The organism is Gemmatimonas sp. (assembly GCF_044344655.1).
In the GTDB taxonomy this organism is placed as follows: Bacteria; Gemmatimonadota; Gemmatimonadetes; order Gemmatimonadales; family Gemmatimonadaceae; genus Gemmatimonas.
This window is the reverse complement of record NZ_JBIJCN010000012.1, coordinates 1-57,671: the sequence shown is the minus strand read 5'-3', so window position 1 is coordinate 57,671 and position 57,671 is coordinate 1. Positions and strand designations below refer to the sequence as shown.

Sequence of the window (57,671 nt, the reverse complement as noted above, 5' to 3'; positions counted from 1 at the left end):
CCTGCTCGAGGAGCGCGGCTAGGGAGGGGCCATAGTCGGCCGCTGCGCGGGCAAACTGCCGGCGAACGTTGCCAGCCCAGCGTGCCTCGGCGTGATCTTGACGAAACTTCGCGAGGCGGGTGAGTTCGTCGGGCGTCGCGCGCTGCATGGCAACGCGAAGGGTCCGCGAGACTGTTGCATCACCGAACGGTACTCCGATTGAGCCGACTGCCTTCGGGCAGTAGACGGGGAAGCACTCCACGTTGAAGGTGTCGTCCGCTTGCTTAGCGGTACGTGGAATTCCACCACCACGGCGCACACCGTCATTGAAGATGGCGGTGAAAGTGTTGAAATGTTCACGCGGTAGGGTGTCAGCTTCATCGAGAATGAGTGTCGGGGCGTCCTTCGCGATCACGCGAAACAGCGGCGAAAGGGAAGGGCTCACCACGGACCATGCGCGCGCACTGAGCAGGTGAACAAGCTCGAGCACCCGCGTCTTTCCGCTTTCTCGTGTCGGGCTCATGACATGCAGTATGCCGAAATAGCTGACGTGCTCTAAGAAGTGTGTGAGCCCGCACCATAGCACTACCGCAGTGTCGGCGTGCGGGGGTAGAATCGCATGGCGCTGCAGGTGCGCGCGGGCCACCTCTAGCACCTCGGCTAGCACTACCTGGTCAGTGGATGGCTCGGTCGGGACAATCAAGACGGTATGCGCGCTCGCCTCAGGTTCGGCGGCTCGTTGCGGCGGGGCAACACCAGCAAAGTCCAGCAGGGCCGCGCCCACCTCGGCCCGGAGTTCTTCGGGGGCATTGTCGGCGAAGGCGGCACGTTGCTTCGGGTTAAGCAGATCGAAGCGGTCAGCGTGCGTGATTACGTCGTCCACGGATAGCGTGACGGCCGGGCGCTTCTCCCCACGGTCCCATCGAATGCCGACCGCGGTGCGGTCATCCGTAAGCACACGCCGCTGCGGTGATCGCTTGAGACGCGCGCGATACTCCTGTTCGAGGCGCGTGGGATCAAGCGACATGTCTGCCCCCATGTATGGCCGCGTTTCGTACGAGGCGGGAAAGCGCGGTAGCGGGCAGTGGTTCGTGATTGCATGCGTTCCACACGGCGAGTGCTATAAGGGCATCGGCCGTGCTGCCGCCGCAATCGTGGAGCACGAAGGCGGCAAGCGTGAAGGCGGTATGGTTTCGGCCTTCACCGTCAGCGAGGGGGCGTAGTTTCGCGAGGTATCCCGCGACACGGCGGGTCAGGTCGCCGGTCGGTGTGGTGGCCGCTCGAGACGAAGTTGTCGGGTCAGGGCGTTGGCGAGGCGTACGGAGTGCCTTGAGAATTGCCTCGGGGAGTACGGCCCGGCTGAGATCGGCTGGCGAGCAGCCGGAAACCCAAGCGTAGCAGCGGCCATCGCCGAGGATGGACGGGGGAGCCACTACATAGCCACCGCTCCCGCGGGTGTCGAGCTCGGGTCCGAGCTTACGTGCCGTATTGCCAAGTGGTACGCCGTCGTCAGGCGCAGTGAAGTAGAAGTGGCGACCACCCTTCGGCGTGATCGCCGTCCACGTCGGCGGTAGCGGTCCGAAGCGCGCGAGCGCGGTATTGCCGGTGGGGCCGTCCACGTCCACCACTAACAGCCGGAGTGGGCCACCGGCCGAGATACCGATGTTGGCCGAGGGCATGGCCGCCGCCCACGCGAGCACGTGCGCGCGTTGGCTCGAGGCGTCCTTCACGCCGTGTGGCGTCGCCGGTACTTTCGTACCGGGGCGAATCGGGAGAATGGCGAGGCTGTGCGTGGTCGTGAGTTCGAGTGCGTGCGTCCACACTTCGCGCGGCGTATGTTTCAGTGACATATGAGCGTCGGTGGCGAGGCGTCCGGTGCTGGCCGGGCGCCTCGCGTCGTTGTGGGCGGTGGTCAGGCGACGCGCGCGGCGGCCGGGCGGTGCGCTTCGAGCCATGCCACAAGGTCGGCCTCGGCGTACATGAAGCGCGGCCCGAGCTGGAAGCACTTCGGGCCAGTGCCGCTCGAGCGCCAGCGCCACATGGTCGATCGCGAAATGCCAAAGCGGCGGCGCACTTCCTTTTCCGGGATGAGTTGGGGCGCGGCGGTCGGTGTTGTGTCGTGCATGTAAGTCCCTCGGGGTTGTTGGGGGGAGACCGAACGCCCACAGTTTGCTACACCCTGCACCTTGCAGCATACCGAAGCATCGACGAATATTCGTCATATGTCGACGAAAAAACGTCCATCCAAAAAAGCACCAGCCCGGACACCCGAGGGTCGAGCGTGCGACCGGTTCAACGATCTTTACCAGTGGTGGCGCAAGGCCGAGCAGCGTGAGGGCCGGAGTGCATCCCTCACCGGGTTTGCCCATGAGCTCGGGTACGATTCCCACAGCGCGGTGGGCGATATGCTGAACGGCCGCCGGGCATTGTCAGCCGATGTTTTACGGGCCGCGCGCGCGAAGTGGGCCATCAATCCCGATTGGTTACTCGGCTACGATGGGCCGAGATACTCCTTCAACGTGCTCACCGAAGGCACGCTTGAGGAAATGCTTGGGGCGCGTGTGCTGGCCCACGTCGCGGCGCGTATCGAGGCCGAACCGATCGAGGGCCGCGGGATCGCATCAACGCGTTCGCCGCTTGAGCTGGCCGAAGGCGCGGGCGTGCGGTTGGTTGCCCTTGTCGTCGACGCTGCCGAGGAGGCTTTACGGGCGAGCTATCCGTTCGCGGTGGCGGCGTCCCTCGAAGAGCGGGCGGTTGCGGATGCGGTCGCGCGCGTAGCGACAGACTCGAGCGAGGCCAACATATACGCGGCGAGCATACAAGCGGCAGTGGGTCAGGCCTTGAAGGAAGCGCGGAGGCTGGCGTTGCAGGGCGTACCGCTTGCTGCATCGCCGCCGGTCCGTATCGCGGCGACGCCCTAACGATGCGGCGCAACACCGCAGCAGATGGGTGTTAATTCGCGACCCTTGTGAGTGCTGTCAATACCGGGGCAAAGGCTGGCAGCCACAAAGGCACACAACGACCGAGCATGGTTCGCGGATTAAGCATCCTGCAGGCTATTTGATGACTGTAATTGTGCGGGTGATCGTTCTCGTGTTCGCCGTAACTCTTCGGATTGTCATAACAGAATCGATCAAATGGTCGCGAAGCCGATTCGTTTCAATGGCTGGCACGCCTAGCTTGATTGAGGTGCTGACACCTAGCGCAGTCCAAATCTTGGCGGGTGGCGCCAGTGACTCAGAATGGAGCCACTCGCCGTCACCGATGGTGATCGTGTTCTTTTCGCTCGCATCTACTGTAAAACTTGTTGGGCTTCGTCCAACAGCCGCGCCATTTAGCGTGATTGTCTCGCCGAATCGGTCCGTCTTAACTTGGAGGACTCGACATGAATTACTCCTTGACTTATTGCAGAGCCTTCTGTGTTCAGTCGCCTGGAGGAGAGCCGAAGAAAATGCGGATTCCGTCTGATTCTCATCTGGCTTAAGAAGATAGGTCTCTTGTGCAGAGATTGCGGCATCTATCAGATGAAGTCGCTGAGGCTTGTTGAGGCTATCGATAGTAATTCTGTTGGATGACGCCCACGATTTCCAAACCGCGAAAAACTGATTTTTTCTTCTAGAATACATCGAAAAAAGGGGGCGCAAATCGTCCTGAATTCGCACCTGGTTTGCATCAGGATTCGTTTCGAAGATGTCTTCAGCGATCTTCAACGCTGCCCCCTCAGCCTCCTTGAAGGCAGCCCCACGGAGCCCTATGGAGTCGGCAAATGAGAGAATGACTTCCGTTACTTTAGGCGAGAACAGCCGCAGTGCAGCATCTCTTCGGCGCGCAGCCGCTTCATCTGCTAGGCGTTCACGACGACTTGACGCGTCAAGTAGAACTTGCTGTTGGGAATTGAGGATCTCTTGCCTCGCTTCATGCCGACGGCGGGCTAACTCTTCACCACTCGGGAAAATCGCGTCGATCAACGAGTCCCACGGATTCGCCGTTCTCGGCCGAGATCGAGTTTCAGTCTCGCACCGAACTTGACCTAGAATGGTTTCCTTGCAGACGGTTGAGCTAGTGGTCGATTGGGCGCTTAGCTCCCGGCTTAAGACAAGGAGAGCGCAACTGGCGTAAGCGAAAAAAAGTGAGGATCGCGGACGAAGCACCACTTGAGTCTCCGTGGTCCAATTAGGAAGTGGATCGTGTACGGCGGTAACGCAAACATCATGAGGTCAAGATGAAGCTGTATCTACGACCCGCCCATTCTACCAGTACTAAGGAAGATTGTTTAAGTCAACACCTGAACTTGCCCCGCTTCGGTGGAGCCTCCATTTCTGTGAGAGAGGACGAGTCCCCGATGCCCCGTCGTCCCGCTGCTTACCCGCCGGCGTATCGCGAGCAGATCATCGCTATGGCCCGTGCCGGTCGTACGCCGAAAGAGTTAGCCAAAAAGTTTGAGCCATCGGAGCAGACGATCCGCAATTGGATCTTCCACGCCGAGGCGGATCGCGGGGAGCGCCCGGACGCGCTGACCTCCGACGAGCGGGAAGAAGTGCGTCGACTCCGTCGCGAGAATCGGCAGTTGAAAGTGGAGTGCGACACCTTGGGAAAAGCCGCGGCCGGGTTCGCACGGGAGTCGGGGATGATCCCGCCCGAGTCTTCCGCCTCGTGAGCACGAGTCAGGCCATGGCGCTCGTCGCGTCTGTGCGTCGCGTCGTTGGTATCTCCGCGAGTGGGTACTAGGCATTGCGACAGCGCGGCGCCTTCGGCGCGAGCACAGCGCGATGCGACGCTGACGGCGGCCATTCGTGCTGCATAGGTGTGCTTAGGCGGTTCGTTTGGGCGCCGCGCTTCCCGGAGGACATGCGGGAGGCCAGCCATCGCTTGGGGCAGAAGTGCGCAGCGCGCCTAATGTCCTTCGAGAGCACTCAGGGCGTCTCAAAGCGTCGTTCACCATCGCGCCCGCGCCGCAATACTCCCAAGGCCCCACCGGCGTCCGACCGCGTCAAACGGTCGTTTGCGGCTACAGCACCGAATTCGCTCTGGGTGGCCGACATCACGCACATCCCTTTGATGGCGGGGGCTCACTATCTATCGGTCATCATCGACGTGTTCAGCCGGCGCATTGTTGGCTGGTTCATGCGCGATTCGCAGTAGGCCGGCCTGATACTTGATGCGTCGGCCATTGCCGCGACGCAACGTCGGGGCACTAAAGTCATCCACTTCTTGGATCAAGGGGAGTGACATTGCGTGTATGCGTTCGGGTAGCGGTGCAAGCTCCTCGGCTTGCGGGCCTCGTTGGGCTCGCATGGCGATGCCTCCGAAAACGTGATGGAGGAGAGCTTCTTTGCAATGCTCGAAGTGGAGTGCCTCGCCAAGAAACGCTTCCCGAAGCCCTCCGACGCTCGGCTCAAGATCATCCACCATGTTGAACGCCGACAAATATCCGCATCTTCGTCACGCTGCTCAGGGGCAGCTCTTCCCGCTCGCCTTTGAGCAGTCCCATCCCGTACAATTCATCGTCCCTTGAAAGCCCAAATCCACCGGCTTTACGGTTCCGGGTGAAGCTCACATTTGTATTCGAGCCCTGACCGGCAGATGCGAGATCGGGCCATACCTCGAACGGCAGAGGCTCTTGGCGGCCGCCTAAACCCGGCAGAGGTTCCTTAGTCTCGGTGTTTGTCTCGGCTATGCTCGAGCCGATCGCGATCGAGCGCGTAGGAGGGGTACTACTAGCGTTTCGGGCGTATTGAGTGAGCTCGCGGCGCCGCGTGTGAGGGCGACAGCAATGTCCATGGCCGCGCGGTCGATTGCGTCGTGTCGCGCATCGTGGTGCAAGTGGGCATAGCGTTCAGTGGTGCTCACCTGCCGATGGCCAAGAAGGGCCGCTATCACGGGTAGGCTCGCGCCGTTCGAGGCGAGCGCCGCACCGACCGAATGTCGCAGGTCGTGCGGCATGACGCGTCTTGTTTTGTCTGGATCATCAAGGCCGGCCGCATGGCGTACAGCGTCCCAAAGACGCACGGGCTTTCCCATTGGCCTTCCGACGGCGGTGGGCGAGGGGAAGCACCACGGCGAGTCGACCACGCGCGGCAGAGCGGTCAGTAGTTCGATGGCCGGAGCGGAAAGCGGGCGATCGGTTGCACCAGTCTTCGTCGTCGCGTGGTGCGCTACACGCCGCTTCAGGTCAACGTTGTCCCACTGCAACGTGACAACCTCGCTGAGTCGCCAGCCGGTTAGCAGCATGAGCCGCAGCGCTGCCACGGCGTAGTGGTCGGACGGCCGCGGTGCGGGCGGGGCCGCTTTCCGAGTGTAGGGACCACGGGTGGGCTGTGTGCCATGCTTCGCCCTGCGGGCGGCAGGCGTGCTGCTGCCCTTCCTCTTCATGGCCGGTGACGGCGGAAGTCCCTCGCGTTCGGCACGGGCGAGCGCTGCGCCGAGGTGTGTGAGCTCGTCGCTGCTCAGAAAACGGCGGCGCTTTGTCTCGGGATACTTTTCGATACCGTAGACGGGTGAGGATCGCGGTGGCCGGTGGCCTTCGCGTTCACACCAAGCGCAGAATACTCCAAGCGCGGCGAGGGCGCGGTTGGCAGCAATCGGCGTCTTGCGCATGGCCTCGTGCAGCGCGGCTACATCGCGGCGCTCGAGATTAGCCACTTGGCACGCGCCGAGCCGTGGCACGATGTGGCGTTCCATGGCGGTAACGTAGTTGCCGTGCGTGCTGGTCGAGCGCTTCGCTTTGACGGTCTCGAGCCATCGGGGCGCGAGTTCGACCAAGGTGGGGCGTTGGCGGTCGGCCTCGAGGGCCGCGCGAGCGCGCGTCGTCCGCAGTGCCACTTCGGCCCGCTCCGCCTGGCGAAGCGCTGCCGGATCATGGCCCGCAGCAATGTCGGCGAGGTGGGCGGTGGCGAGATCGCGGGCCTTAGCGAGGGTGAGGTCGGGATAGGGGCCAAGATGCAGCAGCTTCGGGGAACCACTTCGGCCTTCACCGCGGACCCGATACCGCAGCCACCACGACCGGCTACCGCTCGCCGTCACGCGCAGTACGAGACCGCGCACCTTGCCGTCTGGGGTGTACGTGCGGCCGGTCGCTGGGGCGCGCGTGGCCCGTACCGCCGTATCTGTCAGAGGCTTTGGTGAAGGCATCGGGCGAGCTCAGGGCAGGGCGCGGGCGTGCCGGACTCTACACAGGTACTACACCGGTACTACACCGCTGCGTGATTGTGGTGGACACGCTTTGCGACAACGTGCCACATGATAGCACTGTATAGTATTGTATTTCAAGCATTTAGAGAAAAATCCGCGAAGCGTAAAGCGGCCGAATGAAACACGAAGATAGTAATTGTGGTACGACTCATAATCGTGAGGTCGGGAGTTCGAGTCTCCCCCCAGCTACTACATCAGTGGCAATAGAAAACGCCGCCTGCTCATCGCGAGTAGGCGGCGTTTTCTGTTCCTGCGTGTGCGGCGGAGACGCGGTTACTTCACCACCCATTCGGCGCTGAGGTGCACCGTGCCCCACATAACGGTGAATGCGCCCTTCTGGGCGCCCGGCGTCGTGCTTGGTACCAGCGTGATCGACAGGCTTTCCACCGATTGCGTCAGCGTGCTGGCCGTGAGCGGGATGCGCGCGAAGTCCTTGGCTTTGTCGTAGCGGCTCACGGCCACATCCGCGGCGCCGGTCGTTTCCTGCTGCAGGATCAGCGTCCAGCCGCTCGGCTCCGGTAGTACCTGCGCCACGTAGCGGCCGGCTGGTACGTCGCGGCCGCCGATCGTGAGCGCCGCGTCCGTGGTGAACAGCGTGGCCGCATTGGCGCCGAGGCGCCACACCTGGCCCATCGGAACGAGGCTGTCGGTGAGCACCTTGCGGCCGCGCAGATGCGGCTGGCCGTAGTTCACGCGAATGATTGCCGGCTTGCCGGCCGCGCGCTGCGCCGCGGTGTCGGTCAGCGTGAGCGAGACTTCGGTGATGGCCCGCGTGCTGGGTGCGGCGCGGCGTGCACCGGCTTGGGCGGAGAGCGCGGTGGCAGACACCAACAGCAGGGCGGCGGCGGAAAGCAGACGGGTCATGGCGGAAATGGGCTGGGGCAGGGGGAACGATGGCGTACGTGAGACAAACTAGGGGCGGATCGCTTCGCGCTGGAGGGCCAGCTTCACCGCCGCATAGGCGTCGACCACCCCGCCGGTGCGCGAGAGGCCGGCGAACGGGACCTGCTGCCCCTCGCTGCCAGGCAAGGCGACCATGAGCCCCGGGAAGGTCCGCACGGACTGCAGCACGATGTCGCGCACGTCGGCGGGCGACAGGGAGGGGAAGTACGTGAGCAGCAGCGCAGCCACCCCCGACACGACCGGCGCCGCCATGCTGGTGCCGCTTTCGCGCTTCACACCGCCGCCGGGCGCGGTGCTGAGAATGTCCTCTCCCGGTGCGAACAGGTCCACCTGCTGCTTGCCGTAGTTGGAGAAGTTGGTGGCCAGGGTGCTCGTCCCCTTCCACGAACTCGCCCCCACCTCGAGCCACAGCGTGGCGCGTGAGCCGTCGCGCAGCGCGGGCGTGGGGAACGAGGGGACGAGGTCGTTGTTTTCACCATCGTTCCCGGCGGCGTGCACCAGTAGTACGCCCTTGCGTTGAGCGTACCGCACGGCGCTGTCCACCTGCGCCTTGCCCGGCGAGTAGGCCTTGCCGAAGCTCATGTTGATGATGTGCGCCCCCTGATCGGCGGCGTACCGGATAGCCCGCGCCACATCGGCATCACGTTCGTCACCATCGGGAACCGCGCGCAGTGCCATGAGGCGCACGTTGGGCGCGATACCTTGCACCGCGTTGGCGGCGTTGCGGTCCGCACCGATGATGCCGGCCACGTGCGTGCCGTGCAGCGCGTCCGGACCGGTCACGTCGCTCGACCCAACCGACTGTGCGGCGCGCGGGAAGTACGTGGTGTCCAGTCCGTACTTCGCCTGCGATTCGTACGCCTTCTTCGCGTCGGCGATCTCGGTGGCGTTGAGGCCATTGGCCTCGAGCTGAAGCCACATGCGCTTGGCCTGCTCCTGAGCGGCCGTCGCCGGTGTGAACGCCGTCACCCGCGCGCGCGTGACTTCCCCTCCGCCCAAGGCGGCCAGGAGTGCGCTGTTTACCTGCGAGAGCATGCGGTCGATGTTGGCGATCTGCGACAGCGTGCCGCTCACCTCCGCGGACTTCTCCTGGTACGCCGACGCGAGCGAATCACATGACGCCTTCGACGGCTTGGTGAGACCGCGCCCGGCGGCATGGCCTCCGCACGCCGCGTAGAGGCGCGTGAGCTCGAACGTTTCCGCGCCCACGGCGGCACCATTCGGCGTGACCATCAGATTCCAGCCGTACACATCGTCCACGAGACCATTGCGGTCATCGTCCTTGCCGTTGCCGGCGACTTCCTTCGCGTTCTTCCAGAGGCGCGATGCCAGCATCGTGTGGGCGGTATCGACGCCGCCGTCGATGACCGCTACGATGACCTCGCGCCGCGGCTGTCGCCCAGCCAGCAGCTCGCGCACGGCTCGCTCGGACCCGACGCCCAGCACTTTGTCCGCCTCGTAGTCGAGCCGGTGCCAGTCGGCGCGTGCGCTGTCGGGGGCCGTGGGAGCCGGAGGTGGCGCTGGAGCCGCCGTCGGAGCAGGCGGTGGTGTGACGGTGATGGGGGACTGCTGCACTGGCTGGAGCACGGGCTCCGGCACCGTGGTGGGCGTGGCCCGGGTGCAGGCCGACGACACGAGGGCCGCGAGCAGCAGCGTCTGGCGAGGGCCGATCATGTCTACGCCTCGGAAGAATGACAGCGGATTGAGCATCGGCGATTGAAGACGGAGAGAATGGGAACGCGGCGCACCGTTCCTGAATGCTGATGAGGCGGACGCCGTGACGGAAGGTTCGGGTGGGTGGCCCCGGCTAGCGCTGGGGCGCCCGGAGTGGCGTCTGGCGTGATCCGTGGCGCTGCCACACGCGCGCGGATTCACCGGTGCGCTGCGCGCTCCGCTTGACGGTGTGCAGGAGGTCACGTGCCGCCGCGTAGGCCGCCTCGTGTTCCACGATGGGTGCCGGATACTCGCGACCGATCTGCACGCCGTGCATCTGCTGCATGAGCAGCGGCGTGCGCTCTGGGCGCAGCAGGTCGGCCGTTGGCAGCGCGGCAAGCTCCGGGACCCACCGCCGTACGAAGTCCCCGTCGCCGTCGTGCTCCTCCGCCTGCTTGAGCGGGTTGTAGATGCGGATGGTGTTGATCCCGGTGCTGCCGGCCTGCATCTGGCACTGCGACCAGTGAATACCCGGCTCGTAATCGAGAAACGCCCGGGCGAGCACGGGACCGCTGTGTCGCCAGTCGATCCACAGATGATGGCTCGCGAAGCTCATGACCATCGCGCGCATGCGAAAGGTGAGCCACCCGGTGGCGTGCACGCTGCGCATGCAGGCGTCGATCAGGGGATAGCCGGTGCGTCCGGTGGTCCACGCCTCGAGCCGTTCACGATCGGGCTCGGCGGGCCACACGGACTCGTAGAGTTGCGAGTAGGGTCGATACTCCAGCGCCGGCTCGCACTCGAGCTTCTGCACGAAGTGATCACGCCACTGCAGGCGCGACGCGAAGCTCACGAGGCTCTGCCGCCAGCGCCCGATCTCGTCGGCGCTGGTGTGCGCGCCGGCCGCGTCGTCTGCGAGACGCCGCGCCTGCCGGCGCGCGGCTTGCCAGACCTCGCGCAGCGACAGCGTGCCCCACGCGAGATGCGGGCTGATCCTGCTGCACGCATCGGCGGCCGTTGTGGGGCTCGACATGGCGCGCCGGTAGTCCATGCCGCGCGCCGTGAGGAAGGAGCGCAGCATCGCTACGCCGTGTTCGCGACCGCCAGGCTGCATGAGCGGGTAGGCGCGCTCCGCCTCGGGGAGCACGGGGTAGCGAATGGAGATCGGTACAGCCTCCAGTGCCTCGCGTGGGACCGAGCGTAGCGACGACGGCGCCGCGAGTCGTGGTGCCACCATGCGCGCGTGCCACCGGTCGCTCCAGCCGTCGCGCGTATCGAGCCGTCGCACCACGCCGTTGTACGGGGCCTCGCACATGGCGATCGTGTGCGCTCTGGCCCACGCCCGGACCCGGCGATCGCGCGCATAGCTCGGGGCGTTCCCGGTCTCTTCGTGCGCATACACACCGGCGATGGGCAGCACGCTGCGCAGCACCTCGAACACGTGCGGCAGGGGGCCCTGCAATTCGAGCAGCGGTACCCCACGTTCGGCAAGCGCGCGGCGCAAGCTGTCGAGGCTCTCGCGGATGAACTGGCCGTGCCGCGGGTCGTAGTCGTTCGCCGCGCGCTGCTCCGGCTCGTGCACATACACCGGCAGCACCCGCCCCGCCCGTGCCGCCGCAACGAGCGGCGCATGGTCGTGCACGCGCAGGTCGCGCTTGAACCAGACGAGATGTACGGGAGGCATGGCGAATCGAGGCGCGGCGATCGGAGGTCTCGGAGGATGCGTCGTACCAAGTCGTGGGGGCAAGGGGCACGGATGGGACGGCTCGTAGACACCTTGCCTTTACCCGCGCCGTACCGGATGATGCAGTCTCCGTCCCCGTGGTTGTGTCGCCACCTCACCGGTGCCTCGCCATGCCTGCCAAGCGCCTGTCCATGCACGCCTTCGAGTCGGCTCGACGGTTCTCGTGGCGTGCTGTTGTTCACCAGGCGATCGGCCTCGGCGCTCAGGGCGTGGTGCTGAGCGGTCTCGCGCTCATGGGTTATCTGGAGCACCGGCAACGAACGACTGCCCCTGTCGACGAGTCCGTGTCGTTTCGGGCACCGTTCCGAACGTTCGCGCCAGCGCCCTCTGAGGACCGAGTGAGCTATGTGGGGATCGGCGGGGCCCTTCAGGCGACCCGTGGTGATCTCGAAGTGCCCAGTGATCGCGGCACGCGCGCGATCGCCCTCTCCCGACCGGGCGTCGAGGGGGGACACGACCCGTCCGCGCCGCGGCCCGAAAGCGAGTCGCCGCGCCCCATGACCGAGATTGAGGTAGACTCCACCGCGGCCCTCGATCCCACCGCCGTGGGCCCCGAGTATCCCACCGAGCTCATGGAGCAGGGCATACAGGGGGTGGTGTATGCGCAGTTCGTGGTCGACAGCACCGGCTATGCCGACACCCTGACCATGCAGGTGCTGGAGCAGGTGCATCCCCAGTTCGTGGCCGCGGTGCGCAAGGCGTTGCCGCAGATGCACTACAAACCGGCCCTGTTCGCCGGCAAGCGCGTGCCGCAGCTGGTGCAGCAGGCCTTCGTGTTTCGCATTCAGCCGGCCGGTCGCGCGACCCCCGACACGTCGGCCTCGCCGGCTCGCGAAAGCCCAGCAGCCCCTCGCCTCCGCGCGTTGTAGGGGAGATATTGGCCCGGTTCACCAAGCCGGCCTCAGCCGGACTGGTCCGGTCCTCCCCTACTGTCGGAGCACTCGCGTGGATACGCCCATCGATTTCCTCGAGCACGCCCAGGCCGAACTCGAGGCCATGGAGCATGACGAAATGGCCTCGGGCCTCGATCGTCGCCAGTTCATGTTCCGCTCGCTCGTGGCGGCCGCCGCCACGACGTTCGGGGCCCGTGCCGCCGGCGCACAGGGGAGCAACCCGATGGCCTGGTTCGATGCCACCAACTACGCGTGGAGCGGGCGTGGCGTACCGGGCATGCAGCCGCCCGCGCAGCAGCAGCCTCCCGTGCCTCTGGGCAACGGCGAAGCGCCGGCGCTCCAGTTCATGCCGTATCCCGAGGGGACCGGGGCGCTCATGGAGAAAATGGTCGCGAAGCACGGCGTGAACGCGTTCAAGCGCAGCACGTTCGCCGTGGAGCCGTGGGTCGGCACCGTGCCCACCTCGCCCGACGACTTGGCCTTCCTCCCCGCGCACCGGATCGCTGCGCTCATCAGGGCGAGGAAGCTCACGTCACGACAGATCACCGACATCTATCTCGAGCGCATGGAGCGTCTCAACCCCACGCTCAACTGCGTGGTGACGCTCATGAAGGACTCCGCGCGCGCCGAGGCCGATGCGATGGACAAGGAGCTGGCGGCCGGGAAGTATCGCGGCCCGCTGCACGGCGTACCGTATGGGCTCAAGGATCTCTTCGCCACCAAGAACGCGCCCACGTCGTGGGGCTCCGCCGACTTCAAGGACCAGACGTACGACTACGACGCCGACATCGTCGTGCGCCTGCGCAACGCCGGGGCGGTGCTGCTCGCGAAGCTCGCCACCGGCATCTTCGCCCAGAATGACTGGTGGTACGGGGGGCGTACCAACAACCCGTGGAACCTCAATATCGGATCGAGCGGATCGTCGACGGGCCCGGGTTCGGCGACGGCCGCCGGGTTGGTGGCGTTCTCGATCGGCACGGAGACACAAGGCTCCATCGTGTCGCCGTCGATCCGCAACGGCATCAGCGCCTTGCGTCCCACCTACGGTCGCGTGAGTCGTCATGGCGGCATGGTGCTCTCGTGGTCGCAGGATCGCGTGGGGCCCATGTGCCGCACCGCCGAAGACTGCGCGATGGTGTTCAACGTGCTCCACGGCACGGACCCCAAGGACGCGAGCACCGTCACCACGCCGTTCAATTTCGACCGCAACATCAGGCTGGCGGGGTTGCGCATCGGCGTGGATGCCCAGGCGCCGAAGGAGCTCGTGGATCAGCTCAAGGCCCTCGGTCTCACGCCGCGTGAAATTGGTCCGCGCCCCACGGTCGCCGGCATCGGTGGCGGTGGCCTCAACGCCGAATACGCGAGTGCATTCGACAGCTACGTGCAGCGCAAGGCGAAGGAGTTCGGGCTCGATCTCAACGCGCTCCCGGAGCGCACCAACAACAACGCCCCCTTCGGCAACACGCCGCCCGCGCGCCCCAAGGGGATCAACGACGGGGAGCCCAACCCCATGGCGCCGGCCGACTGGAATCCGCGCTTCGTGGGCGGGCGCAGTATCCGCGCGCACGAATTCATCAGCAATCAGCGCCGCCGCCTCATGCTGGTGCAGAAGTGGGGCGAGTTCATGCAGGGGCTCGACGGCTTCATTGCCGGCCCGAACGCCGACGTGGCGCCCAACGCGCAAACGGGGCATCCGTGCGCGGTGCTACCGTACAAGTTCGATGTCCCGCAATTCGGGTTCGGTGGCCCGCGCGCTAACGACAGCACACCGGCCCCTTCGTACAAGGCGCAGCCCATTTGCGGTGTCATCACCGGCAATCTGTACAACGACGACATCATCTTGTCGGTGGCGCACCAGTTCCAGAAGGCGACGGACTTCCACAAGCGGCGACCGACGCTCTGATCGCATGGCCTCGCATCCCCGGCACTTTCCCACTCACTGCACACCATGAGCGCACCCAAGCTCCCCAGCCGTCACGCCATGCAGGGCCCGGAGCGCGCGCCGCATCGGGCGTTCTACTACGCCATGGGGCTCAACGAGCAGGAGATCGCGCGCCCGCTCGTGGGCGTGGTGTCGAGCTGGAACGAAGCGGCGCCGTGTAACATCGCGCTCAAGCGGCAGGCCGAGGTGGCGAAGCGTGGGGTCATCGCCGGCGGTGGGACGCCGCGGGAATTCACCACCATCACGGTGACGGATGGCATAGCGATGGGGCACGCGGGGATGAAGGCGTCGCTGGTGAGCCGTGAAACGATTGCCGACAGCATCGAACTCACGGTGCGTGGGCACTGCTACGACGCGCTCGTGGGAATTGCCGGCTGCGACAAGACGCTCCCCGGCATGATGATGGCCATGGTGCGGCTCGATGTACCGAGTGTGTTCTTGTATGGCGGGTCGATCCTTCCGGGACGCCACAACAATCGTGACGTGACGGTGCTGGATGTCTTCGAGGCTGTGGGATCATACGCGGCGGGGAAGTGCTCGCTCGAGGAGCTCACGGCACTCGAAAAGGTGGCGTGCCCCGGCGCGGGATCCTGCGGTGGCCAGTACACCGCCAACAGCATGGCGTACGTGAGCGAGGCGATCGGGCTCGCGCTGCCCGGCTCCGCCAGTCCGCCGGCAGCATATGAAACACGCGACCGTTACGCGGAGATGGCCGGCGAAACCGTGATGCAGCTGCTCCGCGACGGGCTGCGCCCACGGACGATCGTCACGCGCCAGTCGCTGGAGAATGCGGCGGCGGTCGTGGCGGCCACCGGTGGCTCCACGAACGCCACGCTGCATCTGCCCGCGATCGCGCACGAGTGCGGCATTGCCTTCGACCTGTTCGATGTGGCGGAGGTATTCAAGCGCACGCCACTCATCGCCGACCTCAAGCCCGGTGGGAAGTACCTCGCGAAGGATGTACACGACATCGGTGGCGCCGGCGTCGTGCTCAAGGCACTGCTCGACGGCGGCTTCCTGCATGGCGACTGCATCACCGTCACCGGAAAGACTCTCGCCGAGAACCTCGAGAGTGTGGTGGTGCCGGGTGATCAGAAGGTCGTAATGCCGGTGACACAGGCGATCTCCCCGACTGGTGGCCTCGTGGGGCTCACCGGCAACCTCTGCCCCGACGGCGCCATCGTGAAGGTGGCGGGGTTGGCGCATCTCACGCACAGCGGCCCGGCACGCGTCTTTGACAGCGAGGAGGCGTGCTTCGCGGCGGTCATGGAAGGCCGGTACGAAAAGAACGATGTGCTGGTGATCCGCTACGAGGGGCCGCGCGGTGGCCCGGGGATGCGCGAGATGCTCAGCACGACCAGCGCGATCTACGGGCAGGGGATGGGCGAGCACGTGGCCCTCATCACCGACGGCCGCTTCAGCGGCGCCACGCGCGGACTGTGCATCGGCCACGTGGGGCCCGAGGCCGCCGTAGGTGGCCCTATCGGGTTGCTGCGCGACGGCGACATCATCGACATCGATGCGGCGGTCGGCACCTTGAGCGTGCGCCTCACCGACGACGAACTCGCGGTCCGTCGTGCCGCGTGGACGCCGCGTGCAACCGACTACCAGAGCGGCGCGATCTGGCGCTTCGCGCAGACGGTGGGGCCGGCGCGCTATGGGGCGGTCACCCATCCGGGTGGTGCCGCGGAAACCCACGTGTACGCGGACGCCTGACGGTTTGCTTCGCGTTCCGGAGTTTCGGTGTGCGCGAGGCGCCGCTGCGGCTCGGTCGTTCAACGACGCAACCGCAACGCGAGCCGCGGTCCAGGCATCCGTCAGTTCGTCCGCGCTGCAACTACGATGAGCGCGCTGCCAGCGCCGTGACGATGCCCGCTGCAGCCAGAATGCGGGGACGAACAGAGCGATCCCCAGTGCACTCAGCGTGATCGACCACCACACGCGCACCGTGAGGAGATAGCTCGACGCGACCGTGGCGCTGATCCCCAGTGGGTACAACGCGACCCAGCGACGCTCCGGATGGGAGAACCAGAGCAGTCCGGCCGTACAGAGATTGCCGAGCGCTCAGCTCTCAGCTCTCAGCGCTCAGCGCTCAGCGCTCAGTGTGCGCAAGAGCTGCGTGTCGGCGTTGGTACGGTCGCGATGCGAGCCGCGGGGGCCCCGCCGCCCCGGGAGCGACTCTCTGAGGGGGTGAGGCCGGCGCGCGCGTGAGCGCGTGCACGGCCACCCCCGAAGCACGTCGCGACCGGGGTGAGCGGGAGCCCCCGCGGCGACTCCCGCACACCATACCAGCCCCGACCAAGACCCAGACCGTCAGCCGATCGGCTTCTTGGGCACGAACACGTTCGGCACGCCGAGCTTGGACAGCAGCGCGTTGAAGTCGCTCAGCTCCTCGTCCTCGAGCCCCTGCAGCGTCTTCAGCTGCACATCCAGCTTGCCACCCAGGTCGCTCGTGATCTCGCCGTGCTGCTGCGTGGGAGGGTTCGTCCCTTCGAGCACCTGCGAGTTGAGTGAGATGAACATCTGGTAGAGCTTGATCGGATAATTGAGCGTGGCCTGATCCGCTTTGGTATACACCTCGTAGATCTCCGCGCGCACCGCCTCCAGCTTCTTGCGCAGTGCGCTCGACGCATCACGCACTTCCTTGGCGTACGCCTGTGCACCCGCCTGCCGTGCGCGCTCGTCGAGCTGACGCTGCAGGTCCTGGATGCGCTGCACCGTTTCCGTGATGCTGGTGATGCGCGCCCCCACCGCGTTGGCCGCATCGAACTGCGCCCGATACTCGGCCGCCGTGAGCGTCACGCGAGGGTCGGGACGGATCGTGAACGGCTGCGACAACGTGTCGCTGCCCACGATCAGGCGCACCGCGTAGTCGCCTGGGACCGCCGTGGGGCCATCCGTCGACCCGTCGTCCACGATGGCGCCCGGGATCGTCTTCGGTGCGGGGTAGCTCAGATCCCAGGTGAAGCGGTTCGCGCCGGCACGCGCGTGTACCACCGAATCTGCGGCGTCGTAGGCCAGCGCTTCCGCATTCTGCGTGGTGCGGATCCGCGCGGCCGCGGAGTCGGCCGCGGCATTGCCGGTGCTGTCCTTCTTCGCGGGCCCGGCGCTCGTGAAGGTCCGGATCACCTTGCCGCCCTGCTCGAGGATCTGCAGGACGATCGGGGACGTCGGTGCCTCCTTGAGCCAGTAGTCCACGTTCACGCCGTAGCGCGGATTGGCGCCGGCCGTGAGCGAGGCGCGTCCGCTCCCACCGCCGCTCACCCAGCGAACGGCCGGGGCGGGGGCAAACAGGTGCGCCGACTTGGCGGTGACCGGCTCGCTCAGCGCACGCAGCATCGAGATATCGTCGAGTGACCAGAAGGCACGGCCGTGTGTGCCCACGATCAGGTCGTTGTCGTGCACACGCAGGTCGCGGATCACGACACGCGGTAGGTTGAGCTGCAGCGGCTCCCAGCTCGCGCCATCATTCAACGAGACGTACACCCCCGTTTCGGTCCCGGCGAAGAGCAGCCCCTTGCGCTTGATGTCGCTGCGGATGGCACGAGTGTACGCGCCCATGGGGATGCCGCTATCGATACGCGTCCAGGTGGCGCCGTAATCCGTGGTCTTGAAGAGGTACGGCGCGAAGTCGTCCTGCTGGTAGCGGTTGGCTGCCACGTAGGCCGTGCCCGCCTCGAACGGTGACGCCTCGATGATCGACACGCGCGTGAAGGCGCCGAAGGCCTTGGGCGTCACATTGGTCCATGTGGCGCCATTGTTGCGCGACACGTAAATGAGGCCGTCGTCGCTGCCGGTCCACAGGACGCCCTTCGTGACCGGTGACTCGGCGAACGCGAAGATCGTGGCGTACCACTCGGTCCCCGTCATGTCACCGCTCACCGGGCCGCCGCTGCGTCCCATCGTGGCCGGGTCGTGCCGCGTGAGGTCGCCGGAGATCTTTTCCCAGCTGCCGCCCTGATTGCGCGACCGCCACAGATACTGTGACGCCGTGTACAGCACGTCGGGGTCATGCGGCGAGAAGTGGATGGGGAAGGTCCACTGGAAGCGCTGTGGTACGTCGGCTACGGCATATCCATCGTAGTTGCCCAGCCATACCGACACGTCGCGGCGCATGTTGGTCTTGCGATCGTGGCGCGAGAGCTGGCCCATGTAGCAGCCGCCGAAGGTCACGTCGGGGTTGCGCGGGTCCACCGCGATGTAGGCGTTCTCGCAGCCGGCCACCGGGAACCAGTCACGCTCGGTGATCGCGCCGCGATCGGAGCGGTGCGCGATGTTGACCGTACTGTTGTCCTGTTGCGCCCCCAGAATACGATAGGGCTGGGACTGGTCGGTGGTCACGTGGTAGAACTGCGACGTGGGCTGGTTGTCCTGGGTGCTCCACGTGCGGCCGCCGTCGAGGGAGATAGTGGCCCCACCGTCATTGCCGTTGATAAGGCGGTCCGGGTTCTTGGGGTCCACCCACATGATGTGCGTGTCACCGTGCGGCACCCGCGCCGTGCTGAAGGTGCGGCCGCCATCGATGCTGCGGCTCACCTGCAGGTTCATCACGTAGACCGTGTTCTCGTTCACCGGGTCGGCGGTGATGCTCATGTAGTAGAACGGGCGCACCACGAACTTCTGGTCGCTGTTGGTGCGCGTCCAGGTGGCGCCGCCGTTGTCGCTGCGGAATACGCCGCCCAATGAGTCCTGCGCCTCGATGTTGGCGTAGACGCGCTGCCCGTTCGCCGGCGACACGCTCACGCCGATCTTGCCGATCAGCCCCTTGGGCATTCCGGGATTGAAGGTGAGCTCCGTCCACGTGTCACCACCGTCGGTGCTCTTCCAGAGGCCGCTGCGACCGGCGCCGGCGTTCATGCCCCACGGCGTGCGCTGGAACTTCCACAGGCTCGCATACAGGATGCGCGGGTTGGTCACGTCGATCGACAGATCCGCCGCGCCGGTGCTGTCGTCCACGAACAGCACCTTCTTCCAGGTGGTGCCGCCGTCGGTCGTGCGGAACACGCCGCGGTCGGGGCTGGGCCCGAAGGCGTGGCCCAGCGCCGTCACGTAGGCCACGTCGGGGTTGGTGGGGTGCACGCGCAGGCTGGTGATGTGCTGCGTGTTGGCGAGCCCGCGCGGCGTCCAGGTGTCGCCGCCGTCGGTGCTGCGGTACACGCCCGTGCCGTACGTGATGTCTTCGCGCGGCTTCCCCTCGCCGCTCCCCACCCAGATCACGTTGGGGTCACTCGGCGCCACGGCGATCGCGCCCACGCTCGAGAGGTCCGTCTTGCCGTCGGTGATGTTGGTCCACGAGGCACCGGCGTTGGTGGTCTTCCACACGCCACCGTTCACGGCCCCAAAGTAGAACACCAGCGGTCGCGTCGGATCGCCGGTGACGGCCGTGGACCGGCCGCCGCGGAAGGGGCCCACGAGGCGCCACTTGAGCGACTTGAAGGCCCGGTTGGTCTTCGTGCCGTCGGAGTAGAGGGCGGGGTCGTAGGCCGGGCGGCTTGAGGCCGACGACGCGGGGCGGGGGGCACGCTGGGCCTGAGCCTCGAGCGCGACGGCGGTCAGGAGCGCGGCGGCGAGGCCGCGTGCCCATCCGTAGAGAGAGGGGAATCGCGTGTGCATCCGGTGAGCTTGCCGATGATGCCGTGTTCGGGCAAGGGGTATTTTCAACCTGTCGCGACCGCGTGGCGCGAGCGACATTCTGGTCGCCATAGCAGCAGCCGCTCGTCCCTCCACCCGGAATGCGCCCGATGTCGCATCGACTTTCCTCTCGCCTGACCGCCCTGGTCGTGCCGGTCACGACCGCCGTGGTCTGGAGCGTGTCACTGGAGGCGCAAGGCGCCGCCAAGCGCCCCATGACCTTCCTCGACCAGCAGCGGCTCCGCAGTGCCGGGGCGCCGGCGCTCTCGCCCGATGGCAAGCAGCTGCTGTATGTGCTCACCACGCCGGACTGGAAGGAGGCCACGAGCCAGAGCGACATCTATGTCGTCGCCACCGATCGCGGCCTCCCGAGCACGAAGCAGCTCACCTTCACGTCCGCGAAGAACGAGGGCAGTCCGCGCTGGGCGCCCAAAGGTGGGTGGTTCGCCTTCAGCAGCAACCGCGAGGCGCCGGCGGCGAGCGCCAATCAACAGCAGCTCTTCGCCATGCGCCCGGACGGCGGCGAAGCGCGCCGCATCACCATGGCGCGCGAGGGCGTGTCGAACTACCAGTTCACCCGCGACGGACAATGGCTGGTGTACCGGAGCGGCAAGGCCGGGGAAGAGCAGCTGTATGCGCTCGCGGTGAGCGCGATCGAGGCCGGCACTGCCCTCGATTCCCTCACCCCCACCGTACTCACGAAGCACGCCACGGGCGTGGGCGACTGGCGCATCGCGCCCAACGACGCGCGCATCTACTACACCAGCGCCGACACCGTCGACACGGACGAGAAGCTCCGCCGGGACAAGAAGTTCACCGTGAACGTGCGCAACGCCGCGACCCCCACGGTATCGCTGTGGGCCCTCGACCTGCGCTCGGCGGGATACCCCACCACGCGCCTCACGCGCGACACGAGCCTGGCGGTCGCCGGGTTCACCATGTCCCCCGATTCGCGGTACGTGGGGTTCAACGCGGTCCCCAACAACCGCTACAAGCGCAACATCACGGAGGAAGGGATCTACGCCGACGTGTTTCTGCTCGACACGCAGGGGAACACGGTCGAGCGGTTGACGACCAACGAGGAGATCGCCGAGAGCCCGCTCAGCTTCTCGCCGGACTCGAAGACGATCGCGTTCTCGGCGTCGGACGACCTCACGCGCTACACCATGAAGAACCGCCGCGTGTACGTGCGCGACGTGGCGGCGAAGGGGGCGACGTTCCGCAAGATCGGCGACCTCGATGGGGACAACTCGGTCGACTTCTGGTCGGCCGATGGCCGTACGATCTATTTCAATGAGGGGTTCAAGGCCACCCAACAGCTCTTTGCGCTCGACGTCGCGAGCGGTACCGTGAAGCCGGTCACGTCGGTGCAGGGGGTGGTGACCGTTTCGCAGGACGAGACCAGCAAGCGGTTCCTCGTGAACTACAGTGACCCCGTCACGCCGCCGTCGCACTATACCGTGGGCACGCTGGCGGAGCTGCCGAAGAAGGCGACGTGGGTCCAGCTCACCGATCCCAATCCCTGGGTGCGGGAGCAGATCGCCCTCGGCGAGGAGACCGAGATCAGCTGGACGTCGAAGGACGGCAAGACGGTGGGTGGGGTGCTGCTCAAGCCCGTCGGCTACGAGCCCGGGAAGACGTATCCGCTGCTGGTGGCCATTCACGGGGGCCCCGCGGCTGCCGACCTGCTGAGCTTCAACGGCGGCTATGGTGCGCAGGCGTACGCCGGGCGCGGCTGGGTGGTGCTGATGCCCAATTACCGGGGGAGCACCAACTACGGTGAGGCCCACAAGAACGGGATCGTGGGCAACTACTTCGATCCCGGTTATCAGGACATCATGACCGGGGTGGACGCGCTCATTGGCCGGGGCATGGTCGATAGCACGAAGATGGGCGTGCTCGGCTGGAGCGCTGGCGGGCACTGGAGCAACTGGATCCTCACGCACACGGACCGCTTCAAGGCGATCTCGAGCGGGGCCGGGACGAGCAACTGGATTTCGATGTATGCGCAGTCCGACGTGCAGCGCAATCGGCAGCACTACCTCGGCGACAAGCTGCCGTACGATGACTTCGAGGCGTATTGGAGCCAGTCACCGATCCGCTACATCCGCAACGCGAAGACGCCCACGATGATCCACGTCGTGGAGGGCGATCCCCGTGTGCCGAGCCCGCAAAGCGTGGAACTCCACATGGGGCTCAAGCGCGTGGGCGTGCCCACGGAACTGTTCATGTACCCCGGCGCGTCGCACGGCATCCCCGACCCCCGCAACCGGTTGGTGAAGAGCATGTCGGAGCAGGCGTGGATGGACTACTACGTGCTGGGCAAGGGCAACACGTTCTCGTGGCGCGACGTGCTGAAGACGCTCGAGGAGCCGAAGGCCGAGAAGAAGGTGGACATCAAGGGGTGAGGCGTTGCGCTGCCCACTGACACCTGCCAGTGAAAACTGAAAACTCCCCGCCGTTCGCGCGATGTCCGTTTCGGGTGACGGATCGCGAGAGCGGCGGGGAGTCTTGCGTGTGCAGCGACTGCGGTCGGTCCTTACCGCAAATCAGCCCGCCATCGGCCGCGGAAACGGGCTCGGCGTAGCCAGCGCGTCCTGCGCCGCCGCCAGCACCGAGGCGGGAAGGGGCCCAGAGCCGGCCCGACGGGCGGCCTCGACCACCATGCTCAGTGCGCGCGCCTGGGCCGCATACGCCGCAATCAGGGCGCCGCCGGCCCCCGGCGTATTCATGATGTCATGTGCCAGCAGGTCGAGGTGCTGCACCAGCGCCGGATTCGGGGCGGTCGGATTCGTCGTGTCCGACCGACCTGCACGCGGCTTGGGGGCACTGCTGAGCCCCGGAAACTGCGACGGCGCGAGCGCCTCCTGAATCCGACCGTTGGTGGCGGCCAAAGCGGCCAAACGACGGCGTGCCACCTGCGACGACTCAAATCCCACGGAATTTCCTCGGAATGGGCACCTGAAGCGGACAGAATCACGACAGTCCTCTTGACAGATGCCGACCTGTTACATAAATGCGACGGTGACGGCGGTGCGCAGCATGCGGGATAACCCCATGCTGGTGTGGCGCTTGGGCAGGTCAGCTCAGGAGCGGACCGACCCAGAGATTCGTTGGTGCTGCACTTCCTGCAGGACCCCGTTCGAGCTCTCCCCTCTCGGAGGCTGGATGCCCGTCCTCACACCGATTGCAGATCGTGACCTCGCCGCGCGGGACCTGGCCGAATTGGCCAGAACCACGCTCGATGAGCATTGGGCTGTCGCCGCCATTCCCACCGAACGCCGCGCCCTGCTGCTGGAGCGAGCCGATGCGGCGGCGCTGTTGCCCGGCGACGGACTGGGCGAACCCATTGCCGACGGGCTGGCACTGCTGGGCACCGCCTACGAACTGGCCGCGCTCGGACAGCTGGACGTAGCGCTCCAACCGGTGCCCAGTGCGGGGCGCGACCTGGCGCAAGCGGTCCTGGCCCTCGGTGCGGCGCGCGCCTTCCGCTGCTCGGCGGCGCTCCGCCCCCCACTCGATGACGGGGAATCCGCCATCAAATGGGCGCTCAAGCTCGGTGCCCTCGCCCTCGTCTCCAGGCAAACCGAGAGCTACGTGCGCTGGTGGGAAGCCCGTGCCCACGTGGCCGACGTCGTGACGGGTGCGGCAAGCCGCCTCGACGCCGAACCCTGGGAACCCTACGCGCGTGGAACGTTGTGGATGGCCTGGCTGGGGCTCATGGGGGCGCCGGTCGCCGGTCTCCCGGAAAACGCCACCGATGAACTTCCAATGCTGTCGGCCACCCGAAACCGTCTCGCCGCCTTCCGCGAACGCCGAGCCGAGCACGAGGTGCCGGGGGAGGGCCCCGTCCTCAATGCTGCGGCCCTGCGTGCGCGGATGACGGAGTTCGCCATCCGGCATCTGGCCGACGCGACCGAATTGCTGACGGTCGCGGTGCTGAGACGGACGCTCCCCGATGTGAGTGCCGAGTTTAAGCTGCACCTGAGTGCAGCCCGCTCGGCGATGGCGGGCGATCATGGGCAGGACGTGCTGCTGGCGTGGTTACAGGCTGCCGGCGTTACGCTGGCAGGCGGCGTGACCGCGCAGCTCGAACTCCCAGGATTTTAGTCTTCCCGCTGGCGCCCTTGGCGCTGCGCCACACCCGATACACCCGGCGGCCGGTGCTCCCCACCGGAAACGCCACGCGCCCTCCACCGAGGGGGATGATATCGGCCAGCAAGGCGCCTAGGGCGCTCCTGGCCTCGATCGACGCGTCAGGGTCGGTCTCCGCCTCCATCCCGGTGTCGATGCGGTACCAGACGACGCCAGCGGCGCCCTCCGCCCGCACGACATACTGATCGTCGACCGTCCAGAACGCGTCGAATCGGACCCCGTCGATATCCGTGTGGATAGCAAGGCTTGTGATGGGGGCGGGCTCCATCTGACCGATTGGCGCGTCAACGGCGACGACGTGCATAGTTCTATTCCGTGAGAAGGCAGGAACGTGATCGCCATCGATGCGACGTCAGTTGCTTCGTTGGCGGGCGAGGATGTTAGGAGGATCCACGCGCCAACGCAATACACCACTTGTAGGCTAAGTTGTTGCTATTATTGTTTATATCTGTGGGAAAGCGTGTGGAGAAACGGCTAAGTGCCCATCGCGATTGACGCTCCGGCCAGAGGGTCTGTGGAAAAGCGACTCTGTGATGCTCTGCCGTGTCGTGGCATACAGGGGAAGGTTTTCCACAGTAGCGGGAATCACGAAAGTGCTCTTTGCTGGTTTGCCTTCACGTGTTCCTTGGCGTTCCGTTCGTGACAATCGCCGAGTAAAGATGGGTCCGGCGGTCCACTGTCTTGGGTGGGTCGGTGAGCCGGCAACGAGCGGTGGCACGGGAGAGGTCAGGCCGCATACCGACGGGCTCTGCCTCGCTGTATACGCTGTGGAGAACTCTGCGGAAACGGCTTACCAGGTGGCCAGCTCGACGGCCGTAGCGGCACCGCGTGGGGGATCTTCTTGCGGTGTCGCGCCCGGTGGCCTTAGCGAGGTGCGGTGCGCGGCACTCGCCGGCACCGCGCGGCGGGGGCGATGGTCGCCCTCGTCTGCAGGTGAGGGTCGATGGGCGCGCTGTGGTCTCGCTCCGGACAGGGACCGCCGACGTCCGAGGTTGCGAGAGAGCAATCACTCAACGCAGATAACAAATTGAAAAAAATAGAGATAGCTATTTGTATATCATGTGAATTCTTAAGCATGGTCTAGCGGTCGTGTTCTCCTCTTCGCGAACGTGGCGCGGGGGCGTGGCGTGAGAGAGGGCATGGGAATGACGGCGCTGCGATGCCAGCAGTATCGCGACAGTTCCGCCGTTTTCCACATGCCAGACCGCGTGGCGGACGCCCCCGACCGACGGGCCTCGATCGCTGAGGCGGGCCGTGGATCACATTTGCGATATCACATTTTTGGATTTCCACGCGCGAGCGCCGGCCGTGGTCTCGACGATGGGGCTCGACACGGCGTCGCCACGATCCGCCGCTTGCCGCTCAGGGATCCTGACCGATCGCCGCAAAATGTTGTCCCACCAGCTCGGCCGTCCCGGCGCGGGTATAGACGTCGGCCCGCCGATCCGCGATCACCCGGGCGATCACCTCGGCCGCCTCATGGGCGCTCTGTGCGTTCGGCAGCGTTCGGGAGTCTGGGCCGCCATGCACGGCGTTGCTGCCGAACGCCGTGTGTACCACGCCGGGGCTGACCAGCGAGAATTGGATGTCGGGATGCGTCTCCTGCACCTCCGTCCGCATCGTTGCGGTAAGGGAATTGAGGAAGTGCTTGGCAGCGCTGTAGGCCGAGCGTTGGGGGGCCATGGGAATGCGCCCCAACAGCGAGGAGACGTTCACCACATGGCCGCGGCCGATCAGCTTGAAGTGGGGCAGCACCGCCTGCATACCATACAGGGCCGACTTCACATTCACGCGCATCATCTCATCGATGTCGTCGTCGGTCAGCAGCGATGTGGCCCGGGTGATGCCCCGGCCCACGTTGTTGACCCACACGTCGAGGCGACCAAAGTGAGAGAGCGCGGTCTCCACCACGTCGTCCACCTGGGCGCGTACGGTCACGTCCGCCCGCACGATGATGGCGGAGCTATCGGTACCCAGCGAGGCGGCAACATCGGCGAGAACGTCGGCTCGACGGGCCACCAGCACCAGGCTGTGGGTGGGCGCCAACTGGACGGCAAGCGCCGCGCCGATGCCGCTGCTCGCACCCGTGATTACCACCACCGGACGGGCGGCGCGAGGAGATGGGGAGGCTGTCATCTGTGCAAGCTAAAGGAATGAACCAGAGCAGGGCGCCAGCCGGGGACCACGGGTTTTCCCTGATCTCATCCTCGTAAGAATTACGAATGCAACCCCTCGGTGTGCGTCTATAGGATGACGCATGCGAACTACCCATCGGCATCCGCTCCAGCGTTTTCAGTCGCCGCGCGTCCGTCGCGCCGCACGGTCCTTCTCCATGGTCGTTCTTGCCGGGCTGGCTGCCTGTGAGGGCGAGGCCGATCCGACCGGCCCGAACGGCGGGGTGCGTGAGCCGGCCGTGAACGAGATCGTCACCACCCAGCCGCTCAACGCGAGCAGCAACGACACCCTCGTCTACTTCAGCTTCGCCAACGGTACCCTTGTCCCGCGCACCGGCGACTGGGATCTGGCACTGCGCCGCTACGAAGTGCGCCTTGCCTCGCCGGCCACCGGCGCGTCGAAGACAGTCCTCGGCCACACGATGGCCACCAATGCCTCGGCCACGAGTAATGAAGTACTGGCGTTCACCCCGGCGAACACGCGCGCGGCGTTCGACGCGATTCGTGATGGCCAGGTGCCCGTCGAGGATCAGTTCGTGACCGACCGCCTCGCCGACAACCCCCAGGGGCACATCGTACTGGGGAACATCCCGGTGGCGAACGCGGCGCAGTTCTGGAAGGTGCGATTGGCCAACGGGCAGTTTGCCGTGTTCCGCAATGCCCGCATCCGGTTCACCGGTTTCGTGACTGACACGCTGTACATCGAATCGCGCTTGCAGACAGGCAACAGCCTCGGGGCGGTGCAGGCGCTGGCGGTGGTGCCGGCTGGGCAGGCACGCGCGATCAGCCTGACGACGAACAGCGTGGTCACGCCGAACGGCTGCAACTGGGACCTGCAGTTCAATCCCGGCTCGCGCTCGCTGGCGATCACCCTGAACACGGCGTGCAACGCGGGCACCTATCCCGGCAGTGCGTCGCCGACCTTTGCCGGGGTTACCACGGCCAGCGATGCGCCCACGTTCGCGGCGTATCTCTCCCAGCTCGTCGGGCCCATCCCCAACTCGATCCTCGACACCGCGGCGCCGTTCCGGTACGACCTCACGGGCCAGCAGCGCCTTCACCCCGCGTTCAACACCTACCTCGCGAAGGTCGGCACGCGCGTTTGGAAGTTCCAGGTGATCGACTACTACAGTAACACGGGCGTCCCGGGGTATCCTACGCTGCGTTACGCGCGCATTCGCTGATCACGCGATGGTATTGCGTTCACCGCTGCACGGTCTGCGGCTGATGCGTCCGCTGGTGCTCGTGCTGCTGCTGGCGGCGGGAGCTCGCGAGAGCGCAGCGCAGACCGTCAACGGCTTGATCAGGGGCCTCGTTACCGCTCGCGGTGACGGGGCGCCTGTCGTTTCCGCCGAGGTGAAACGCGTGGGAGGCAGCTCGCGCGCGCGGACCGATCAGCAGGGGCGCTTCGAGCTTTCGGCCGGCTCGGGCGACACGCTGCTTGTCCGCATGCTGGGGTTTCGTGAGACGCGGGTGATCGTACGCGCGCAGAACGAACAGCTGCAGGTCGCGCTCGAGCCGCTGGCTACCGTATTGCCCGTGTTCACCACCACCATGGGCCAACGCGTCATCCGCGCGAGCGAATCGCCGCGTAGCGTGACGGTGGTGGACCGCGCGGAGATCGAGGCCGTGGCCGCGGTGGCGGCCAATCAACTGCTCCGCCAGCTGCCCGGGTTGCAGGAGCTGCCGGCCCCGCCCAGCAAAACGAGCATCTCCATTCGTGGATTTGATGATGCTCGGGTACTGGTGCTTGTGGACGGCGAGCCGGTGGCCGGCTCACTCGTGGAGAGTCGCGACATCGGTCGGCTCAGCACCATCGCGACCGAGCGTATCGAGGTCACCAAGGGCCCGTCGAGTGTGGAATTCGGCAGCGACGCTCTGGGCGGTGTGATCAACATCGTGCAGGCGGCGCCTACCAAAGCGCTCGCCCTCGACGGGGTGGTGCGTCAGGGAGGACTCGGTCGGGAGGAGGCCACGCTCGGCATGAGCCAGACGGTGGGGCGGGTCGGGTATCGCCTCAATGGAGGCTGGCGGCAATCTGATCGGCTTACCGGCTACAACGCGGCCGGCTCCACCTTCAACCGCATATTCGATCTGCGCAGCGATGTGCGTGTGGCACTCGCTGATGGCTGGAGTGCCCGCCTCGATGTGCAGGGCTCGCAGGAGCGCCAGCGCTTCCCGCTCGACGCCAACTTCAACGGCTTCATCGACAACCGCGGTGGGCAGGGCTTCGCGGAAGTACAGGGGCCGGCATTGGGCGGTCGACTGCGACTTCGGGCCTTTCAACAGCGGTTCAGCTATCAGTACCGCCAGTCACGCGAACTGCTGCCCATTCGTGGGTCCGCCGACTCAGTGGAGCAGCAGGAACGTCAGGGGCGCTACCTGCTCGCGTATGCCGCAGTGAAGGGAGGCCACGCGATTGATGCCGGTGTGCAGCACTCACGACGCACGCTCGTAGCACCCACCAAGGTGGATGGGGACAGCGCACGCGAGCTCATCACCGAAGTATTTGCCCGCGATTCGTGGACGGTCGGGAACGTGCTGCTCACGGCGGGGGCGCGCCACACCCAGAGTACGCTGTGGGGTGCCGCCACCAATCCGTCGGTGGGATTGGCATGGCAAGCCCGCCCGACGTTGCGCCTGCGTTCCAACATGGCACGTGGCTTCCGCGCCCCGGGGTTCAAGGAGATCCGCTATACCTTTTTCAATCCCGCTGGTGGCTATGAGATCGTGGGGAACCCCGAGCTGCGCCCTGAGTCGTCGTGGAGCACGAGTGCCGGTGGCACGTGGGCACCCCGCAGCAGTCTCTCGTTCGATGTGGAAGCCTACCGCAACGATGTGCAGGATCTGGTAGACTGGAGCTACCGCGGGGACAACGCCGCCGGGTTCCAGACCTATGCCAACGTGAATGTGGCGCGCGCGCGCACGCAGGGGATCGAGAGCAACGTGCGCCTCACGGTGTTCGGCAGTGAGGTCAGCGCCGGCTATGATTTCCTGCACGCCCGCAACCTGCGGACCGGTCTGCCACTCACCCGCCGGGCCACTCATACGGCGCGGGTGCGTCTGGCGCGTGATGTCGCACTGCTGCGTGGCCTCGCGTCCGATCTCTCGGTCCGCTACACCGGCAGCGCGCCGCTCATCGGCATCCCCGCCGGCGCGCCCATCACCGGTCCGTTCAGCACCGAGCAGGGCATCATCGGTCGGCAGGGGGCGCTGCTGTCGGTCGACGCGCAGCTCCGGCTGCAGCTCACGGCCACCGCCGAACTCTCCGCCGGCGGCAACAATCTGCTCGATCAGCAGCCGGCCCTGTGGACACCGGCATTTCAGCGGCAGCTGTTTGTGGGGCTGCGCGTCCGGTGGGGAGGCACGAGGTAACCGCGCACGACCGGAGAGGCGCCTCGGTGTGGTTAGTCCGCGACCGCCAGCAACGCCGCATCCTCACTGGCCTCACGCCGCAACAGGAGCTGTGCCATGAGCTCCGGGAACTCGTGCACCGCCACCTCTTCCTCCGAGCCGTCTACGCCGCCTGAGGAGCGCACCCGCGCGAGACGCACCAGGAGCGACGGGCCTGCGCCACGCACCGTGCCGGTGAACGAGGCCCGCGCCCCCGTGCGGCGATGTGTCGTGTCGACCTGCCAGGCCGTGCCCACCGGGGAGGCCTGCACATCGTACACCGTCACGCGCGTCACCAGCATGCCGGCGGCGGCGCTCGCAATAGCGGAGGCGGCGACGCAGAGCGTATGATCGCGGTGGGGCAGGGCTTCGCGCACGAACACATCGCTCGCGCTCGGTGAGCCGGCGAGGCCGTTGGTGGCCGGGGCCAGCCACTGGACGAACGCCGGCGTGAGACGCGCAGCGGCGCCACTCAGCTCGAGGCAGCGCGCGGCGTAGCGTAGCACCTGCCGTACCTCGAGACGGTCCACCTCGTCGAAGAACCACGCGCAACTCGTGAACAGGCGCAGCGTGGCGCGCTCGAGTTCGAGCAATTCACGTATTCGCTGCAGGGCCGTCTCGTCGCTGCCGTCACGGGCCACCAGACGCGCAAAGTCGGCGAGCGCGTTGCCGTCCTGCGCCACCACGTCGCCATACGCATCACGGACATCCCACACGTCGCGGGCGAAGAGGTCCCGTCCCTCCCGCTCGTACACCTCGTGCGCATGCGTGGCCAGCTGCTCGAGCGCCCCCCGCAGCGGACCGCGCCACTGTTGCAGCGCCGGCTTGCCGCCGTCCAAGCGGCAGCCGCAGTTGCTGCGCCACCGGTCCACACCATGTGCACAGCTCCACGCCGACGGCGACACGAGCGTCACCGTCTGGGTCGCCGGGTGATTGGCTACCAGTGCCGCTGCGTTGGTGAGGCGTGTGCTCGAATGGCGAGCCACCAGCGAAAGGCCCTCCAGCAGCGCGGCATCCCCACCCTTGTGGTGGTGGCCGAATGTTTCACCGTCGGTGGCAAGGGTCGTACAGCGTGGGGCGACCATGGGCATGTCACGGTACGGGGTGAAGCGCTGCGCAAGCGCCTGCGCATTGCGCAGCAAGCCGCCGAACGCCACGTCGCCCGCCAGCGAGCCGTCGTATGGGACGATCGTCAGCGTCCGCCCCGAGGCGCCTACCCACCGTACCGGCATACCACTGCCGTCGTGTCCCTGCACCTGATACGGCGCGAGGATCGTGAACCGCACCCCTTCCGCCGCCACGGCCTCGAGCGTGTCGTCGTCCGCGGCACATTCCGGCAGCCAGATCCCTTCGGCCTCACGACCGAAGCGGCGGCGGAAGTCACGCAGGCCCCAGCGAATCTCCGTGCGGCGCTCGCGCGGTGCCGCGAGCGGCAGGATCACGTGATGATAGGGGGCCGCGATGGCGTTGCCATGCCCCCACCGCCGCACGCTCGCCGCGTCGCCCTGCTGCATGGCACGCAACGTGTCGGGCGCTTCGCCATCGAGCCATTCGCACAGGGTCGCGCCAGCGTCGAAGGAGCACCAGGCATAGAGGTTCACCACGCGGGAAAGACCGGCGCGCGCATCAGGATCCCGGGCCGCCGCTCGCGCATCGCGACGATGCGCTTCCGCCTGCGCCAGCCGCATGTAGCACTCGCGGTTGATCCGCGCATTCCAATCGTGATCCGGTGCGGCCGACGGCTCCGCATGCACCACCTCCAGCCACGGATCCTCGCGCGGTGGCTGGTAGAGATGCTGGTGAACGATCAGCGAATGATGCATGGCAGTAGGGAGGGTCAGGCGCGCCTTCTGGCGATGTCGATCGCCCGACGGTACCCCTCGGCATAGCGCTCGGCCGAGCGGTCCCACCCGAAGTCGCGCAGCATGGCCGTCTTCATGCGCGGCAGCCACGCCGCTGGGTTATGGAAGCGCGCGAGCGCCCGCTGAATCGCCCAGTCGAGCGCCGGCGGTTCGAAGGCGTCGAAGAGGAAGCCCGTGACATCGTCCTCAATGGTATCGGCAAGACCGCCCACGCGTCGGCCAATCGGCAATGCCCCGTAGCGCTGCGCCCGCAACTGCGTGAGGCCGCACGGCTCGTACTGTGACGGCATGAGGAATAGGTCAGCGCCCGCCATGAGGCGATGCTCGAGACGATCGGTGAACTCGAGCTGTACCCCCACGTGGAGCGGGCGCGCTTGCGCGAGGGCCGTGAGCGCCGCCTCGTACCGCGGTTCCCCCGCGCCAAGGAAGACGAACTGTGCGTCGAGGTGCCGCACCAAGTGTGAGTTGAGGATGAGGTCGAGCCCCTTTTGTGCCACCATGCGGCCGGTAAAGCCGAAGAGCGGCGTGCGACGGCGCTGCGGGAGACCGAATGAGCGCTGTAGCGCTGCCTTGCACTTGGCCTTATTGGTCGGATCATCCGCGTGGTACATCGCGGTGATCTGGTCGTCGCGGCTAGGATCCCACACCTGCTGGTCGATGCCGTTGATGATCCCGGTGAACCGGTTGCCCAGCCACTGAAACACTTCCTGCAGGCCGAAGCCGCCCCCCGGCGTGCGCAACTCCGTGGCATGGGTGGGGCTCACGGTCATGACCATGTCCGCGAAGGTAAGCCCCGCCTTGAGGAAGTTGATGCGGCCGTACCACTCGGCATGCTCGAACGTATACACCTCGGGGGGGATACCGCATTCGGGCAGCATCGACGCCGGGAAATGGCCCTGATAGCCGGCGTTGTGCACCGTCAGCACCGTGGGCGTGCCGGCGAAGCGCTCGCGCAGGTCGGCATACGTCCGCATGTAGAGCAGGGCCAGCGAGGCATGCCAATCGTGCGCATGCACCAGGACCGGTCCGCCGATGAGGCGCGGAATGGCGTCGAGCACCGCTCGCGAGAACAGGGCAAAGCGGCGTGCGTTGTCGGCGTAGTCCCGACCGTGCTCCCCGTACAACCCGCCGCGCGCAAACGCCGACGGGATATCGACGAAGACGACCTTGGGACCCTCCGGCGCCCGTACCTCGCGGAAGAAGCGCACCTCTTCGCTACGGTAACCGAGATCCACACTGATGGGGCGACCGAGCGGTGCGAGATCGGGCGCACAGTCGCGCACGGTCCGGTAGAGCGGGAGAAATACCACGACGTTGGCGCCGCCCTGCACTTGCACCCTTGCCAGCCCCGCGACCGCTTCGGCCAGCCCCCCGGAGCGGGCAAAGGGGCTGTACTCCGACGTGATGTGCACAATGGTCGGCGCGCCATGCCCGGGAGTGCGGACGAGTGGCGAACCAAAGCTAGGGACTGACATTGAAGGGAAGGTCATACGATTAATGCTGACAGAAGCCCGCGCCGCTATCGCGAGGCGGGCGCTCGGCTCGGCCGATCATGCGACGGGTGGATCATCGGGGAGGGAATCGCCAAGGATGGACGGTGCGTAGTACGCACGCGCATACTGCTCCACCATGCGTCGTGCGGTGAACTGCTGGCCGGCCACACGGATGGCGTGCTTCATCGTAGTGAGCCAACGACGCGGCAATTCCGACTTGTCGCGCTCGTAATAGCGGGGTACCACGTCGCGCTCAAGCAGCTCGTACAGGCGGCTGGCGGTGTTCACGCCCGCGTCGTCATCCACTTCCGGCTCGATGGCCCAGCCATTGGTTCCTTCGTAGCCCTCTTCCCACCAGCCGTCGATCGTGGAGCACTGCGGTACACCATTGAGGGCGGCCTTCATGCCGCTGGTGCCTGACGCTTCAAGCGGCACGCGCGGCAGGTTCATCCATAGGTCCACGCCTTGCACCAGCAGATGCGCGAGGTGCATGCCGTAGTCTTCGACGAACGCGATGCGCCCCTCGAACTGCGGGTCGCGCGTGAACTGATAGACGGTCTGCAGCACCTGCTTGCCTGGCGTGTCCGCCGGATGCGCCTTGCCGGCAAAGATGATCTGCACCGGGCGATTCACGTTCGTCACGAGCCGCTTGAGGCGCTCCACGTCCCGGAAGATCAGATCGGCGCGCTTGTACGTGGCAAAGCGGCGCGCGAAACCGATCGTAAGCGTGTTGGGGTCGAGCAGCGTGCCCGCACCCACCAGCTGCGAGGTCTCGATCGCACCCTGCGCGAAGGAACGGCGGGCCTCCTCGCGCACCAGGCGCATGAGCGTATTCTTGAGGAGCCGATGCGTGTCCCACAATGTCTCGTCGTCGAGCGAAAGCACCTGCTCCCAGAGCGCCGGATCATTACTGTGCCCCCAGGCGGGCCCGAGATGCTCGTCGAGCAGCGTCATGATGGGGTTCGCCATCCACGTGGCGAGGTGCACGCCGTTGGTCACGTGCCCCACCGGGATGGATTCTGCCGGACGTCCCGGCCAGAGCGCGCGGCTCATGTCGCGTGTCACGATCCCATGACGGCGCGACACGGCGTTCACGCGGCGCGACAGTCGTACGGACGCCGCCGTCATGTGGTAGACGTCCGATCCCGATTCCGGGTGATAGCCGATGCGCAGGAACGTCTCGGCGTCGATACCCATGTCCTGCCATGCACCGTTGGCGCACTCGCGCACTTCATTCACGTTGAAGTGGTCGTGCCCCGCAGGCACCGGCGTGTGTGTGGTAAACACGCTGCAATTGCGCACGCGCTTGACCGCCTCGGCGTACGGCACCCCCGTCATGCAAAGCTCCCGCACGCGCTCGACCATCATGAACGCGGCGTGCCCTTCGTTGGCGTGCCAGGCCGCCGGATCGATGCCCAGCGCACGGAGCGCGCGTACCCCTCCAACGCCGAGCAGCCACTCCTGACGCAGGCGCATGGCTGGCCCGCCCGAGTACAGCTTCGAGAGGAGGGGACGGTCGTCGGGGTGGTTCTCCTCCAGATCGGAGTCGAGGAGATACACTGGGACGCGCCCCACCTGCATCTTCCACACGCGGATGTGCACGTCGCGGCCGAACGTGTTCACCGTCACGAGATGGCGGGCCCCATCCCGGCCGGGCAGCGGCACGAGCGGCACGCCGTCGAACTCAATGCGCGCATCGCTGTCTTCCTGCCAGCCGTCCACCCGAATGCGCTGGTCGAAGTAGCCGTTGCGATACAGAATCCCCACCGCTACCAGCGGCACGCCCAAATCGGACGCCGTCTTGAGATGGTCACCGGCGAGGACGCCAAGGCCGCCTGAATAGATGGGGACCGAGTTATGGATGCCGAATTCGGCGCAGAAGTACGCGACCGTCCGGCCACGAAGCTCGGGAAAGGTGCGCGCATACCACGTGTGCTCCACGGAACGCTCCGCCGCGAGCCATTGCATGGCGCGGTCGTACAAGGCGCAGAACACCGAATCGGTCGCGAGTTCGTCCAGGCGCCCCGGCTCCACCAGCTGAAGCAGGCGGATCGGGTTGTGGCGCGTACGATGCCAGAGACTCTCGTCGATCGCCCTGAACAGCGAGCGGGCCTCACGGTTCCAACTCCAGGCGAGGTTCTGCGCGAGGTGCGCCAATCCGGCCAGACGTCCCGGCAGCGCGGGCGGCGCCTGGACATAGGGGAATTGCGGCGCGTCGGCGAGTAAGGTCATGGCGAAGAGTTCACTTGTTTCTGAAAACGAGCCTGGGTGGAGTCTAGCACCCGTACGCCGGAAAGTATGCCCCTCTCGGTAGGGTGTGGACAGGTGAAGCAGCCGGGACTAGTGTCGGGAAGTCCCGGAGGGCGCTCCGGGCGTTGTCACACACCGGTCTCATTCATGCCCGCATCGTCCGCTCCGTCGTCCAGACGAGTCAAATCGACGGCGATCGAGGTCTTCAAGTTCGGCGGCGCGTCGCTCATCGATGCCGCCGCGGTCCGTCATGCCATTGGCATCATTCTGACGACCCGCCCGACACGGACCGTGACGGTCGTGTCGGCTCTCGCAGGCGTGACGGACGCCTTATTGGCAATCGCCGAGGCGGCGCGGATCGGTGACAGTCGCGCGGTCGACGCCGGTGTCGACCGCTTGCATACCCGGCATCGGCAGGTGGCCGAGGGCCTCCTGTCATTGGCGCGGGACCGGAAGCTGTTGCTGGCGGACCTCGACGCAGCGTTCGCCGAATTGCGCACCCTCGCGCACGGGGTGGCCAGTCTGCGGGAGCTCACGCCTCGCACCCGGGACTTCCTAGTGGCACGCGGCGAACAGCTGTCGGCGCGCTTGGTGGTAGCGGGGCTCAAGGGGGGGGGAGCCAAGGCCCAGTACGTCGAGGCGGCCGAAATCATCCGAACGGATGGGGTGTTTGGCAACGCCTTTCCCGACCTGTCCGTGACGGACAAGCTCGTGCGGGAGCGGCTTCTGCCACTGGTGCGTCGTCGGATCGTTCCGATCGTGCCCGGGTTCGTGGGAGGCGGCGTGGACGGCGCGCTCGTCACGCTGGGGCGGGGAGGCAGCGATCTCACCGCCACGGTGCTGGGACGGTCGCTCAAGGCGCAGCGCATTACGCTCTGGAAAGACGTACCGGGGCTCATGACGACCGATCCCCGTCTCGTGCCGAGTGCGCGCATCGTGCCGCAGCTCAACGTGCGCGAAGCGGCGGAGCTGGCGTACTACGGTGCCAAGGTGCTGCATCCGCGCGCGCTCATCCCGCTCGCGCACATCACAGTGCCGGTGTTCGTGCGACCGTTCGCCGAACCGGACGCGCCGGGTACGGAGATCTCCACGCGGCGCACCCTGCAGCGATACCCCGTCAAGGCGCTCAGCATCGTGCGCGATCAGGCGCTCGTCACGGTCACCGGCAACGGGATGCTGGGGGTGCCCGGTATTGCCGCGCGTACGTTCTCGGCATTGCAGCAGGCCGGCATCAGTGTCACGCTCATTACACAGGCCTCGTCCGAACACTCCATCTCGTTCTGCGTGCCGGCGGATCGAGGGCAGGCCGCTCGTACGGCGCTCGAGCCGGCGTTCGCCCTCGAGTTATCGCGCCGTGAACTCGAAGGTCTGGATGTGAAGACTGGTATGGCCACGCTCGCCGTCGTGGGCCTCGGCATGGCGGGGTCCCCCGGCATTGCCTCCCGCATGTTCTCGGCGCTGTCGCGGGCGGCGGTGAACATCGTGGCGATTGCGCAGGGTTCGAGTGAACTCAACATCTCTGTGGTCATTGCCGAGCGCGATGCGGAACGAGCGGCGCGCGTGGTGCACGACGAGTTCCAGCTCGACAAGATCGGCGGCGGCGGCCTGCGCGACGACGATCGCCTTGATGTGATTCTGCTCGGTGTGGGGCACATCGGCCGCGAGCTGCTGCGCATCCTGCCACGTACACGCCGTCGGGTGAAGCCAACGATCGTGGGACTGATCGACCGCAGTGGCTATCTCTTCGATCCCGACGGCCTGTCTACGCGCACCTTGCTGGCGGCCGTCTCCCACAAGGAAAAGGGGGCCTCGCTGATGAGCCTCCCGAAGGCCCAGCGTGCCAGTGCGCCGGAGGCGGTGGCGCAGATCGCAAAGCATGCGCTCTCACGTCCGGTGTTGGTGGATCTCACCGCTGACGAAACGTTGCCGGCCATCCGACGCGCGATCAGTGCCGACTGGGACATCGTGCTCGCCAACAAGAAGCCGCTTGCGGCGCCACGGGCCGATGTGCAGGCGCTACGGGCGCTGGCCGCACAGCACGGCGCGCGCATTCTGCACGAAACCACGGTCGGTGCGGGGCTGCCGGTGATGGACAGCTACGCCAAGCTGGTGGAGACCGGGGACAAGGTTTTGCGCGTGGAAGGGTGCACGAGCGGCACGCTGGGCTTCCTGCTCACCGAGATCGGGCGGGGCATTCCGTTCAGCGAGGCGCTGGGGCAGGCGATGGCGCTCGGCTACACCGAACCCGACCCGCGCGACGATCTCTCCGGCATGGACGTGGCACGCAAGGCGCTGATCCTCGCGCGGCTCATCGGCTTTGCCGGTGATCTGGCGGATGTGATCGTCGAGTCGCTGGTTCCGGAGGCGTTCCGCGCCATGCCCGTGGCGAAGTTCAAATCGACGCTTGCCCAGCAAGATGCGTTGTGGGCTGCGCGGCAGGCCGCCGCCACGAAGCAGGGGCGCGTTCTGCGGTACGTACTGCGCGCCACGCCCACGAAGGTGACGGTGGGGCTGCAGGCCGTGCTGCCGTCGCATCCGCTGGCTGGCCTCCGCGGCACCGACAATCAGATTGTATTCACCACCCGACGCTATCGGGCGCATCCGCTCGTGATCACCGGCCCCGGCGCGGGACCTGCGGTCACCGCCGCGGGGGTGCTCAACGACATCCTCCAGCTCACGCCGGCCTGAGGCCCAGACCATGGCAGTGAACGATTCGATCTTCCTGCACGCCCACGAAGCGCCGGGCCAGCAGAGTCTCCAGCGGTGCGATGCCTGCGGGCTCGAACTAGCGGAGCGCGATGCGAGCCCCGAGTGTCCGCAGTGCGGTGGGCTGCTCGCGATCATTCACCGCGCGCCGGTCGACGTGATGGGGGCGCCGCTCGCGGCCAACGTGATCCAGCACGCCTTCATGCAGCACTGCTGTGCGATGCCCATGGGGCACCCCAGCGGTGTGTGGCGCTTTCAGTCGCTGGTCATGCCCACCGCCGGCGAGGCCATCACGAGCCACCCCGAGGGCAATACGCCGTTGCTCACGCGAACGCGTGTGAGCGCCTGGGCCGGATGCGAGGGGCTGCTGCTCAAGCACGAGGGCTACAACCCCACCGGTTCCTTCAAGGATCGTGGCATGACGGTGGGCACCACGCAGGCGGTACGCACCGGAGCCACTGCCGTGGCATGTGCCAGCACGGGCAATACGTCGGCGGCGCTCGCGAGTTATGCCGCGCAGGCCGGTATTCTGGGGCTGGTCTTCGTACCGGCCGGGAAGGTGGCGCTCGGCAAGATGGCGCAGACCCTCGCGTACGGTGCGACCACGCTGCTCGTACGCGGGGACTTCGATGACTGTCTCCGCCTCGTACAGGATGCGTCGCGTGAGCTGGGCATCTATCTGCTCAACTCCATCAATCCATGGCGCGTGGAAGGGCAGAAGACCATCGTCTTCGAGATCCTGCAGCAGCTTGGCTGGCAGGCCCCCGATTTCATTGTGTTGCCGGCAGGGAACCTCGGGAACACCGCGGCCTTCGGCAAAGCGTTGCGTGAGGCGCACGCGCTCGGACTGATCGATCGCCTGCCGCGGCTGGTGAGTGTGCAGGCGGCCGGCGCGGCGCCCTTTGCGCGTGCCTTCCGCGAAGGGTTTACCGCACGCCATCGCGTGCAGGCCGAAACCATCGCGACCGCCATTCGCATCGGTGACCCGGCCAGTTGGGATCGTGCCGTACGCGCCATCCGCGAAACCGACGGGATCGTGCTCAGCGTGACCGACGAGGAGATCATCGACGCCAAGGTGCAGATCGACGCGGCCGGCGTGGGCTGTGAGCCGGCAAGCGCTGCCAGTGTGGCCGGCGTGAAACAACTCGTTCAGAACGGTACCATCACGGCAGCCGACCGCGTGGTGGCCGTACTCACCGGACACGTTCTCAAGGATCCCGGCATGCTCGTCGAGCTGCATCAGCGCGCGGACTTCGCGCAGGCCAACCGTCCCCTCGAAATCGACGCCACCGTGCAAGCGGTCGCCGATGTGCTCAAGACCCGCAGCGGAGCATCACGATGAATGCCGCAATGAATGCGGGCAGTCCCCGACGCACGTTGGTCACCGGCGCGTCGCGCCCGCTCGGCGTGGAACTCGTGCGCCAGAGCCTCATACGCGGGGATCGTGTGTATGCGTGCTGCCGCAACCCGGCGCGGGTGCCCATTCTGGCCGACCTGCGCGCGGAGTTTGGTGGGCTTGAACTGCTGCCCCTCGACCCCGCCGATGCATCGAGTGTGGCCGAGGTGGTGCCAGTGCTCGAGAGCCTCACCGAATCGCTCGACCTGCTCGTGATCGGACCGGCCGAGCTGGGGCCGCATGACACCCTCGAAACAGCGGAGCGCGATGAACATCTGCAGTCCCTCACCGGCAGTGGGCTCACGGAGCATTTCCGCCGTCATGCCGTGGCGCCGCTGTTGCTGGTGCGCACGCTGCTGCCATGGCTTGTGCGCGGGGATGCGGCGCGCGTGCTGGTGGTCAACAGCTGGCTCGCGTCGCTCACCGGGAAGTCGCAGGGGGGAGACTATGCCACCTGTGCGAGTGGGGCCGCACTGAACATGCTGGCGCGCACGTTGGCGCACGATCTCGCTGGCGAGCGCGTGGTACTCTGTCTGGGCAACCCCGGAAACTATGCCACCACCCCGGACGGGCCCGCGTTCAAGGTACCAATTGAGGACGCCGCTCTTGGGATGCTCATGCAGTCGGACCGGTTACCGCTCGATCGTACTGGGGCGTTCCTCGACTGGACGGGGGCTGAACGCGCGTGGTGAGCATCGTGCCGTGATGCGTGCCGCGGTTCGTGCCGCCTCGGTACCCTTGACGAATACCTCGCCGGAGGTCGTCGTGCGCTGGGGCCTGGTGCTCGCTTTCGCCGCGGCCTGCTCCTCCGCTCCGGCTCCCGCTCCGGCCCCGGTACCGGCCGGCGCGGGGGCGCGATCGGCGGTGCCGACCGAGAAGAGCGGGTCAGCAGGCGTTGGTGCGCAGGCCGTCGTCCCCGTACGCGTCACCTACGTGTTGCGTGCGTTGCGTCCGTCGCTCGATTCGCTCTTTCCCGCGCGTGATTCACTGTCGGCGGCTCAGTGTGCCACGGCGAAGGGACTGGTCTGTCACCAGTACGTGTATCGCCGCGAGCCGCTTGTGCTACACAGCGAGGGCAATCGACTGCTGATCGATACGGAACTCGCGTATCGCGCGCGGCTCGGTGTGGTGGGCGGAGCGCGGGTGGCGAGTTGCGGCTACGCCCCCGAGACCATGCGTCGCGCCTCGCTCTCCATGAGCACCGCCCTGTACTGGCGGCGCGATTGGCGCATTGGTGCCCAGGAGACCCGGCTTGCGGCCACGTTGCGCGATGAGTGCCGCGTGACGGCGCTCGAGGTGAATGCCACGCGTACGCTGCAATCGGTTGTTGACAATCAGCTTGGGCGCTTCGCGGCGCAGGCCGATACCGCCATTCCCGTAGCGGCCGACTTTCGCCCCCTGGCCGATTCGCTCTGGCGCAGCTTTCTCGAACCCACCGCGCTCGATTCGCTGGGCACGCTGTGGATGCTACTCGAGCCGGAAGCGGTGCGCGTGACGCCGTTCGTCGGCGCCGGCGTGAACATCACCACCACCATGGTTCTGTATGCGCGCCCGCGTATCGTGGCCGGAGCGCGTCCTGCCGTGCGCGCGCGTCCGCTGCCGCCACTGACACTCGGGACGGCGCCCGCCGACTTCATCGTGCCGGTCACGGTGGAGTTGCCCTTCGCGGAGTTGTCGCGTCGTGCCACCGAACTGATGATCGCCGAAACGGCAAAGCAGTCGGTCAAGGTCGATACCGTGTTCGTGCGCGGGGCAGGGGACACCATCACCGTGGATCTTGCGGTGTCCGGTGCGCTCCGCGGGCGCCTAGGGCTCGTGTCGCGCGTGCGCTGGGATTCGGTCGCCCGTGAACTCCGGCTCGATGACCTCGACTGGTCGCTGCAGAGTCGTGGCGCACTCTCGCGGGTGAAGGCGACACTGGCGGCGCCACTCGTGTCGCTCGCGGTGCGCCGTGCCACCAGTGGCGGCAAGGTGCCGCTCGGTGCGCAGCTTGATTCAGCCCGTACGGAGCTCATGGTGAAGCTCAACGGCCAGCTTGCGCCGGGGGTCGTGATGGGCAGCAGCGTGCGCGAGGTGCAGATTGTGGAGGTCGGCACCACCGCCACCGCCATCGTGGTCCGCGCGCGGCTCACCGGTCAGAGCGGGGTCTGGGTGCAGTAGGCGCCCGCTGTCTCGCCCTACATCTTCGGCATCAGGACCAACATGATCGCTTCTCGTATCTCGTTGCTGCTATCAGCTGTACTACTCACGTCATCGCTCCGCGCACAAACGATCCCCGCACCTCAGGACTCGACCACTGCGCGGCTCATGCAGCGGCTCGCGACCTTGTCGGCCGACAGCATGGAAGGGCGCCGCACCGGCACACCCGGTAGCGCACGCGCCCGTGCATGGATCGTGCAGCAGCTCAAGGCCATGGGGGCACGACCGGCCGCTGGCGCGTTCGAGATGCCGTTCATGTTCCGCGGCCGGGGCATGGCGGCGGGCGACAGCGCGGCGGGCGTGAACATCATCGCCCGTATTCCGGGCCGTACACCCGGCGGTCCGGTCCTGGTGATCAGCGCCCACTACGATCATCTCGGTGTGCGCAATGGCGAGGTCTTTAACGGCGCCGACGACGACGCGAGCGGCTGCGTGGCCATTCTCACGATCGCCGAGCGATTGCTGAAGGACCCGCCGCAGCACGACGTGCTCGTGGCCTTCTTCGATGCCGAAGAGATGGGGCTGCAGGGGGCCCGCGCCTTCGTGAATGCGCCGCCGGTGCCGCTCGCCTCAATTGCGGCGAATCTCAATCTGGACATGGTCGCTCGGCAGGATGCGGGCACGCTCTGGGTGTCGGGCACCTCGCATTCCCCGTTCCTCAAGCCGCTCGCCGAAGCGGCCTCGAAGGCGTCGGGGGTGGCGGTGCGCTTCGGACACGACACGAAGGACCTCAAGCCCGGCGACGACTGGACCGGCTCCTCGGATCACGGCGCGTTCCACGGCAAGGGTATCCCGTTCCTGTATCTGGGCGTGGAGGACCACCCTGACTATCACAAGTCGGGCGACGACGCGGCGAAGGTCGATCCCGCCTTCTACCGGAGCAGCGTGGAGTTCGCGGCCGCCCTGGTGCGGCGACTCGACGCGGCAACGGGGACGTTCGCGCGGTAGTTCGCCGGGGGCCTCCGTGCCTCCTCCTCTCCGCGTCGCCATCCCCCCGGAACGACGAAGGGCCGTCTGCATCGCTGCAGAACGGCCCTTCATGATTCCCTGCCGGCTCGAGGATGATCCTGAACCGGATGAACCCGTGTTACCGGGCGCCGATCAGGAGATCGCGTGCCCAGAACGAGCCGGCAAAGGGACTGGAACTAGACAATTGATCACCTCCTCGAGATAGGGTGGGACATCGGGTGTGAACTTCCACCGATTTACTGCCCCGTTCGGTTGGCTCGCCGCTCCGGCTGGCTGCCGGGCACACGCCTCGTTGCGGTTACGCGGCCGCTCCTCCGCGATGCGGATTATGGTATGGCCTGACGCGCGGGAGAGCAATAGAGAATTGCGAAAAATGTCACATTTCTGTTGTTCGGAGGCGCCGTCCGGCGCCCCCCTCTTTCCCGGCCGGGCGTGGCGGCCACCCCCTCGGCGGTGCCCGCCGCATTCCTTCCTTCGGCCGCGTTCGCGAGGCATCGTTCCGTGGTCCGTTGTTTCCCACCTGTACCCCTGCTGCCTCCCATGCACTCCCCCTCCTGCCGTGCGCCGTGGCGCGCCGTCCTTTTCACGGCCCTCGCCCCCGCTCTGATCGCCGCGCCGGCCCTCGCCGACGCCCAGTCGGCGTCTCGCGTCGCCACCACCGGCGCCGCCGCGACCCCGCTGCCCAAGGGCCCGCGCGCCATGATGCTTGGCGACTGGTATCGCGTGGTGAACGTGAGTTCCCCCGCCGTCTCTCCGGACGGCAAGCGCGTGGCCATGACCGTCACGAAGGCGGTCGAAGGCGAGAACCGCCGGCACAGCGAGGTGTGGGTCGTAAACACGGCGGGCGGCGAACCGCAGCGATGGACGTCCCCCAACGCCGAGAGCAGCAACCCGCGCTGGTCGCCCGACGGCAAATACCTCTTCTTCAGCTCTCAGCGGGCCGGCGGCAAGGGCAACAGCTGGGCGATCCGTCTCGACCAGCCCAGCGGCGAAGCTGTACAGGTGGAGACGTATCCGAGTGGGTCGATGCCGGCCGACGGTTCGTTCGCGGTGTTTACCGATGCCGCCACGCCCGCGCCGCAGGTGCCGGCCGGCGATCCGTTCGCGCAGCAGCAGCCCATGGCACGGCCGCCGTTCGACGCCATCACGCGCCCGGCGATGCCGACGCGCTTCGACGGGCGGCATGTGGTGGACATGACCTACAAGAACAATGGCACCGGATTCGTGCCGGGCCGGCGTACGGCGCGGGCGTGGCGTCCGCAGCAGCTGTTCCGGCAGGCGGTGGGCGATACGGCGAAGAAGCAGCTCACCACCGTGGCGTATTCGCACCGCAGTCCGGTGGTCTCCCCCGACGGCCGCTGGATCGCGTTCATCGCCGATGTGAGGCTCCGCGCCGACAGCATGGTGGACATGGAGCGTGATTCGCTCGCCAAGCTGCCGTACGACAAAGTGCGCGACGAGGCGGAGCGGAACGACGCCGATATCTACGTGATCGACGCCAACGGTGGGACGCCGCGCAAGGTCGCCGAGTGGATGGGGGCAGAGTCGGATCTCACCTGGTCGCCTGATGGCAAGCAGCTGGCGTTCATCGGACGTCCGGCGCGCACGAAGAGCGCGCGCGTCTACACGGTCGACGTGGCCGGGGGCCAGCCGCGCAATCTGCTGGGTGACTGGCAGTTCGAGCCGAGCGCGATCGACTGGCTGAAGACCGGTCTCCAGTTCTCCGCCGACATCGGTGGACGATCGGCGGTGCTCAAGGCGGATCTCACCGGCAAGAACGCCCCGAAGGAGCTGGTTGGCGGGCGCCGGCAGATCCGCGGCACGAGCTACGACGCGAGCGGCAAGGTCATGGCGTTCGTGGCCACCAGCATGACGAAGCCCACGGAGCTGTTCGTGGCAAATGGTGATGGTACCGGTGAGCGCAAACTGACCGGCTTCAACGACACGGTGAACGCCGATGTGGTGTGGAGCGACGCGGAGCGCTTCACCTACAAGAGCGTGGGCAACCTCGAGATCGAAGCCTGGTTGATGAAGCCGTACAACTACGAGGCGGGGAAGACGTATCCCATGGTGATCTACATCCATGGCGGCCCGCATTCGGCGTACGGCGAAGGATGGTTCGACGAGTTCCAGAACCTCGCGGCGCAGGGGATGTTCGTGCTCTTCACCAACCCCCGCGGCTCGAGTGGCTACGGCGCCGACTTCACCTACAGCACGCGCGGTCGCTGGGGCATGGAAGACTACGAGGATCTCATGAAGGCCGTGGACATCGTGGCGGCGCGCCCCGATGTGGACAGCACGCGCATGGGGGCCACCGGCGGGTCCTACGGCGGCTTCATGACTACGTGGATCGCCACCAAAACCGATCGCTTCAAGGCCATTGAGACCGATCGTACGATCACCGACTGGACGTACTGGTACGGAGCAAGCGATGCGCAGGGGCTGACCGAGTTCGAATTCTACGGCAAGCCGTGGGACAACCAAGCACTGTACGACACGCTCTCCCCCATCCGCTACGTGCGCAAGGTGAAGACGCCCATGCTGATTGTGCAGAGCGAGGAGGATCACCGCACGCCGATGGGGAGCGCCGAGATCTGGTTCATGTCGCTCAAGAAGCAGGGCGTGCCGGTGGAGCTGGTCCGCTATCCGCGTTCGAACCATGACCTGAGCCGAAGCGGTGAACCGTGGCTGCTGGTGGACCGCCTCGGTCGCCTGCGGCAGTGGTTCGGCTACTGGCTGCTGGGGCAGAAGGTCGGAGCCGCCGCCAACTGAGTGGCGGGCGACGGAAACGGGGGCGCTGCATTGCAGCGCCCCCGTTTTCATTTACACGGCGAAGCAGTAGAACAACCCATTGCCGCCCGTGGCCTGCAGATTCTTCTGACCGCATCCCCGTGACGGGTGAGCAAAGTTCCAGCTGGTGGGGTTGGTGCCACCCCCCTGGCGGTCGTGATGTCCGACCGATGCGCTGCCGGTTTCGGCGTTGCTCGTCCAGTTGCTGCAGGTGCTGTCGCCATCGCCGGGCTGCACACGTCCATCGAGGGTGGAGCCGGTGAGGATGTCGTGCATGTTGGGCTGATCACCGCGCCCGTTGACCACGACGCCCTTCTCGGTGACGCTGTTCTCCTTGCTCAGCTTGTTGCCGTCGCTGTGCAGGTCATCCACGCTGGTGGCGATCACCACGCCCTTCGCATTCTTCCACGGCCCCGTGCCGATACGGTCACGGGCATGGATGGCCTGTGCCCCACCCACGGCCTGCTGGCTCAGGTAGGCGTGCCACGTCTTGCCCTTCACACCCGCGGCGTCCGCGAGGCTGGCGCAATGTCTGTCGGCGCCGGCGAGTCCGCCAAGGTTGGCGCCATCGCCGGGCCCCGCACTCGTGATGAAGAAACTCATGTCCTGCTGGGCGATGAACGACGCGGGCGAAGCCGGTGGCGGCGAGACGACCAGCGATGCCGAAAGCAGCGTAATCGGGAGCGACAGCGTGATCATGTGGCGATCTCCTGGAAGTGAAGGGGACGAAACTACGGGTGCAACACGGTGATACCGGCCGCACGACGCGTCACGGCACCGGCAGAGTAGGGCAGGGGAACGAAGCGGTTGGCCGCCCACAACGGGAACAGATTGGCATAGAAGGCGCTGCGAGGATCGCCGCTTTGCCCGGGAGAATTGGTCACGATCGCGTTATCCCAGTCGCCTACCTCGATGACCACGCGAAGGCTCGCGCCGTGGTTCTGGTTGTCGACATTGGCGGTGGCCAGCAGCGTGTTGCCGTATCCCCCGCGCGGCAGCGGACCGGGGGACAGCACGCGCTGCAGGGAGTCCGTCACCAGCGCGTGCAGCGGATGCGTGATGCGGCTGTGGTGCAACCGCGCGTCACCGTACCGCCATGTGCTCATGTCGTCACCGAACCGCGTGCGCAGATCCTGCAGCGCCTCGCTGAAGGCGCGGGACAGAATGCGGTTGCGGGCCTCCATCGGCTGTTCGCCAAGCAGGCTGTCGGGACGCGTGAGCCACTGCACCGTGCGGGACAGCGGTACGGAGCGGAGGATGGGGCGTACGGCGGGCGGCAGGGCCAGGTCGGCCGTCTGCGTGGCCAGCTTCCGCTCCCACGCCACGTAGATCGCCGCCGCGCGCGATTCGGCCGTGAGGGTATGGTCCCACGCCAGGAGCGTGTCACGTGCCGCTTTCGCCACGGGCGAGGTGAGCTCGAGGCCGCTGAGCAGCGGTACGAGGGCGCGGGCGGGAAGCGACACGGCATCGTGCTGCAGGGCACCACTGCTCGCCACCGTCGCCTGGCGTGTCGTATCGAGGACCTGCTGCAGGCGATCGTGCCGGAACGGGTCCGACCACGTGCGCGCGAGCGCGTCGAACCGCGCGTATGTCGGCGCCACGTTGAATGCGTTGGCGGTTCCCACGAAGCCCCGTGCCGGATTGGTCTCGCTCGGGAGCTCCGGAATGGGGAGCAGTCCGCGCCACTCGAAGCGTCCGTCGCCTGGCACCGGCATGAGCCCGTCCCACGATGGCCGGACCGGCGCGGCGCCGGCCGTCTGCCAGCCGATCGTGCCACTGGTGTCGGCCCAGATCCAGTTGAGTGCGGGCATGCGCGCGTACGAGAGTGCGGCGCGAGCCTCGCTCCAGGTGCGCGCCTGATCGAGGCGAAGGCTCGCGAGATAGGGGGCGCCGCCCACCTCCAGCCAGCCGGCCCGGAGTGCCACTGCCATGTGCCGCGTGCTGTCTACGTACAACACCGGGCCGTGTCGCGTGTACTGCAGCGCGACCGTCTGCGTGGCGCCACCCTTCACGCGCACACGGTCACGCACCGTCTCGAACGCCACGAACGCCCCACGGTACCGATAGGACGCATTGGCGGCGTCGAGTTCGTACACGTAGAGGTCTTCGCTGTCGATGCCGAAGATCGTGAGCCCCCACGCCGCATGCGGGTTGTGCCCGATCGCCACGCCGGGGATACCGGGCTCGCCGCCGCCGATCACGTCCCATCCCGGCGCCTTGAGGTGTACGAGATAGCGCAGGGAGGGTACCGTGATGGCGCGGTGCGGATCGTTCGCCACGATCGGGCGTCCGCTGGCCGTGCGCTGGCCGCTGATCACCCAATTGTTGCTCTCCCAGCGGTCGGCCTCACGCTCGACGGTGCTGTCGGCCCCACCAGCGCGACGCCACAGCGGTGAGAGTTCGTTGCTACGAAACGACGGGGCGTTGCGCGAGCCGCTGTAGTCGGTAAGCAGCTGCGCGTCGGTGGCAGTGCCCACGAGCCTTGCCACCAGTGAATCGAGTGACAGGCGCACGGTGGCAGGCTCGAAGTTGCGGCGGCGCGTAACCGCCTCGCCGCCGATGGCGCGCACGGCTCTGGCAAGGTTCGCTTCGTCGCTCGCGTTGCTGGCGAGGGCGTTGTGTCGCGACACCACGACGGCGGGGGTCCACCTGCCCGGGGTGATGCCAAGCGCAGCAAGGTCCGGGGGCATGAGTGAGGGATCCGCTTGGACCCGCGCCACCCAGGCATTGATGCCGTCCACGAACGCCTGAATGATCGTCTCGCCGCGCGGATGATAGTGCGCGAGTTCCGCCTTCATGCTACCTCGGTAGCGCATGAGTCGCGCTGCGCGATCGCGGGCGACCCATCGCGGACCCAGCGCCTCAGCCATCGTGCCCGTGGCCTGTCGTCGCCAGAGCTCCAATTGAAACAGGCGATCGCGAGCCGCGCTGTACCCCTGTGCGAAGAACAGGTCGTGTTCGTTCTGCGCCTCGATGTGCACGATGCCGGCACTGTCGCGGGTCAGCGTCACCCGTGCCTGCACCCCGGTGGTGCGGAGCATCTCCTCGGCGCCCTGCGCCGACACTGTACCGGGGGGAACGGACAGGCCGGTCGCAGCGGCGGCGGCGAACAACAGCGCGATCGATTTCATGATGATATGTGCGGAGTGTCCATAAGCAGCGCGGCGGCGAAGTCGGCCACGATGTCACCGGCCGCGCGAATGTCGTGAATGGCATCGACGCTGCGCCCGGCCTGCCAGTAGTCGCTGTTCGCCCCCTCCACACTCGACTGCTTGAGCTGGCGCAGCGATCGCAGGGCATACCAGGTACGGATCCAGTGCTTGGTCTTGCGACCACGGAACATCATGCGGGCAAACGGCCCCACCGTGGTACCGAGGCGCTCCACGTAGGGGGTGCGCAGCACCGACACGGGGACGCCCGTGAGTCGCTCGGTGAGAACCACGTCTTTCGACGAGGCACGCACGATGGCCTCCTTGTACCGGGCGTCGGAGTTGCACTCCGTCGTAGCGATGAAGCGAGTGCCCAGCTGCACGCCAGCGTAGCCCGTGTCGAGCAGCGCACGGAACTGCGCGGCCTCACCCACGCCGCCCGCGGCCACGACCGGCAAGCCAAGGTCACTCACCTCCTCGAGCAAGGCGCGTGCATCCCGTGATCCGGTGTGGCCACCGGCCTCGCGATTGACGGCCACGAATCCGTCGACGCCACCGTCGCGCCCCTTGAGCGCCCACTTCTTTTCGGTGATGTCGTGGTACACCACGCCGCCAGCCGCATGCACCCGATCGCACACCCAGCGTGGATTGCCAAGGGACGTGAGGAAAAAGCGCACGCCTTCCTCCAGTGCCGTCTCCACCCAGCGCACCATGCGGTTGTGATAGGTCTTGCTGCTCGCCTCGATCAACGCGTTGAAGCCGATCGGGGCCCCGCCGCTGAGGGCATGGATACGACGCAGCCCCTCGCGAAACTCGTAGCCGTGCACATAGGTGAGGGCAATCGGCTGCACGATGCCGAGGCCTCCGGCCTTGCTTACCGCCGCCACCAGTTCCGGATTGCTGCACGGGTACATCGGTCCGCAGATGAGCGGCACGCGAATGTGCGCATGGCGGGTCAGGGGCGTGTCCACTACAGGACGATCGGAGGTCGACGACCGCGTCATGCGCTCACCGGTGGGGAAAGGCGCCAATGTACGGTGCACCGCGAGACCACGTCGCCAGCGACGTCGGTGATGATCGCCACCACGTCGTGCGTGCACGGCTCGCTCACGTCGAGCGGTGCCTCGGCGTGCGTTTCACACACCAGCAGGCCGCGGGCCTTCTTCACGTATTCGATCGAAAGCCCGGTCACGATGCCGCGCACACCCGCAGGCAGGGCCGTGAGCAGCGCGACGCCACTCGTCATCTCCGCGAGATTCACCAGCGCCACCGCGTGGACCGAGGCCAGATGGTTGCGCACGGCCCGGTGGTCACGCAACTCCACCCGAGCGTATCCGGCGCGCACGTGCGTATACACCCCACCGACCGAGCCGGTGTAGGGGGCGGTCCGTCCCACGGCCCAGCTGAACAGGCGCTTGCCAAATGGGAGGCGGGAGAGACGGTGCCAGTTGGCAAGCAGCTGGCGTCCGGGGGAGGGATTGGCGGTGGGCACGGAGAGTCGCAGGTGAGGAATGGTACGCAGAGGCTACCTGTCGGCTGGCAAACCCGCCACCTTGGCCGGGACCGTTCCGGGACCCTCTATCTTGCAGGCGTCACCGATTTCTGGCGGAACCGGACGGGGCTGGCGCCGAGTTTACTCACGTGGCCCCCATCCAGGCCACAGACCGTTTGGACTTCTCTCCTGGTACGCGATGGCGCCGGCTCACCTGTTCAATGTCTCTGACCTTGCCGCCGCGCACCCGCTCGGCACCGTCAGCCCCGTTGGCGTGCTGCTGCTGGCGCTCCAGGCCTGGCTGTTGCTCGTGCTGCTCGTCCGGCTCATGCCCGGGTACTCACGTCGCCCGCCGATCGCGCCACGAACCGTGCCGCGCCGCGATACGAGGGTCTCGGTGATCGTGACCACCTTGAATGAGGTCACGCGCGTGGGTCCCTGTCTCGAAGGGCTCATGCAGCAGCAGGAGCCGATGCTCGAGGTGCTTGTGGTGGACAGTCGGTCCACCGACGGGACCCGCGAACTGGTGGAGGCCGCCTCACGCCGTGATCCGCGTATCCGTCTCGTCACCGATGATCCGCTGCCCCCTGGGTGGGTGGGCAAGGTCTGGGCCCTCGAGAACGGGCTGCGCGAGGCCCAGGGCGAGTGGGTCCTCGGAATCGACGCCGACACCGTGCCGGCGCCGGGGTTGGTCGGCGCCGTGATCGACGCCGTCGAGCAGGATGGCTACGACGTGGCCAGCTTCTCGCCGCAGTTCCGCGACCAGACCCCCGCCGAGCGCTTCGTGCAGCCCGCCATGCTCGTGACCTTGGTGTATCGCTGCGGAGCCGCCGGCGCCACGCAGCCGCCGCCGGACCGAGTGCTGGCCAACGGGCAGTGCTTCATCGCACGCCGCGACCTGCTGGTACAGTACGGCGGCTACGCGCCGGCCCGTGCCTCGTGGTGCGACGATGTCACGCTCGCGCGGCACCTCGCCGCCAACGGCGCGCGGGTGGGGTTCCTCGACGGCTCGAACATCATTCAGGTGCGCTCGTACGCCTCCCTTGCGGAGATGTGGCGGGAGTGGGGGCGCAGTTTCGATCTGAAGGATGCCACGCCCTTGTGGCGACGCTGGCTGGACGTGGCCATGGTGTGGGCGGTGCAGGCTCTCCCACTGCCGCTGTTGTTGATTGTGGGAAGCCTGATGGCCACCGGATCGGTGCAGCTCAGCGGCGCCCCGAACGCGATCCTCTGGCAGGCGCTGCTGGTTGTGAACGGCTCGGCGCTGTTCATCCGGCTGTTCATGCTGTGGGCCCTGCGCGGCTGCTATGCCGAACGCGGATGGAGCTTCTGGTGCTCATGGCTCTCCGACATCGCCGCAGCGTGGCGTCTTACGCTGAGCACCGCCCGGCGCCCCAAGGCGTGGCGCGGGCGACAGTTCTCAGAGCTGGCCGCGTCATAACCCGGCCGGGCCACGCGGACCGAGCGCGTCGCCGAATTGCTAAAGACGGGAAATAGATACGTGTTTTTGAGGTGCAAGCGGCGAGCGCGACCGTACTGCACATTTACCCCATGCGACTCACCCGATTCAGCGACAACGCCCTGCGTTGTCTCATGGTCCTAGGACTTGAGCCCGATCAGTGCATTACGGTGCATGCCATCGCGATGCGCATGAACATGTCGTACGAGCATCTCGTCAAAATCGTCCAGCGATTGGCTGAGCTCGGTTATGTCGAAACGGTACGCGGCCGTAATGGCGGAGTGCGCTTGGCGCGTGCCGCCGACACCATCAAGCTCGGCGAGCTCGTTCGAAAGACTGAAGAGAATCTGACGTTAGTGGAATGTTTCGACATGGCCACCAACACGTGTCCGATCGCCCCGGTGTGCACCCTCTCTGGTGTGCTCGAGCAGGCGTTGGATGCGTTTCTGGCGGTACTCGACAGCAGGACGCTCGCCGATGCGATTGGCCCGCGTGAGCAGCTCATTCCGCTCCTTCGGCACCACACGATCGTGGCGCGGGCGCCTGAGTCGCTCAGTGCCTGACGACGGGTAGGTCCGGGGCCTCGCCTGGTATCGATCAACGGTGCAAACAGGTGGGTGAGGCGCCCTTGAGTGTATGCAGAGGGCACGAAGACGCGTGGTCTTCGTGCCCTTCGTGTTTGCCACGGGATCGTGTCCCAGGTCACTGGGGTTCGGATAACGTTCGGGGCGACGTCTCTACTCGTCGTGGCGTCCCTGGATTCGTGCGGTGAGGGCACTTTCTGCGAGGCGTCTGGCGTTGACCATCTGCCTTACTGATGTGAGTGCCTCCGCTTCTCTGCGTGTCAGGCAGAGATGCGGTCGCGGCAGCTTCTGTTCGCCCTATGCCAGCCCTTCGCATGAAGCTCATCGTCGCCATCATCCGCCCCGAGAAGCTCGCCGACGTAAAGCGTGCCCTCTTTCAGGTTGGGGTCACCGGCATGACCCTCTCCCGTGTGAGCGGACACGGCGGTGAGCGGGACGTGGTGCAGCAGTACCGCGGCGAATCCGTGGTGCTGGAGTTCCACGAAAAGGTGCGGATCGAAATGGCCTGCTCCGAGGCATTCGTCGAGCGCACCATTCAGGCAATCTGCGACGGGGCCCGAACCGGCGACGTGGGTGATGGCAAGATCTTCGTCCTGCCCCTCGAGCGCACCGTGCGCATCCGGACCGGTGAGCGCGACAATGAGGCATTGACTGCCATCAACGCGGACGAAGTCATGTGGCAGACGCAGCTCGAGATGCGCGTGCCAACGCTGGGAGATCGCTGATGTCATTCCTCCCCTCGCTGCGCGCGCTCCCGCTGCTGCTCGTTGCTCAGGAGCCCGCCACCTCCACCATCTCGGCCGGTGACACGGCGTGGGTGCTCATGAGCACCGCCCTCGTGCTGCTCATGGTCCCGGGCCTCGCGTTCTTTTACGGTGGGCTCGTGCGCACCAAGAGCGCGCTCAATACCATGCTGATGAGCCTCGCCGCGCTTGCGGTGGTTACGGTGCAGTGGGTCCTTTTCGGCTACAGCCTTGCCTTCGGACCCGGCTCGTCGTGGATTGGCGGCTTTGCTCACGTGGGCTTCGCAGGGGTGACCGCCGCGGCGAACCCCACGTATTCGGCGCTGCTGCCACATCTGTTGTTTGCCGCCTTCCAGGCCATGTTTGCCGGCATCACCGTCGCGCTCTTCTCCGGTGCCGTAATCGACCGCATGCGCTTTGTGGCGTACCTGGTGTTCGGGGTGATCTGGACCACGATCATCTATGATCCGCTGGCGCATTGGGTCTGGGGTGACGGTGGCTGGCTGCGCCAGCTTGGCGCCCTCGATTTCGCCGGCGGGACGGTGGTGCACATCAGCGCCGGCACCACGGCCGTGGTGCTCGCGATGTTCCTCGGCCCCCGGCGCGACTTCAAGCGCATTCCCAATGTGCCGCACAACGTGCCGTTTGCGCTGCTCGGGGCCGGTCTCCTCTGGTTCGGCTGGTTCGGCTTCAATGCCGGCTCCGCACTCGCCGCTGACGGCATTGCCGCCAATGCGCTCGTGACTACGCATGCCGCCGCCGCCGCGGCCATGGTCGCGTGGGTGATCATGGAACTCGTGAAGGGGGGGCGTGCCACTGCCGTCGGGGCTGCCACCGGAGCTGTGGTGGGGCTAGTGGCGATCACGCCCGCCGCCGGCTTCGTGACGCCGATTTCGGCGATCATGATGGGCGTGCTCGCGGCCCCGTTCTCATTCTTCGCACTGCACTATCGCCCGAAGACGCGCCTCGACGATACGCTCGACGTGTTCGCCTGTCACGGCGTGGCCGGCATCATGGGCGCCGTACTCACCGGGGTCTTTGCGTCGAAGGCCGTGAACCCGATCGGTGCCGATGGACTGCTGCACGGCAACCCGTCGCTCATCGGTGTGCAGCTGCTCGCCGTCATCGCCACGATCGCCTTCGCCGCGATCGCCAGCACGGTGATTCTGGTGGCGCTCAATGCGATCATGCCGCTGCGCGTGCCCGTCGATGTGGAGGTGCAGGGGATCGACATCGCCGAACATGGCGAAGAAGCCTACCATGGCGGTGACCTCTCCGATCTCACCGGCCGCAAGACGGCGCTCGGCGACGCCGTGGTGCTGAGCGCGACGGAGCTCAAGGGGATGCCGCGCGTGGCGTGAGGCGGCCCGCTCTCCGAAGCCGCGTCCTTACGGGGACGCGCACGTCGGCGACGGAACGCAGAAGGCCCGCTCGAAGAGCGGGCCTTCTGCTATATCGGGACGCGCAGGTTACGACTCGAAGCCGCCCTGCTTCTGCTTGAGCCACGTCAGCGGGATCACGAACAGCGGCGACAGGAACAGCCCGAGCAGGATGTTGATCCAGGTGAGCGCCATGTAGTAGGCGGTCATCCCGAACGATGCCCAGATGGTGCCGAGGGTGCCGTGATATTCCACTGAGGTTCTCCGATGACGATAAACGGCGACGCGGTGCGCCCGAACACGACAAGGCTAGTCGAGTCCGGGCGGCGGTGGTAGGGGGCAGGGCCCAAAGGCAAGACCCGAAGGCGAGGCACCGCGCCACGGCCGTGGCCCCACGGATGGGGCTGGATCAGCCGGCACGGTTGACGATGGCGGGGCCTCGACGCTTTGCTTCGGAATGGTCCGCGACACCGCCGAGTTCCCGGAGATCTTTCCCGGCGACTACCCCTCCGATGACATCCCTCCCGGCGAGCTCCTTCGCGCCGTGCTCGAGGTCGCGCTGGCCGCGGTGCCGGGACAGCTGGTACTGGCCGTGTCGGGGGGGCGCGATTCCATGGCGCTGCTGCACGCGATGGCGCGCTGGGCGCCCGAGCGAATCGCGGCGGTGGCCACCTTCGACCACGCCACGGGCGTGTACGCCACCGATGCCTGCAGTCTCGTGGCCGCCGAGGCGCGGCGGCTCGGGGTGACGGTGGTGCGCGAGCGGGCGCGCACGGTCGGTACCAGTGAGGCCGCCTGGCGGGATGCCCGCTGGAGCTTCCTGCGGCGGGTGGCGCGCGGCTTCCGCGCCCAGGTGGCCACGGCGCACACGCGCGACGATCAGCTTGAAACGATCCTGATGCGGGCGTTGCGCGGCAGCGGTGCACGTGGACTGGCCGCGCTCGCGGCGCCGTCGCCGGTGGTGCGCCCTTGGCTCCGCGTGTCGCGCGGTGAGTTGGCCCGCTGGGTGGACACTGAGCAGCTGCCGTATCGCGAGGATCCCATGAACGCCTCCCTCGAGTTCCTGCGTGGCCGCGTTCGCCACCAGCTGCTCCCCACGCTCGAAGCGGCGTCGCCGGGCTTCGGCGCCGACCTGCTGGCCATGGGAGAGCGCGCGGCGGCCTGGCGGCGTGATGTGGAGCGGTGGCTCGATGCCAGCGGCGTGATCGTCAACGGGGAAGGGACCCGCTGCAGCCTCCCGGCGCGCCTGCTTGAGCAGACCACCGTCGAGGGGCGGGCGGTGATCTGGCCGGCGCTTTGTGCCCGTGCCGGGGTGACCCTCGACGCGCACGGAACCCGCGCGGCCGTCCGGTTTACCACCACCAATCGCCGTGGCGCCCACATCACGTTGGCCGGCGGCGCGACCGTCGAGCGGCGTTGCGACTCCCGGGGTGACGTGTTCGATGTGCGCCGCGCCGGCGGTCAGGGGACAGCATGGCCGGTGCATGCGGGACCCTCTGACGCGCTGCCTCCCCGATTTGGGCGGTGGCGCTGCCGTCGTCTTGGTGTGGAACCGCTCGCCAACGATCCGTGGACGATCGGGTTACCGGCGGGGGTACCCGTCGTCGTTCGCCCGTGGGCCGAGGGCGATCGCATCAAAACGGCGGGGGCACCAGCAGGGAGGCGGGTGACTCGATACTTTTCGGAGAACCGGGTGGCCGTGCTCGATCGACCATCGTGGCCCGTCGTGCTCGTAGACGATGAGCCGTTCTGGATTCCCGGAATTTGCCGCGGTCTTGCGGCGCCGTCCCGGCCCGGAAGGCCGGATCTGATCTGGTACCGGTGTGAGCGCGAGTTTGACTGAGCATTCAGGGGCGACTTCTGCAGGAGCGGCCGCGGATCCGCGGCTCGACGGGCGCGCCGTCAAGCGCATCGCTTTCGATGCGCCCGACATCGCGCAGCGCGTTCAGGAGCTTGGCGCGGCCATCACGGCGGCCTACCCCGAAGGCGACCTCCTGGTGCTGGGGCTGCTCAAGGGCAGCTTCATCTTCCTGAGCGACCTCGTGCGCCACATTGCACGCCCCTTGCAGGTGGACTTTCTCGTCGCCTCATCCTACGGCAATGCCATGGAGTCCAGCGGCGTGGTGCGTCTGCTGTACGATCCGGAAACGGAACTGGAAGGCAAACACATTCTTCTCGTCGAGGACATCGTCGACTCGGGTCGTACGCTCAACCGGCTCATGCACCTGCTTGGTGAGCGGAAGCCCAAGTCCCTGGAAATCTGTGCGTTGCTGCACAAGCACATCGCCACCGAGCTCCACCACCCCACGCGGTTCATCGGGTTCGATGCGCCGCATGAATTCCTGGTCGGCTACGGACTGGATCATGCCGAGGACTTCCGGCATCTCCCGTACGTGGCCAGCCTGCAGTAAGGCGGTCACCCTATGGCACCAAACATGACGCCCTCGCCGAAGAAGCCCACCAACTGGGGCCGGATTTCCAAGACGGTTTCGTTCTGGATCCTCGTTCTGCTCATCCCGGTGGCCTTCCTCTCCTACGGCAACGGTCGCGAAGCGGCCGCACCGGAAATCGGCTACTCCGATTACCGCCAGCAGCTGGCCGCCGGCAACATCAAGTCGGCCACCTTCACCGACAATGTCCTGTCGGGGCAGTTCAATCAGGAAGTCCGCATCGCCAACCGCCCCGCGAAGAAGTTCACGGTGCGGCTGGTCAACGGCATCGCCCCCAAGGAGCAGGAAGATCTCTACAAGGCCGGCGTGAAGACCGCCGCCGCCGAGCCGCGCGCGAATTTCGGCAGCCTGCTCGTCACGATGCTGCCGTACATTCTGCTCATCGGCTTCTGGATCTTCCTGTTCCGCCAAATGCAGTCCGGTGGCAACAAGGCGTTCTCGTTCGGCAAGTCCAAAGCGAAGCTGCTGAGCGGCGATACGCCTAAGGTCACCTTTGCCGACGTGGCCGGTGCCGATGAGGCCAAGGTCGAGCTGCAGGAAATCATCGAGTTCCTCAAGGACCCCCAGAAGTTCACGAAGCTCGGCGGTCGCCTGCCCAAGGGCGCGTTGCTCGTGGGCCCCCCGGGTACTGGCAAGACGCTGCTCGCCAAAGCCGTGGCCGGCGAGGCAGGGCGCCCGTTCTTCAGCATGTCAGGTTCCGACTTCGTCGAGATGTTCGTTGGGGTGGGCGCGTCGCGCGTGCGCGACCTGTTTGAGCAGGGCAAGGCGCACGCGCCCTGCATCATCTTCATCGACGAAATCGATGCCGTCGGTCGTCATCGCGGCGCTGGTCTTGGCGGCGGACACGACGAGCGCGAGCAGACGCTCAATCAGCTCCTCGTGGAGATGGACGGCTTCGAGTCCAACGACGGCGTTATCCTCATCGCCGCCACCAACCGTCCCGACGTGCTCGATCCCGCGCTGCTACGACCGGGTCGCTTCGACCGCCAGATCGTGGTCGACGCGCCGGACCTCCGTGGCCGCGAGGGCATTCTCAAGGTGCACCTGCGCAACAAGCCCATTGCCGACGACGTGAGTGTGACCTCGCTCGCG

At 66.5% G+C, this 57,671-nt stretch carries 43 protein-coding genes and 1 tRNA gene (1 of these 44 running past the window's edge); 24 read left to right on the top strand and 20 right to left on the bottom strand.

The window, feature by feature from the left end; genetic code table 11:
• The 3 genes from ACIQ51_RS05520 to ACIQ51_RS05510 form a co-directional block, all read right to left on the bottom strand.
• Positions 1–1,006, bottom strand: the 5' portion of a protein-coding gene (locus tag ACIQ51_RS05520; RefSeq protein ID WP_396204017.1) for a DUF3631 domain-containing protein. It extends 737 nt beyond the left edge of the window; the window shows 1,006 of its 1,743 coding nt (coding positions 1–1,006); it begins with the start codon at positions 1,004–1,006; the stop codon falls past the left edge of the window.
• A complete protein-coding gene (locus ACIQ51_RS05515) occupies positions 996–1,829 on the bottom strand; it encodes a bifunctional DNA primase/polymerase (RefSeq protein ID WP_396204016.1) in 834 nt (277 codons plus the stop codon). The genes ACIQ51_RS05520 and ACIQ51_RS05515 overlap by 11 nt, the downstream gene beginning before the upstream one ends.
• A 62-nt stretch (positions 1,830–1,891) precedes the next feature.
• Positions 1,892–2,104, bottom strand: coding sequence for a helix-turn-helix transcriptional regulator (locus ACIQ51_RS05510; protein ID WP_396204015.1), 213 nt, complete (start codon positions 2,102–2,104; stop codon positions 1,892–1,894).
• A gap of 61 nt (positions 2,105–2,165) precedes the next feature.
• On the opposite strand from ACIQ51_RS05510, the gene ACIQ51_RS05505 reads away from it, so the two are divergent.
• Entirely contained in the window at positions 2,166–2,900 is a 735-nt protein-coding gene (locus ACIQ51_RS05505) for a hypothetical protein (RefSeq protein WP_396204014.1), read from the top strand.
• A gap of 135 nt (positions 2,901–3,035) precedes the next feature.
• Here ACIQ51_RS05505 and ACIQ51_RS05500 read toward each other — a convergent pair whose 3' ends face one another.
• Positions 3,036–3,947 (bottom strand): hypothetical protein, encoded by a 912-nt coding sequence (locus ACIQ51_RS05500; RefSeq protein ID WP_396204013.1) that lies wholly within the window; start codon positions 3,945–3,947, stop codon positions 3,036–3,038.
• Positions 3,948–4,321: 374 nt separating this feature from the next.
• On the opposite strand from ACIQ51_RS05500, the gene ACIQ51_RS05495 reads away from it, so the two are divergent.
• Both ACIQ51_RS05495 and ACIQ51_RS05490 read left to right on the top strand, forming a co-directional pair.
• The gene (locus ACIQ51_RS05495) at positions 4,322–4,636 is read left to right on the top strand and encodes a transposase (protein WP_396204012.1); all 315 of its coding nucleotides are present in this window, start codon (positions 4,322–4,324) and stop codon (positions 4,634–4,636) included.
• Positions 4,637–4,827: 191 nt separating this feature from the next.
• The gene (locus ACIQ51_RS05490; RefSeq protein WP_396204011.1) at positions 4,828–5,121 is read left to right on the top strand and encodes a DDE-type integrase/transposase/recombinase; all 294 of its coding nucleotides are present in this window, start codon (positions 4,828–4,830) and stop codon (positions 5,119–5,121) included.
• A 531-nt stretch (positions 5,122–5,652) separates the two neighbouring features.
• On the opposite strand, the gene ACIQ51_RS05485 is transcribed toward ACIQ51_RS05490, so the two are convergent.
• Complete coding sequence (locus ACIQ51_RS05485) at positions 5,653–7,110, bottom strand: tyrosine-type recombinase/integrase (RefSeq protein ID WP_396204010.1); 1,458 nt, start codon at positions 7,108–7,110, stop codon at positions 5,653–5,655.
• A gap of 160 nt (positions 7,111–7,270) precedes the next feature.
• Between ACIQ51_RS05485 and ACIQ51_RS05480 the strand changes: the two genes are divergently transcribed.
• Positions 7,271–7,359: transfer RNA gene (locus ACIQ51_RS05480), tRNA-Ser, on the top strand.
• Between the two features lie 84 nt (positions 7,360–7,443).
• Here ACIQ51_RS05480 and ACIQ51_RS05475 read toward each other — a convergent pair.
• The 3 genes from ACIQ51_RS05475 to ACIQ51_RS05465 form a co-directional block, all read right to left on the bottom strand.
• Complete coding sequence (locus ACIQ51_RS05475; protein ID WP_396204009.1) at positions 7,444–8,034, bottom strand: DUF2911 domain-containing protein; 591 nt, start codon at positions 8,032–8,034, stop codon at positions 7,444–7,446.
• A 48-nt stretch (positions 8,035–8,082) separates the two neighbouring features.
• Positions 8,083–9,747: a S8 family serine peptidase gene (locus ACIQ51_RS05470; protein WP_396204008.1), complete on the bottom strand. Its 1,665-nt coding sequence runs from the start codon at positions 9,745–9,747 to the stop codon at positions 8,083–8,085.
• A gap of 133 nt (positions 9,748–9,880) precedes the next feature.
• The gene (locus tag ACIQ51_RS05465) at positions 9,881–11,410 is read right to left on the bottom strand and encodes an FAD-binding domain-containing protein (RefSeq protein ID WP_396204007.1); all 1,530 of its coding nucleotides are present in this window, start codon (positions 11,408–11,410) and stop codon (positions 9,881–9,883) included.
• 170 nt (positions 11,411–11,580) lie between these two features.
• Here ACIQ51_RS05465 and ACIQ51_RS05460 point away from each other — a divergent pair, with 170 nt between their 5' ends.
• From ACIQ51_RS05460 to ilvD, 3 genes are all read left to right on the top strand, one after another.
• Entirely contained in the window at positions 11,581–12,339 is a 759-nt protein-coding gene (locus ACIQ51_RS05460) for an energy transducer TonB (protein ID WP_396204006.1), read from the top strand.
• A gap of 76 nt (positions 12,340–12,415) precedes the next feature.
• The gene (locus tag ACIQ51_RS05455; RefSeq protein ID WP_396204005.1) at positions 12,416–14,266 is read left to right on the top strand and encodes an amidase; all 1,851 of its coding nucleotides are present in this window, start codon (positions 12,416–12,418) and stop codon (positions 14,264–14,266) included.
• A 45-nt stretch (positions 14,267–14,311) separates the two neighbouring features.
• Positions 14,312–16,021, top strand: a complete 1,710-nt coding sequence (gene ilvD, locus ACIQ51_RS05450; protein WP_396204004.1) for a dihydroxy-acid dehydratase — start codon at positions 14,312–14,314, stop codon at positions 16,019–16,021.
• A gap of 597 nt (positions 16,022–16,618) precedes the next feature.
• On the opposite strand, the gene ACIQ51_RS05445 is transcribed toward ilvD, so the two are convergent.
• A complete protein-coding gene (locus ACIQ51_RS05445; RefSeq protein WP_396204003.1) occupies positions 16,619–19,918 on the bottom strand; it encodes a glycosyl hydrolase in 3,300 nt (1,099 codons plus the stop codon).
• A 128-nt stretch (positions 19,919–20,046) separates the two neighbouring features.
• On the opposite strand from ACIQ51_RS05445, the gene ACIQ51_RS05440 reads away from it, so the two are divergent.
• Positions 20,047–22,344: a S9 family peptidase gene (locus ACIQ51_RS05440; RefSeq protein WP_396204002.1), complete on the top strand. Its 2,298-nt coding sequence runs from the start codon at positions 20,047–20,049 to the stop codon at positions 22,342–22,344.
• A 141-nt stretch (positions 22,345–22,485) separates the two neighbouring features.
• Here the strand turns inward: ACIQ51_RS05440 and ACIQ51_RS05435 are convergent, their stop codons facing one another.
• Positions 22,486–22,854 (bottom strand): hypothetical protein, encoded by a 369-nt coding sequence (locus ACIQ51_RS05435; RefSeq protein ID WP_396204001.1) that lies wholly within the window; start codon positions 22,852–22,854, stop codon positions 22,486–22,488.
• A gap of 250 nt (positions 22,855–23,104) precedes the next feature.
• On the opposite strand from ACIQ51_RS05435, the gene ACIQ51_RS05430 reads away from it, so the two are divergent.
• On the top strand, positions 23,105–24,046 hold the full coding sequence (locus tag ACIQ51_RS05430; RefSeq protein WP_396204000.1) for a hypothetical protein: 942 nt from the start codon (positions 23,105–23,107) through the stop codon (positions 24,044–24,046).
• Here ACIQ51_RS05430 and ACIQ51_RS05425 read toward each other — a convergent pair.
• Together ACIQ51_RS05425 and ACIQ51_RS05420 are read right to left on the bottom strand one after the other, a co-directional pair.
• Positions 23,997–24,395 carry a hypothetical protein gene (locus ACIQ51_RS05425; protein ID WP_396203999.1) on the bottom strand — a complete coding sequence of 133 codons (399 nt, stop codon included), beginning with the start codon at positions 24,393–24,395 and terminating at the stop codon, positions 23,997–23,999. The two genes, ACIQ51_RS05430 and ACIQ51_RS05425, sit on opposite strands and share 50 nt — an antisense overlap.
• 1,058 nt (positions 24,396–25,453) lie before the next feature.
• Positions 25,454–26,227: an SDR family NAD(P)-dependent oxidoreductase gene (locus ACIQ51_RS05420; RefSeq protein WP_396203998.1), complete on the bottom strand. Its 774-nt coding sequence runs from the start codon at positions 26,225–26,227 to the stop codon at positions 25,454–25,456.
• 196 nt (positions 26,228–26,423) lie between these two features.
• On the opposite strand from ACIQ51_RS05420, the gene ACIQ51_RS05415 reads away from it, so the two are divergent.
• Positions 26,424–27,449, top strand: coding sequence for an HmuY family protein (locus ACIQ51_RS05415; protein ID WP_396203997.1), 1,026 nt, complete (start codon positions 26,424–26,426; stop codon positions 27,447–27,449).
• A 7-nt stretch (positions 27,450–27,456) separates the two neighbouring features.
• Positions 27,457–29,640, top strand: a complete 2,184-nt coding sequence (locus ACIQ51_RS05410; protein ID WP_396203996.1) for a TonB-dependent receptor domain-containing protein — start codon at positions 27,457–27,459, stop codon at positions 29,638–29,640.
• Positions 29,641–29,672: 32 nt separating this feature from the next.
• On the opposite strand, the gene ACIQ51_RS05405 is transcribed toward ACIQ51_RS05410, so the two are convergent.
• From ACIQ51_RS05405 to glgP, 3 genes are all read right to left on the bottom strand, one after another.
• Positions 29,673–31,481, bottom strand: coding sequence for a DUF3536 domain-containing protein (locus ACIQ51_RS05405; protein WP_396203995.1), 1,809 nt, complete (start codon positions 31,479–31,481; stop codon positions 29,673–29,675).
• A 14-nt stretch (positions 31,482–31,495) separates the two neighbouring features.
• On the bottom strand, positions 31,496–32,995 hold the full coding sequence (locus tag ACIQ51_RS05400; RefSeq protein ID WP_396203994.1) for a glycogen synthase: 1,500 nt from the start codon (positions 32,993–32,995) through the stop codon (positions 31,496–31,498).
• A gap of 75 nt (positions 32,996–33,070) precedes the next feature.
• Positions 33,071–35,245, bottom strand: a complete 2,175-nt coding sequence (gene glgP / locus ACIQ51_RS05395; protein WP_396203993.1) for an alpha-glucan family phosphorylase — start codon at positions 35,243–35,245, stop codon at positions 33,071–33,073.
• 165 nt (positions 35,246–35,410) lie between these two features.
• Between glgP and thrA the strand changes: the two genes are divergently transcribed.
• The 6 genes from thrA (at position 35,411) to ACIQ51_RS05365 (ending at position 45,305) form a co-directional block, all read left to right on the top strand.
• On the top strand, positions 35,411–37,951 hold the full coding sequence (thrA, locus tag ACIQ51_RS05390; protein WP_396203992.1) for a bifunctional aspartate kinase/homoserine dehydrogenase I: 2,541 nt from the start codon (positions 35,411–35,413) through the stop codon (positions 37,949–37,951).
• Positions 37,952–37,961: 10 nt separating this feature from the next.
• Complete coding sequence (thrC, locus tag ACIQ51_RS05385; protein ID WP_396203991.1) at positions 37,962–39,311, top strand: threonine synthase; 1,350 nt, start codon at positions 37,962–37,964, stop codon at positions 39,309–39,311.
• Positions 39,308–40,057, top strand: coding sequence for an SDR family NAD(P)-dependent oxidoreductase (locus ACIQ51_RS05380; RefSeq protein ID WP_396203990.1), 750 nt, complete (start codon positions 39,308–39,310; stop codon positions 40,055–40,057). The genes thrC and ACIQ51_RS05380 overlap by 4 nt, the downstream gene beginning before the upstream one ends.
• A gap of 73 nt (positions 40,058–40,130) precedes the next feature.
• Positions 40,131–41,525 carry a DUF4403 family protein gene (locus tag ACIQ51_RS05375; protein ID WP_396203989.1) on the top strand — a complete coding sequence of 465 codons (1,395 nt, stop codon included), beginning with the start codon at positions 40,131–40,133 and terminating at the stop codon, positions 41,523–41,525.
• A 42-nt stretch (positions 41,526–41,567) separates the two neighbouring features.
• Positions 41,568–42,512 (top strand): M20/M25/M40 family metallo-hydrolase, encoded by a 945-nt coding sequence (locus ACIQ51_RS05370; protein ID WP_396203988.1) that lies wholly within the window; start codon positions 41,568–41,570, stop codon positions 42,510–42,512.
• A 561-nt stretch (positions 42,513–43,073) separates the two neighbouring features.
• Positions 43,074–45,305, top strand: a complete 2,232-nt coding sequence (locus ACIQ51_RS05365) for a S9 family peptidase (RefSeq protein ID WP_396203987.1) — start codon at positions 43,074–43,076, stop codon at positions 45,303–45,305.
• A gap of 51 nt (positions 45,306–45,356) precedes the next feature.
• Here the strand turns inward: ACIQ51_RS05365 and ACIQ51_RS05360 are convergent, their stop codons facing one another.
• From ACIQ51_RS05360 to ACIQ51_RS05345, 4 genes are read right to left on the bottom strand one after another with little or no spacing between them, the layout of a single operon-like run.
• On the bottom strand, positions 45,357–46,022 hold the full coding sequence (locus tag ACIQ51_RS05360) for a hypothetical protein (RefSeq protein ID WP_396203986.1): 666 nt from the start codon (positions 46,020–46,022) through the stop codon (positions 45,357–45,359).
• 32 nt (positions 46,023–46,054) lie between these two features.
• Positions 46,055–48,454: a penicillin acylase family protein gene (locus ACIQ51_RS05355; protein ID WP_396203985.1), complete on the bottom strand. Its 2,400-nt coding sequence runs from the start codon at positions 48,452–48,454 to the stop codon at positions 46,055–46,057.
• On the bottom strand, positions 48,451–49,443 hold the full coding sequence (locus tag ACIQ51_RS05350) for an NAD(P)H-dependent flavin oxidoreductase (protein ID WP_396203984.1): 993 nt from the start codon (positions 49,441–49,443) through the stop codon (positions 48,451–48,453). Before ACIQ51_RS05350 ends, ACIQ51_RS05355 begins: the two co-directional genes overlap by 4 nt.
• Before the next feature lie 29 nt (positions 49,444–49,472).
• Positions 49,473–49,964, bottom strand: a complete 492-nt coding sequence (locus ACIQ51_RS05345; protein WP_396203983.1) for a hotdog fold domain-containing protein — start codon at positions 49,962–49,964, stop codon at positions 49,473–49,475.
• A 199-nt stretch (positions 49,965–50,163) separates the two neighbouring features.
• On the opposite strand from ACIQ51_RS05345, the gene ACIQ51_RS05340 reads away from it, so the two are divergent.
• From ACIQ51_RS05340 to ACIQ51_RS05325, 4 genes are all read left to right on the top strand, one after another.
• Complete coding sequence (locus ACIQ51_RS05340; RefSeq protein ID WP_396203982.1) at positions 50,164–51,405, top strand: glycosyltransferase; 1,242 nt, start codon at positions 50,164–50,166, stop codon at positions 51,403–51,405.
• Between the two features lie 110 nt (positions 51,406–51,515).
• Positions 51,516–51,986 (top strand): RrF2 family transcriptional regulator, encoded by a 471-nt coding sequence (locus ACIQ51_RS05335; RefSeq protein ID WP_396203981.1) that lies wholly within the window; start codon positions 51,516–51,518, stop codon positions 51,984–51,986.
• A gap of 335 nt (positions 51,987–52,321) precedes the next feature.
• Positions 52,322–52,732: a P-II family nitrogen regulator gene (locus tag ACIQ51_RS05330; RefSeq protein WP_396204021.1), complete on the top strand. Its 411-nt coding sequence runs from the start codon at positions 52,322–52,324 to the stop codon at positions 52,730–52,732.
• The gene (locus ACIQ51_RS05325) at positions 52,732–54,111 is read left to right on the top strand and encodes an ammonium transporter (protein ID WP_396203980.1); all 1,380 of its coding nucleotides are present in this window, start codon (positions 52,732–52,734) and stop codon (positions 54,109–54,111) included. Before ACIQ51_RS05330 ends, ACIQ51_RS05325 begins: the two co-directional genes overlap by 1 nt.
• Positions 54,112–54,219: 108 nt before the next feature.
• Here ACIQ51_RS05325 and ACIQ51_RS05320 read toward each other — a convergent pair whose 3' ends face one another.
• The gene (locus ACIQ51_RS05320; protein ID WP_396203979.1) at positions 54,220–54,384 is read right to left on the bottom strand and encodes a hypothetical protein; all 165 of its coding nucleotides are present in this window, start codon (positions 54,382–54,384) and stop codon (positions 54,220–54,222) included.
• A gap of 202 nt (positions 54,385–54,586) precedes the next feature.
• Here ACIQ51_RS05320 and tilS point away from each other — a divergent pair, with 202 nt between their 5' ends.
• The 3 genes from tilS to ACIQ51_RS05305 all read left to right on the top strand — a co-directional run.
• Positions 54,587–55,972 carry a tRNA lysidine(34) synthetase TilS gene (gene tilS / locus ACIQ51_RS05315; RefSeq protein WP_396203977.1) on the top strand — a complete coding sequence of 462 codons (1,386 nt, stop codon included), beginning with the start codon at positions 54,587–54,589 and terminating at the stop codon, positions 55,970–55,972.
• Entirely contained in the window at positions 55,965–56,540 is a 576-nt protein-coding gene (hpt, locus tag ACIQ51_RS05310) for a hypoxanthine phosphoribosyltransferase (RefSeq protein WP_396203976.1), read from the top strand. Before tilS ends, hpt begins: the two co-directional genes overlap by 8 nt.
• Before the next feature lie 24 nt (positions 56,541–56,564).
• Positions 56,565–57,671 (top strand): ATP-dependent metallopeptidase FtsH/Yme1/Tma family protein (locus ACIQ51_RS05305; protein WP_396203975.1); only part of this gene is annotated, 1,107 nt, incomplete at its 3' end.

What these genes read in the sequence shown, in the direction of transcription:
- ACIQ51_RS05515 (WP_396204016.1), bottom strand. Translation starts at nt 1,829, where the DNA reads ATGTCACTGAAACATACGCCGCGCGAAGTGTGGACGCACGCACTCGAA.
- ACIQ51_RS05510 (WP_396204015.1), bottom strand. Translation starts at nt 2,104, where the DNA reads ATGCACGACACAACACCGACCGCCGCGCCCCAACTCATCCCGGAAAAG.
- ACIQ51_RS05495 (WP_396204012.1), top strand. Translation starts at nt 4,322, where the DNA reads ATGCCCCGTCGTCCCGCTGCTTACCCGCCGGCGTATCGCGAGCAGATC.
- ACIQ51_RS05490 (WP_396204011.1), top strand. Translation starts at nt 4,828, where the DNA reads ATGCGGGAGGCCAGCCATCGCTTGGGGCAGAAGTGCGCAGCGCGCCTA.
- ACIQ51_RS05485 (WP_396204010.1), bottom strand. Translation starts at nt 7,110, where the DNA reads ATGCCTTCACCAAAGCCTCTGACAGATACGGCGGTACGGGCCACGCGC.
- ACIQ51_RS05475 (WP_396204009.1), bottom strand. Translation starts at nt 8,034, where the DNA reads ATGACCCGTCTGCTTTCCGCCGCCGCCCTGCTGTTGGTGTCTGCCACC.
- ACIQ51_RS05470 (WP_396204008.1), bottom strand. Translation starts at nt 9,747, where the DNA reads ATGATCGGCCCTCGCCAGACGCTGCTGCTCGCGGCCCTCGTGTCGTCG.
- ACIQ51_RS05465 (WP_396204007.1), bottom strand. Translation starts at nt 11,410, where the DNA reads ATGCCTCCCGTACATCTCGTCTGGTTCAAGCGCGACCTGCGCGTGCAC.
- ACIQ51_RS05460 (WP_396204006.1), top strand. Translation starts at nt 11,581, where the DNA reads ATGCCTGCCAAGCGCCTGTCCATGCACGCCTTCGAGTCGGCTCGACGG.
- ilvD (WP_396204004.1), top strand. Translation starts at nt 14,312, where the DNA reads ATGAGCGCACCCAAGCTCCCCAGCCGTCACGCCATGCAGGGCCCGGAG.
- ACIQ51_RS05445 (WP_396204003.1), bottom strand. Translation starts at nt 19,918, where the DNA reads ATGCACACGCGATTCCCCTCTCTCTACGGATGGGCACGCGGCCTCGCC.
- ACIQ51_RS05440 (WP_396204002.1), top strand. Translation starts at nt 20,047, where the DNA reads ATGTCGCATCGACTTTCCTCTCGCCTGACCGCCCTGGTCGTGCCGGTC.
- ACIQ51_RS05430 (WP_396204000.1), top strand. Translation starts at nt 23,105, where the DNA reads ATGCCCGTCCTCACACCGATTGCAGATCGTGACCTCGCCGCGCGGGAC.
- ACIQ51_RS05425 (WP_396203999.1), bottom strand. Translation starts at nt 24,395, where the DNA reads ATGCACGTCGTCGCCGTTGACGCGCCAATCGGTCAGATGGAGCCCGCC.
- ACIQ51_RS05420 (WP_396203998.1), bottom strand. Translation starts at nt 26,227, where the DNA reads ATGACAGCCTCCCCATCTCCTCGCGCCGCCCGTCCGGTGGTGGTAATC.
- ACIQ51_RS05415 (WP_396203997.1), top strand. Translation starts at nt 26,424, where the DNA reads ATGGTCGTTCTTGCCGGGCTGGCTGCCTGTGAGGGCGAGGCCGATCCG.
- ACIQ51_RS05410 (WP_396203996.1), top strand. Translation starts at nt 27,457, where the DNA reads ATGGTATTGCGTTCACCGCTGCACGGTCTGCGGCTGATGCGTCCGCTG.
- ACIQ51_RS05405 (WP_396203995.1), bottom strand. Translation starts at nt 31,481, where the DNA reads ATGCATCATTCGCTGATCGTTCACCAGCATCTCTACCAGCCACCGCGC.
- ACIQ51_RS05400 (WP_396203994.1), bottom strand. Translation starts at nt 32,995, where the DNA reads ATGTCAGTCCCTAGCTTTGGTTCGCCACTCGTCCGCACTCCCGGGCAT.
- glgP (WP_396203993.1), bottom strand. Translation starts at nt 35,245, where the DNA reads ATGACCTTACTCGCCGACGCGCCGCAATTCCCCTATGTCCAGGCGCCG.
- thrA (WP_396203992.1), top strand. Translation starts at nt 35,411, where the DNA reads ATGCCCGCATCGTCCGCTCCGTCGTCCAGACGAGTCAAATCGACGGCG.
- thrC (WP_396203991.1), top strand. Translation starts at nt 37,962, where the DNA reads ATGGCAGTGAACGATTCGATCTTCCTGCACGCCCACGAAGCGCCGGGC.
- ACIQ51_RS05380 (WP_396203990.1), top strand. Translation starts at nt 39,308, where the DNA reads ATGAATGCCGCAATGAATGCGGGCAGTCCCCGACGCACGTTGGTCACC.
- ACIQ51_RS05370 (WP_396203988.1), top strand. Translation starts at nt 41,568, where the DNA reads ATGATCGCTTCTCGTATCTCGTTGCTGCTATCAGCTGTACTACTCACG.
- ACIQ51_RS05365 (WP_396203987.1), top strand. Translation starts at nt 43,074, where the DNA reads ATGCACTCCCCCTCCTGCCGTGCGCCGTGGCGCGCCGTCCTTTTCACG.
- ACIQ51_RS05360 (WP_396203986.1), bottom strand. Translation starts at nt 46,022, where the DNA reads ATGATCACGCTGTCGCTCCCGATTACGCTGCTTTCGGCATCGCTGGTC.
- ACIQ51_RS05355 (WP_396203985.1), bottom strand. Translation starts at nt 48,454, where the DNA reads ATGAAATCGATCGCGCTGTTGTTCGCCGCCGCCGCTGCGACCGGCCTG.
- ACIQ51_RS05340 (WP_396203982.1), top strand. Translation starts at nt 50,164, where the DNA reads ATGGCGCCGGCTCACCTGTTCAATGTCTCTGACCTTGCCGCCGCGCAC.
- ACIQ51_RS05335 (WP_396203981.1), top strand. Translation starts at nt 51,516, where the DNA reads ATGCGACTCACCCGATTCAGCGACAACGCCCTGCGTTGTCTCATGGTC.
- ACIQ51_RS05330 (WP_396204021.1), top strand. Translation starts at nt 52,322, where the DNA reads ATGAAGCTCATCGTCGCCATCATCCGCCCCGAGAAGCTCGCCGACGTA.
- ACIQ51_RS05325 (WP_396203980.1), top strand. Translation starts at nt 52,732, where the DNA reads ATGTCATTCCTCCCCTCGCTGCGCGCGCTCCCGCTGCTGCTCGTTGCT.
- tilS (WP_396203977.1), top strand. Translation starts at nt 54,587, where the DNA reads ATGGTCCGCGACACCGCCGAGTTCCCGGAGATCTTTCCCGGCGACTAC.